At 45.4% G+C, this 57,671-nt stretch carries 44 protein-coding genes and 1 pseudogene (1 of these 45 running past the window's edge); 41 read left to right on the top strand and 4 right to left on the bottom strand.

Features of this window, described 5'->3' with window-relative positions; genetic code table 11:
• Positions 1 to 215 carry the 3' end of an ABC transporter permease gene (locus tag AB4Z45_RS28620; protein ID WP_441912778.1) on the top strand. Its footprint begins 970 nt before the window's first position, so 215 of the gene's 1,185 nt are visible here — the last part of the coding sequence; its start codon lies beyond the left edge, outside the window; it ends in the stop codon at positions 213 to 215.
• A 109-nt stretch (positions 216 to 324) separates the two neighbouring features.
• On the opposite strand, the gene AB4Z45_RS28615 is transcribed toward AB4Z45_RS28620, so the two are convergent.
• Positions 325 to 1,032 (bottom strand): GntR family transcriptional regulator, encoded by a 708-nt coding sequence (locus AB4Z45_RS28615; RefSeq protein WP_441912777.1) that lies wholly within the window; start codon positions 1,030 to 1,032, stop codon positions 325 to 327.
• A 347-nt stretch (positions 1,033 to 1,379) separates the two neighbouring features.
• Between AB4Z45_RS28615 and AB4Z45_RS28610 the strand changes: the two genes are divergently transcribed.
• From AB4Z45_RS28610 to AB4Z45_RS28470, 29 genes and pseudogenes are all read left to right on the top strand, one after another.
• The gene (locus AB4Z45_RS28610; protein WP_441912776.1) at positions 1,380 to 2,714 is read left to right on the top strand and encodes a hypothetical protein; all 1,335 of its coding nucleotides are present in this window, start codon (positions 1,380 to 1,382) and stop codon (positions 2,712 to 2,714) included.
• 49 nt (positions 2,715 to 2,763) lie between these two features.
• Positions 2,764 to 3,879: an ABC transporter substrate-binding protein gene (locus AB4Z45_RS28605; RefSeq protein ID WP_441912775.1), complete on the top strand. Its 1,116-nt coding sequence runs from the start codon at positions 2,764 to 2,766 to the stop codon at positions 3,877 to 3,879.
• A gap of 86 nt (positions 3,880 to 3,965) precedes the next feature.
• The gene (locus AB4Z45_RS28600) at positions 3,966 to 5,612 is read left to right on the top strand and encodes an ABC transporter permease (RefSeq protein ID WP_441912774.1); all 1,647 of its coding nucleotides are present in this window, start codon (positions 3,966 to 3,968) and stop codon (positions 5,610 to 5,612) included.
• A gap of 12 nt (positions 5,613 to 5,624) precedes the next feature.
• Entirely contained in the window at positions 5,625 to 6,707 is a 1,083-nt protein-coding gene (locus AB4Z45_RS28595; protein ID WP_441912773.1) for an ABC transporter ATP-binding protein, read from the top strand.
• A 35-nt stretch (positions 6,708 to 6,742) separates the two neighbouring features.
• On the top strand, positions 6,743 to 7,687 hold the full coding sequence (locus tag AB4Z45_RS28590; protein WP_441912772.1) for a ComEC/Rec2 family competence protein: 945 nt from the start codon (positions 6,743 to 6,745) through the stop codon (positions 7,685 to 7,687).
• Between the two features lie 53 nt (positions 7,688 to 7,740).
• Positions 7,741 to 8,559 carry an inositol monophosphatase family protein gene (locus tag AB4Z45_RS28585; protein WP_441912771.1) on the top strand — a complete coding sequence of 273 codons (819 nt, stop codon included), beginning with the start codon at positions 7,741 to 7,743 and terminating at the stop codon, positions 8,557 to 8,559.
• Between the two features lie 288 nt (positions 8,560 to 8,847).
• A complete protein-coding gene (locus AB4Z45_RS28580) occupies positions 8,848 to 9,609 on the top strand; it encodes an IclR family transcriptional regulator (protein ID WP_441912770.1) in 762 nt (253 codons plus the stop codon).
• Between the two features lie 120 nt (positions 9,610 to 9,729).
• Positions 9,730 to 10,605, top strand: a complete 876-nt coding sequence (locus tag AB4Z45_RS28575) for a fumarylacetoacetate hydrolase family protein (protein ID WP_441912769.1) — start codon at positions 9,730 to 9,732, stop codon at positions 10,603 to 10,605.
• Positions 10,606 to 10,636: 31 nt separating this feature from the next.
• The gene (gene gucD / locus AB4Z45_RS28570; RefSeq protein WP_441912768.1) at positions 10,637 to 12,100 is read left to right on the top strand and encodes an alpha-ketoglutaric semialdehyde dehydrogenase GucD; all 1,464 of its coding nucleotides are present in this window, start codon (positions 10,637 to 10,639) and stop codon (positions 12,098 to 12,100) included.
• 28 nt (positions 12,101 to 12,128) lie between these two features.
• Positions 12,129 to 14,120, top strand: coding sequence for a YjhG/YagF family D-xylonate dehydratase (locus AB4Z45_RS28565; RefSeq protein ID WP_441912767.1), 1,992 nt, complete (start codon positions 12,129 to 12,131; stop codon positions 14,118 to 14,120).
• Between the two features lie 27 nt (positions 14,121 to 14,147).
• Positions 14,148 to 15,734 carry a glycoside hydrolase family 43 protein gene (locus tag AB4Z45_RS28560; RefSeq protein ID WP_441912766.1) on the top strand — a complete coding sequence of 529 codons (1,587 nt, stop codon included), beginning with the start codon at positions 14,148 to 14,150 and terminating at the stop codon, positions 15,732 to 15,734.
• Positions 15,735 to 15,983: 249 nt separating this feature from the next.
• On the top strand, positions 15,984 to 17,792 hold the full coding sequence (locus AB4Z45_RS28555) for a sensor histidine kinase (protein ID WP_441912765.1): 1,809 nt from the start codon (positions 15,984 to 15,986) through the stop codon (positions 17,790 to 17,792).
• A 22-nt stretch (positions 17,793 to 17,814) separates the two neighbouring features.
• Positions 17,815 to 18,960: a response regulator transcription factor gene (locus AB4Z45_RS28550; RefSeq protein WP_441912764.1), complete on the top strand. Its 1,146-nt coding sequence runs from the start codon at positions 17,815 to 17,817 to the stop codon at positions 18,958 to 18,960.
• Positions 18,961 to 19,106: 146 nt separating this feature from the next.
• Entirely contained in the window at positions 19,107 to 20,417 is a 1,311-nt protein-coding gene (locus AB4Z45_RS28545; protein WP_441912763.1) for an ABC transporter substrate-binding protein, read from the top strand.
• A gap of 146 nt (positions 20,418 to 20,563) precedes the next feature.
• Positions 20,564 to 21,448, top strand: coding sequence for a carbohydrate ABC transporter permease (locus tag AB4Z45_RS28540; protein WP_430063207.1), 885 nt, complete (start codon positions 20,564 to 20,566; stop codon positions 21,446 to 21,448).
• Positions 21,445 to 22,272 (top strand): carbohydrate ABC transporter permease, encoded by an 828-nt coding sequence (locus AB4Z45_RS28535; protein ID WP_441912762.1) that lies wholly within the window; start codon positions 21,445 to 21,447, stop codon positions 22,270 to 22,272. Before AB4Z45_RS28540 ends, AB4Z45_RS28535 begins: the two co-directional genes overlap by 4 nt.
• Positions 22,273 to 22,489: 217 nt before the next feature.
• On the top strand, positions 22,490 to 23,434 hold the full coding sequence (locus AB4Z45_RS28530) for an EamA family transporter (RefSeq protein WP_441880621.1): 945 nt from the start codon (positions 22,490 to 22,492) through the stop codon (positions 23,432 to 23,434).
• 493 nt (positions 23,435 to 23,927) lie between these two features.
• Positions 23,928 to 24,914 (top strand): N-acetylglucosamine kinase, encoded by a 987-nt coding sequence (locus AB4Z45_RS28525; RefSeq protein WP_441912761.1) that lies wholly within the window; start codon positions 23,928 to 23,930, stop codon positions 24,912 to 24,914.
• The gene (locus AB4Z45_RS28520; protein ID WP_441912760.1) at positions 24,907 to 26,214 is read left to right on the top strand and encodes a 6-phospho-beta-glucosidase; all 1,308 of its coding nucleotides are present in this window, start codon (positions 24,907 to 24,909) and stop codon (positions 26,212 to 26,214) included. The genes AB4Z45_RS28525 and AB4Z45_RS28520 overlap by 8 nt, the downstream gene beginning before the upstream one ends.
• A gap of 20 nt (positions 26,215 to 26,234) precedes the next feature.
• On the top strand, positions 26,235 to 27,146 hold the full coding sequence (locus AB4Z45_RS28515; protein WP_441912759.1) for an ABC transporter permease: 912 nt from the start codon (positions 26,235 to 26,237) through the stop codon (positions 27,144 to 27,146).
• 46 nt (positions 27,147 to 27,192) lie between these two features.
• Positions 27,193 to 28,089 (top strand): carbohydrate ABC transporter permease, encoded by an 897-nt coding sequence (locus AB4Z45_RS28510; RefSeq protein ID WP_441912758.1) that lies wholly within the window; start codon positions 27,193 to 27,195, stop codon positions 28,087 to 28,089.
• Between the two features lie 73 nt (positions 28,090 to 28,162).
• Positions 28,163 to 29,806, top strand: coding sequence for an extracellular solute-binding protein (locus tag AB4Z45_RS28505; RefSeq protein ID WP_441912757.1), 1,644 nt, complete (start codon positions 28,163 to 28,165; stop codon positions 29,804 to 29,806).
• A 184-nt stretch (positions 29,807 to 29,990) separates the two neighbouring features.
• Positions 29,991 to 30,965, top strand: a complete 975-nt coding sequence (locus AB4Z45_RS28500) for a peptidylprolyl isomerase (protein ID WP_441912756.1) — start codon at positions 29,991 to 29,993, stop codon at positions 30,963 to 30,965.
• A gap of 81 nt (positions 30,966 to 31,046) precedes the next feature.
• Positions 31,047 to 35,471 carry a carbohydrate binding domain-containing protein gene (locus AB4Z45_RS28495; protein ID WP_441912755.1) on the top strand — a complete coding sequence of 1,475 codons (4,425 nt, stop codon included), beginning with the start codon at positions 31,047 to 31,049 and terminating at the stop codon, positions 35,469 to 35,471.
• Positions 35,472 to 35,484: 13 nt separating this feature from the next.
• The gene (locus AB4Z45_RS28490; protein WP_441912754.1) at positions 35,485 to 37,044 is read left to right on the top strand and encodes an S-layer homology domain-containing protein; all 1,560 of its coding nucleotides are present in this window, start codon (positions 35,485 to 35,487) and stop codon (positions 37,042 to 37,044) included.
• Between the two features lie 266 nt (positions 37,045 to 37,310).
• Positions 37,311 to 38,312 carry a LacI family DNA-binding transcriptional regulator gene (locus tag AB4Z45_RS28485; protein WP_441912753.1) on the top strand — a complete coding sequence of 334 codons (1,002 nt, stop codon included), beginning with the start codon at positions 37,311 to 37,313 and terminating at the stop codon, positions 38,310 to 38,312.
• A gap of 318 nt (positions 38,313 to 38,630) precedes the next feature.
• Positions 38,631 to 39,695 (top strand): ArsR/SmtB family transcription factor, encoded by a 1,065-nt coding sequence (locus AB4Z45_RS28480; RefSeq protein ID WP_441912752.1) that lies wholly within the window; start codon positions 38,631 to 38,633, stop codon positions 39,693 to 39,695.
• Positions 39,696 to 39,800: 105 nt separating this feature from the next.
• Positions 39,801 to 40,676: pseudogene (locus AB4Z45_RS28475) on the top strand (ABC transporter ATP-binding protein); the annotation flags it as partial.
• Positions 40,673 to 41,467, top strand: a complete 795-nt coding sequence (locus tag AB4Z45_RS28470) for an ABC transporter permease (protein WP_441912751.1) — start codon at positions 40,673 to 40,675, stop codon at positions 41,465 to 41,467. The pseudogene AB4Z45_RS28475 and the gene AB4Z45_RS28470, both read left to right, overlap by 4 nt.
• A gap of 68 nt (positions 41,468 to 41,535) precedes the next feature.
• Here AB4Z45_RS28470 and AB4Z45_RS28465 read toward each other — a convergent pair whose 3' ends face one another.
• Together AB4Z45_RS28465 and AB4Z45_RS28460 are read right to left on the bottom strand one after the other, a co-directional pair.
• The gene (locus tag AB4Z45_RS28465; RefSeq protein ID WP_441912750.1) at positions 41,536 to 42,396 is read right to left on the bottom strand and encodes a helix-turn-helix domain-containing protein; all 861 of its coding nucleotides are present in this window, start codon (positions 42,394 to 42,396) and stop codon (positions 41,536 to 41,538) included.
• The gene (locus AB4Z45_RS28460; protein WP_441912749.1) at positions 42,393 to 42,647 is read right to left on the bottom strand and encodes a hypothetical protein; all 255 of its coding nucleotides are present in this window, start codon (positions 42,645 to 42,647) and stop codon (positions 42,393 to 42,395) included. The genes AB4Z45_RS28465 and AB4Z45_RS28460 overlap by 4 nt, the downstream gene beginning before the upstream one ends.
• A 177-nt stretch (positions 42,648 to 42,824) precedes the next feature.
• Between AB4Z45_RS28460 and AB4Z45_RS28455 the strand changes: the two genes are divergently transcribed.
• The 11 genes from AB4Z45_RS28455 (at position 42,825) to AB4Z45_RS28405 (ending at position 57,462) form a co-directional block, all read left to right on the top strand.
• Entirely contained in the window at positions 42,825 to 43,655 is an 831-nt protein-coding gene (locus AB4Z45_RS28455) for an amidohydrolase family protein (RefSeq protein WP_441912748.1), read from the top strand.
• Entirely contained in the window at positions 43,652 to 45,148 is a 1,497-nt protein-coding gene (locus AB4Z45_RS28450) for a tagaturonate reductase (protein WP_441912747.1), read from the top strand. Before AB4Z45_RS28455 ends, AB4Z45_RS28450 begins: the two co-directional genes overlap by 4 nt.
• A complete protein-coding gene (locus AB4Z45_RS28445) occupies positions 45,141 to 46,643 on the top strand; it encodes a UxaA family hydrolase (protein ID WP_441912746.1) in 1,503 nt (500 codons plus the stop codon). The genes AB4Z45_RS28450 and AB4Z45_RS28445 overlap by 8 nt, the downstream gene beginning before the upstream one ends.
• 64 nt (positions 46,644 to 46,707) lie before the next feature.
• The gene (locus AB4Z45_RS28440) at positions 46,708 to 47,652 is read left to right on the top strand and encodes an aldo/keto reductase (RefSeq protein WP_441912745.1); all 945 of its coding nucleotides are present in this window, start codon (positions 46,708 to 46,710) and stop codon (positions 47,650 to 47,652) included.
• A gap of 14 nt (positions 47,653 to 47,666) precedes the next feature.
• Complete coding sequence (locus tag AB4Z45_RS28435) at positions 47,667 to 48,680, top strand: zinc-binding alcohol dehydrogenase family protein (RefSeq protein ID WP_441912744.1); 1,014 nt, start codon at positions 47,667 to 47,669, stop codon at positions 48,678 to 48,680.
• Positions 48,681 to 48,904: 224 nt separating this feature from the next.
• Positions 48,905 to 50,767: an ABC transporter ATP-binding protein gene (locus AB4Z45_RS28430; RefSeq protein ID WP_441912743.1), complete on the top strand. Its 1,863-nt coding sequence runs from the start codon at positions 48,905 to 48,907 to the stop codon at positions 50,765 to 50,767.
• Positions 50,754 to 52,463 (top strand): ABC transporter ATP-binding protein, encoded by a 1,710-nt coding sequence (locus AB4Z45_RS28425; protein ID WP_441912742.1) that lies wholly within the window; start codon positions 50,754 to 50,756, stop codon positions 52,461 to 52,463. The genes AB4Z45_RS28430 and AB4Z45_RS28425 overlap by 14 nt, the downstream gene beginning before the upstream one ends.
• A 1,307-nt stretch (positions 52,464 to 53,770) precedes the next feature.
• Positions 53,771 to 54,724: an ABC transporter permease gene (locus tag AB4Z45_RS28420; RefSeq protein ID WP_441912741.1), complete on the top strand. Its 954-nt coding sequence runs from the start codon at positions 53,771 to 53,773 to the stop codon at positions 54,722 to 54,724.
• Complete coding sequence (locus AB4Z45_RS28415; protein WP_441912740.1) at positions 54,714 to 55,655, top strand: iron chelate uptake ABC transporter family permease subunit; 942 nt, start codon at positions 54,714 to 54,716, stop codon at positions 55,653 to 55,655. The genes AB4Z45_RS28420 and AB4Z45_RS28415 overlap by 11 nt, the downstream gene beginning before the upstream one ends.
• The gene (locus AB4Z45_RS28410; protein ID WP_441912739.1) at positions 55,652 to 56,410 is read left to right on the top strand and encodes an iron ABC transporter ATP-binding protein; all 759 of its coding nucleotides are present in this window, start codon (positions 55,652 to 55,654) and stop codon (positions 56,408 to 56,410) included. The genes AB4Z45_RS28415 and AB4Z45_RS28410 overlap by 4 nt, the downstream gene beginning before the upstream one ends.
• Positions 56,411 to 56,481: 71 nt before the next feature.
• Positions 56,482 to 57,462 carry a siderophore ABC transporter substrate-binding protein gene (locus tag AB4Z45_RS28405; protein WP_339204896.1) on the top strand — a complete coding sequence of 327 codons (981 nt, stop codon included), beginning with the start codon at positions 56,482 to 56,484 and terminating at the stop codon, positions 57,460 to 57,462.
• Between the two features lie 104 nt (positions 57,463 to 57,566).
• Here AB4Z45_RS28405 and AB4Z45_RS28400 read toward each other — a convergent pair whose 3' ends face one another.
• On the bottom strand, positions 57,567 to 57,659 hold the full coding sequence (locus AB4Z45_RS28400; RefSeq protein WP_441880815.1) for an IS3 family transposase: 93 nt from the start codon (positions 57,657 to 57,659) through the stop codon (positions 57,567 to 57,569).
• Positions 57,660 to 57,671 lie beyond the last annotated feature (12 nt).

The raw sequence follows: 57,671 nt of genomic DNA, 5'->3' as shown, positions 1-57,671 counted from the left end.
TGAACTGGCTTAACCGCCTCATACGCGGGATGGCGTTTCGGGATGGAGCGCTAACAGCCTACAGTCAGGAGCTCGGAGCACTGCTGATCATTATAGGCGGGGTATCCTTATTCATTGGATTACTGGTACTGCGGGAAGCAGGGAAAACATATTCCAGCCGGGAACGAGTCGTGAGTGCGGACATTCTGCCGAGCAGCGGTTCGTTAAATAGTTAAGTTCCTTACCCGTTCGAATAACGCCCTTGACTAAGATAGATACCCTATTTCAGTCAAGGGAACACGGGGGAATACGAGAGTTCATATTCTCGACTGTTCGAAGGTTTGTTTATTCGCGTTTAATAAATAGTTTAAAGACACTATTTTTCAAATAATCAAGGGAGTAAAAAACAGGTTTATCGTTATCGTCATAGTGGAGCTGCTTTAATAAAATAATTTCATTGCCGAGTACATCGATAGCATTCTGGTCGAGCAGCTTGGAGCTGTTTAACGCGCAGATTTCAGTAATGGCATAAGCAATATGAATCCCCATCTTGTTTTTCAAAAAATCAAAGATAGCCCCCGTAAATTCCCCATCGATATGCCCTGTGACCAAGCTTTGCGGGAAAATATTATAATAAAAAGCTACCTTGTTCCCATTCGCAGTTCTAGACCGCTCCAATACGACAACGGGTTCATCAATTTGCAGTTGTTTTTTCCAATCATCCTCCGGCTCACGCGAATAAATCTTGATGTCTAACTCGCTTTCGGTATAGCCCCCGTTTTTAATCATTTGCCCCACGCTTTGAAGCTTGCTGAGTGGATTGATTATAAAATCAGAGCGGTTGTTAACGTAAGTGCCGACCCCGTTCTTGCTTATAAGAATCCTTTCCCGCTGAAGCATCTTGAGCGCTTCCCGAAGAGTAGGACGACTCACTTCATATTTTTTTGCTAGTTCAGGCTCGGAAGGAAGTTTATCCCCAGGCTGCAGTTCGCCTTCGTTAATGCTTCTTTCAATTTCCTCTTTGACTTTGAGGTAAAGCAGTTTCTTCTCCAAATTGCGCTTTTCCTCTCCGTAAGTTGATTATATCGTTCTTCAGATCTATGCTGTCTGACAACATGATTGTAGCATATTTTTGTTTTTTTGATCAACTATACAGCTTATATGGCACTAATCATCTATACAATTATTTAACATTGGATGGATTGACACTGCGAAGATATTTTCCCTATAATTTTAGATGTCAGACAGCATGAGCTTGCATAAAACGAAGAATGGAGGGGTTCTCGAATGAGGCTGCAATGATTCTGTGCTGCTGCTCTGGGCTGCAGAATTTTTAGCTCGTAAGCTTATACCGATCTTCAATTGAAATTCATTTCATTTACCGGAGGGGAAGTTCGTATATGAAGAAAACCATTTTAAGTCTTGTGACTGCATGTGCATTGGTCATTCCTTTCTTCAGCGGAGCTGCTGTAACGCATGCAGCAAGTCATTCGGAATTAGCCGCTCACTGGGCGCCTCAGATTTATCAAGATGTGAATGCTGATCTAGACGTTAGAGCCGATTTTATAACCAATTTCAATTATGATGGCGACTTTATTGCACGTAATAATTGGGATAATCTTAACAACTTCAATCAAAATGCTTATGTCTACTATAAGGTATCAGAAACGCTCACTCATTATTTCATCGAGTACGATCTCTTCCACGCTAGGGACGATGCTTATACGAGACCTCTTGATGCGCATGAGAATGACCTCGAAGGTTTGTTCTTAGTCATCAGAAAAGATGGATCTACATATGGATCTTTTCAGCTAATGGAGACCATGGGCCATAATCAGTGGTATGACTATACGAATGATCCTAACATTACTTCAGGCTCAGACGATGTCGATGGCGGGGTTCTATTCAATGGTAGCCATCCTAAAGTATTCAGCCAGGCGAATGGCCAAAGCCCTAGCGGAGGACATGGCGTCAAAGCCTATGACGGTTCAAGCGCTCCAGGCGGAGATGGGATTGTTTACAATTATACGGGTACAGCCGAGTTCCCAACGAATACTTCCGGAAGCTACACTAACCAATACGGCTACGATTTAATTGAATGGGGCGATCTTTGGAGCAAAAGAACCGATCCTAACATTTTCTCCTCATTCGGTACATTTGCAGGCGATAATCATACGGCCAACTCAGCAAAAGCGCCTTGGGGCTGGGATGATAGTGACGATGGCCCTGCCCTTCAGGGGATGAACTGGTCAGATCCGGCTCATCAAGTAGACGTACATCTGAATGGTCTTGGTCCATTCTCGCATACGTATGTCTCTAATCCGTATTATTCTCATAAGATTACCTTGCTTAATATGCAGAGTCTAGAGGATCGTGATCCGTTTGGCGGAAAAAGCGATATCTACATTAAAGCTTTTGTAAATGGTCAAGGCCAGACGGACGCTAGGTTCTGGAAAAAAAATGATGCTCCGAAATTCCAAAATTTCAACATCGCTTTCGGCGCAAATGATGCGGAATTTGGACCTAACTTCTCGGAGAGCTACAACACCGTTTATGTTGCCAAACCATCCAATACGAATGTGGAAATCCATGCTTATGATTCAGATGGAACCTCGGGTGACGATGACATGGGATATGTATCGGCAGTTGTTGCTCCTGGAAATACGGTGACATGGAACAATGCTGTAACAAGTAATGGACAAGCCATCATATCAGCGATTGTGTCAGCGAAGTAATTGAAGGATAGAGAATGGGCATAGCCCTATAAAAAATAGGAGGATGGAAATGTTTAAGAAACCAACAGCAAAATTATGGGGTACGGCCGTACTGGCAGCTTTTATGGCAACAAGCCTTTTATCGGGATGCGGTGCAAACAAAAATAATCAAGAATCTGCAAATAAAGCAACCAATGCACCAACGAATGCACCGGTAGTGGAAACGGAAAAACCAGCACCAGCATCGAAGAAATTGGTTGTATATGCAGCGCTGAATGAGGATGACATTGTCCAAATTCAGAAGAAATTTAAAGAGGATACAGGGATTGAGCTGGACTATCTGCGTGTAGGAAATGCTGGAGAGACCAGCACGCGAATTCAAGCGGAGAAGGATGCGCCGCAAGCAGATATTTTTGTGGGAGGCTCGGTTGAATTTCATCAGACACTTGCTGATCAAGGGCTGCTTGAGGCCTACACATCTCCAAATGCCAAAGAGATTGAAGAGCGCTTCAACGATCCGAAAGGCTTCTGGCAGGGTTGGTATATGGGTGTTCTAGGTATTGTTCTAAATACGGAAAGATTCAAAAAAGAGCTGGAGCCTAAAGGGATTAAAGAACCGGCTACGTGGGACGACTTGCTTGATCCTGCTTATAAAGGTCAATTTGTAACATCGAACCCTGCGACAGCGGGCGGCGGCTACATCTTTGTTGCGGATCAATTATTCCGCTTGGGTGAAGAGCAAGGCTGGGATTATCTCTCTAAGCTAAATAAAAACGTCCATCACTATACAAAAGCTGCAGGAGACGGAATCAACCTTACAGCAACAGGCGAATTCATTGCCGGTATGTCTTGGGCGCATGATATCGTCAAATCCGCCAAGTCCGGTTACCCGATCAAAGTTATCGTTCCAGAGCAAACCGCATTTGAAATTGGCGGTGTAAGTATCGTAAAAGGCGGAGCGGATCTAGAAAATGCGAAGATATTTGTAGATTGGCTGTTAACGAAGCCAGTTGGAGAAATGAATACTCAGCTCTCCAACCGCTACTCTGTAAGAAAAGATGTAGCCGCTCCAGAAGGCATGATCAAGATTGAAGATGTGAAGCTTGTTGATTATGACAGAACCAAGGCTTCCGAAATGAAAGCAGACGTTTTAGCAAAATTTACGGAAATGATCGACAAGAAATAATTAACAGATAAACGAATGCACTTCGCCTGCGGCCATGCGTTAGCAAGCGGAGTGTATACACGTTTAACCGAAAGGTGTGAAAGGTTTTGTTTTCAACTACTGTCAAAGACACCTGGGCGGAATTGAAAAGGTTAAAAAATGATCCTGTATTAGCGGCAGCTATTATTGTGATCATGCTTATTACAAGTTATTTTGTTGTGTGGCCAATTCTTAAAGTGATCAGCTTCTCTCAATTAGGGGATTATCTGAAGCTATTTACATATCCCAGATGGTATCATGCGGCATTGAACAGCTTGTTCATGATGGTGATTTCCAGCATCTCGTGTATGGTCGTCGCATTCATATTTGCCTATACGATGACAAGATTGAACGTTCCATTTAAGGGACTGTTCCGATTTATAACGATCCTGCCTATCGTTTCACCGCCGTTTATTGTGGCGTTATCGTATATCCTCCTCTTTGGCAGACAAGGGATGATTACGAAATATGTGCTGCATGTAAATTTTGATATCTATGGCTGGCACGGCTTATGGCTGGTTCAGACCATAACTTTTTTTCCATACGCTTATGCCGTCATATATGGCGTTATGAAGTCAACCTCAACGAACTTGGAGTATGCGGCTTACAATCTTGGAGCAACGCATTGGCAAGTATTTAAGAACGTACTGCTGCCTCTTTGCAGACCGGGTATTGCGGGCGGGGTGCTAATTGCAGCGATGAGTGTTTTAGCGGATTTTGGAAATCCCATCGTTATAGGCGGAAACTTTAATGTACTGCCGACAGAGGCTTATATGCAGATGTCAGGTATGTTTGATTTGAAATCGGCTTCTGTGCTGTCAACAGCTATTCTGCTTCCTGCACTTGGTTTATTTGTATGGAATAGAGTCTGGGTTGGCAAAAAATCGTATGTTACTGTCACAGGCAAAGAAACATCGCTTGAATATTTCCCTCTGCCTCCTGCTGTGAAATGGACCTTGTTTGGCTTCTGCATGTTCGTTACAGTCTTTATCCTTGCGGTATATGGCGTTTTGGTTTATGGCGCTTTTACTAAAACTTGGGGGTACGATTGGTCGTTCACTCTCGAAAATTTGACGTATGTTGCCGCAAAGGGCCGTGAGATGGTTAACAGTATCAAGTTTGCGGCGATTGCTTCGCTGGCTTCAGGCATTCTGGCTTTGCCGCTCGCTTTTATCGTGCAAAGAAAACGAGTAGGCATTAATCGGCTGCTTGATTTCTTGGCCATATTGCCAGGGGCTGTTCCGGGCGTGTTCCTAGGGCTGGGCTTTGCAATGGCTTTTAATGGTCAGCCGCTTCATCTTGCAGGGACTTCTCTTATCATGGTTCTAGCGCTCATGGTTTGGAATTTGCCAACCTGCTATAGTGCGTGCCTTGCTGGACTGCAGCAGATCAGCGGAGCGCTTGAGGAGGCATCGCTTAATCTGGGGGCAAGTAACATAACGACCTTCAGGAAGGTGCTTCTGCCGTTATTGAGAGGAGCGTTTATCTCAGGCATTGTCGTATCTTTCCTGCGGTCCGTCACTTGCCTCAGCGTCATCATTTTTATTTACTCAGCGAAAACTTCCGTAGGTACAGTGTCGATTCTCGGGCTTGTACAAAATGGGGAATGGGGAAGTGCATCAGCCTTTACGATCGTACTCATCTCTATTGCTTTCATTGTACTGGCAGCCGCTCAGCTGTTTCTAAAGAAACAAGGCAGATCGATAGAACTTTAAGTGGAGGATAACATGAAGACAGAGGAACAGATGATTCAAATTACGAATATGTCGAAAAGATTTGGAGATTTCGAGGCGATCAGTCACGTTTCCCTCGATATTCCGGCGGGCAGCTTTACGACGCTGCTCGGGCCAAGCGGCTGCGGCAAAACGACGCTGATGCGGCTGATTGCAGGATTTTATGAACCGGATGCCGGTGAAATATATATTCAAGGCAAAAAAGCGAACGGGCTTCCGGCATTCAAGCGCAATACGCCGCTAGTCTTTCAGGAATATGCGCTTTTCCCGCATATGACCGTGTATGAAAATATTGCATACGGCTTAAAGCTTATGAAGCTTCCTCGGCAAGAAGCGAGGGAGAAAGTAGATGCGATGCTGAATATGTTTGGACTTCAAGGGATGCAGGATCGTCTTCCTAGAGCGCTTAGCGGCGGACAGCAGCAGCGAGTTGCCTTTGCAAGAGCACTTATTATGGGACAGAAGATATTATTGATGGATGAACCGCTAAGCAACCTGGATGCCAAAATGAGAGTTGAAGTACGAAATGAGCTTAGAGAGCTGCAGCAGCGCCTCGGAATTACAGCCATCTTCGTGACACATGATCAGGATGAGGCTTTGGCAATCTCTGATCGGATTGCTGTGTTCAACAAAGGGCGTATCGAGCAAGTCGGGACGCCTTGGGACATTTATTTTAAACCAAATAATAAGTTTGTAGCTGATTTTGTAGGGACAGCTAATTTCATAGAGGGTGAAGTTGCAGCGATAGAAGAAGACGATTTGATCATAAAATGCGGTGTCTCTGTGCTGAAGGTGCATCGTGGCGAATATCCGTTTCGGTCCGGCGACAGAGTAACCTTGGTCATTCGGCCGGAATGCATCTCAATAGGCGAAGCGACAAATGGAGAGGAGAATGTTTGGAGCGGGATCATTCAAAGAAGCAGCTTTCAAGGACGGATGATTCGTTATTGGATTGATGGCTCGCCGCTGCAGTGGATTGTGGATGATTCGAGCCCAAGTGTGCGCGGGTATCTGCAGGGCACCGTGCATTTGTCTGTAGATAAGCAAAAAATTCATCTGCTGCCTATGGAAAGGTGAAACAGCGAAACTAACCATAAAGGTGTTGAGATACGATGCGCGCTAAAGTTCAGTTTCTAAATGTAGGCTGGGGAGATGCTCACCTCATTGTGCTCCCTTCAGGAAAAGTTTGTTTAATCGATGGGGGAGACGGTGAATCCTCGCCTGTTCAAGACCATCCCTTATCTTGGATGAACCGTAACAGCGTTGAACAATTGGACTGGATGATTCTAACGCATATCCACGAGGATCATGTTAATGGGCTATTGGACATCGCCCGAGTGAAATCAGTAACCAAAGCTATTCTCCCCTATGAACCGTTCATCCTTCCGCCAGAGCAGCTGGTTCAAGAACGAGGGGATGATTTTACAAAAAGAGTATTCGCTATGCTGGCCTCTTATTTGGAACTGGTTCACGTCTTAAGCGAGCAAGGGACTGAAATTTTATGGCGGAGCGCCTATGGATCTAGCGAGGACAGTATCGTTTGGTCAGAGGAAGGTGTTGTCTTCACTCATTTGTACCCATGGCATGGCGATCCTCTGCCGGCTTTTGATGTTTTATTTGAAGCAGGCACGAACTCAGCATGCTACGAGGATGATTATATTCTTGAGAATACCGCCAAATTTTTTGAGCTATCCAATCATGATAGTTCTGTTTATCGGCTTAGCTGCATGGAGGAGCCGGATTCGAATGTTCTTTTTGGCGGTGATTTATTGGAGCCGGGATGGGAACGTTTAGCACAGCGAATAGACATTAGAACCTCAATCTTAAAGGTCTCTCATCATGGGCTGCAGGATGGTTTTAATGCTCGCATATTATCTTGGATACAACCGAAGCATTGCATTATACCCATTAGCATCATACGATCTTCGGCTTTTCTGAATGAATGGGAGGAGCTTCGTTCCAATACAGACGCAACTTTCTATTTGACGGGCAGCCTAGCCCCTGGTGAGAAGCTCGAAATCGAAAATGGGAGTTTAAAGGTTCAAATCGGATTTTAACTATGGATTCATAAACTTATTATTAATCTAGTTGTGATAGGAGTAGTGCAGTAATGAACGAACAGCTAGAAATGGAAGATACGATGATGCAGGATGCGGTCCGATATGTGAAAGAAGCAGGTGCATTGATTTTGGAGCTCATGAAGCAGCCTCTTCAAATTCATGAAAAGAAAAATCAATCCGACCTTGTAACAATAGTAGATGTGCAAAGCGAAGAGCTGCTTCGCAATCGAATCATGAATGATTATCCGAGCCACTGGATTTTGTCGGAAGAAACAGATGGCTGCAGGGAAGATTCTCATCATTTAATGCTGCAGCCGCCTTCAGGATACGGGTGGATTATTGATCCCGTCGACGGGACAACAAACTTTATTCATAAAATGGCCCATTTTGCGATATCAGTTGGCATCATAAAGGATGGAGTTCCGATATGCGGAGTTGTATATAATCCGGTAACGGATGAGCTTTATTTCGGCCGGAAACATGGCGGTGCGTTTCTGAACGGCATTTCGATTCAAGTCGGCCAAGAGCAAGAGTTAGATCAGGCTCTGCTCGGCACGGGATTCCCGGCCAAGGAATGGAAAACCAATTCAATTGTAGTGGAACAGATAGCAAAAATAACGGGTGCAGCTAGAGATGTGCGCATCATAGGCTCTGCTAGCCTTGATTTATGTTTAGTGGCATCAGGAAGATTGACTGGATTTTGGCATGATGGGCTTTATCCTTGGGACGTCGCCGCTGGCTTGATTATTATTCAAGAAGCGGGCGGGAAGATATCAAACCGTGCCGGAAATGAATTTAAACTGAGCGATGATACGCTAGTTGCCTCCAATTCGTATATTCACCAGTCTTTGTTAGCTGTTTTGAAGTGAGAGCCTTGAAGGAAGCAGGAATATCAGTAAGAAAAACAAGAGATCACCTTAAAAGAACATAAAGATGACGCCAAGAGATATTTCTTGAGCGTCATTTTTGTTTTTGTTATCGAAACAAAAATAGATTCGTTGAGCTGTGCCGCGTTTTTAGCTTTTAAAAGGTGGTCCGCTGTATGATAACAGAGGGTAGACATTGCAATTAGAGTTTGCTATTATTTACCCAACAATATTTTAGAACACGGTTTTATAATATAAAACCACTTCTAGGAGGGGAGCGAGCGAAGGAATATGCCCATCATTCAAGCATTGGATAGAGCACTGAAAATTATCGACTTATTCGATGAGCATCATATGGAGTACAAACTGTCTGAAATAAGCTCAGAAATGGATTTGCACAAAAGTACAGTTCATTCATTGTTGAAAACGCTTCAAATTCATGATTACATTACACAGGATGAGCAGACTGGGAAATACCGCCTCGGGATGAGGTTTGTAGAGAAGGGGCAATTGCTTCTCAATCATTTTGATATTCGGGAAATCGCTAGACCGCATCTTAGGGCTTTGTCTGCCGCCACTGGCCAAACGACACATTTGGTCATTATGGATGATGGAAAAGAAGGGATATACATTGATAAAGTAGAGGGGCATAAGGCTGCAATTCGTTATTCACGTATCGGTCGCAGAATACCTTTGCATAGCAGCGCCGTGGGTAAGGTATTGGCGGCTTTCCGGTCTATCAAAGAACAGGTGCAGATTGCGGAAGGACATACGTTTGTTAAGCTTACGGATAAGACGATCGACAACCCCGAAGCTTTTTTGAAAGAGTTGGAGCAAGTCAGGAAGCAAGGTTATGCTATTGATAATGAGGAGAATGAGCCGGGGGTCCGGTGTGCCGCTGCTCCGATATACAATCATAACGGACAAGTGATAGCGGCGATGAGCATATCCACCATGGTAGCACACGTTGATGATCAAGAACTGGCACAATTAATTGGCCTGATTCGGCAGGAAACGAGTGAAATTTCTCGCCAGCTAGGTTATCAGTTCTAAGATGAGCTTCCTGAGCAATAACTATTGAGTTAATGCTAGATCGACATGCGGTGAAAGCAAGTCGATCTATATTATAATTTGAGAACGTCGTTTTATATTATAAAACAAGGAGAGGTTAACATGAGAATTATTCGATATCGTGATGGCGTAGAGCAATGTTTGGCGGCAGTAACTGACGAGGATAAGGTATTCAAATTGGCGGATTCGGACTTTATATCATTCCTTGAACGAATCGAGAAGGCAGGAAAAACACCACTTGAAGACGTGAATGATCTGATCCGTTCAAATCAGCCGCTGGACAGGGAGTTTGCTAGTCTTGAATTGCTTATGCCAGTAGCTGCCCCTGAAGTATGGGCTGCCGGTGTAACCTATGCGCGCAGCAAGGAAGCTAGAAATTATGAGGCGACTGGCGGCAAGCTGAATGCATCCACCTACTATGACAAGGTGTATGATGCAGAAAGGCCAGAATTGTTCATGAAATCCACAGCAGCTCGGACGGTTGGCCATTTTGATAATGTTTGCTTGAGAAGCGACTCGAATTGGCAGGTTCCGGAACCGGAGCTTGGTTTGGTTTTAAATAAGCGAGGCCATATTGTAGGATACATTATTGGCAACGATATGAGCTGCCGCGATATTGAAGGAGAGAATCCGTTATATCTTCCGCAAGCCAAGGTTTGGAAACAATCATGCTCAATTGGACCGGTCATAAGATTAGCCGAAACGATTCAAGATCCCTACCAGCTGCAGATCACTTTGCGGATATATAGAGATGGAAAAAAAGTAGTCGATGAATCAGCAAGCACGGGACAGCTTAAACGCAAGCTGGAGGAACTCGTTTCCTTTCTGCACAGGGATAATATTGTGTACGATGGTACGATCCTCCTCACGGGTACATGTATCGTTCCTCCGAATCAGTTCACACTTGCACCTGAAGATGTCATTGAAATTGAAATCACCAGCCTTGGAACACTAGTAAATACTGCTGTTTTGGCCTAAAAAGCAATTTAAAAAAGAGAGGAAGATTAAAATGATAAATATAAATTACGCAATATATAACAACTACATTAATGGCGAGTGGAGAAGCTCCGAGAGCGGCAGAACGCAGAAAAGTATAAGTCCAGCAAATAAAAACGAAGTCGTAGGTATGATCCCGGATTCAACTAAACGGGATCTAGAGGATGCTGTTTCAGCTGCAAAGGCGGCCAAGCTTGCATGGCGTAAGCTAACGGGATCGCAGCGGGGGAATTTGCTGTTCAAAGCAGCTGATATCATGGAAAGTAGAATGAATGAAATCGGTGAAGCGATGACGAAGGAAATGGGGAAGACATTACCCGAGGCGAAGGGCGAGACGGCACGTGGAGTGGCCATTCTGCGTTATTATGCAGGAGAAGGCATGCGAAAAATAGGTGATGTTATACCGTCTTCCGATCCAGATGCATTCTTGTATACTACAAGGTCACCGCTCGGAACGGTAGGGGTGATCTCCCCTTGGAATTTCCCAGTTGCTATTCCTATTTGGAAAATCGCACCTGCATTAATATATGGAAACTCGGTCGTATGGAAGCCGGCAACGGAAACAGCGGTTACAGCAGCGAAAGTTATGCAATGCTTCCATGATGCAGGCTTACCAGCCGGTGTTCTGAATATGATCGTAGGCAGTGGCAGCGTCATAGGTCAAGGAATTGCAGAACATGCTGATATTAACGGAATCACCTTCACGGGCTCCAATGCGGTAGGGCAAGCAGTAGGGCAGGCAGCGTTGGCACGCGGGGCTAAGTATCAGCTGGAGATGGGCGGAAAAAATCCGATCCTAATTGCGGCAGATGCAGACATTGATTTTGCGGTTGAAGCGACAATTAGCGGGGGACTTCGTTCTACTGGCCAGAAGTGCACTGCGACAAGCCGAGTTATCGTAGTGAAGGATGTTTATGAGGAGTTCAAGTCGAAGCTGCTCCAGAAGGTGACTGAATTGAAGGTTGGAGATGGAATGGATGGACAGACATGGTTAGGCCCATGTGCGAATGAAAAACAAATGGAAACCGTTCTATCTTACGTTAGCAAGGGTGTAGAAGAAGGGGCAGTATTGCTGTATGGCGGCACAAGACTAACTGAGGGCGCATTATCAGATGGCTTCTATGTCACGCCAGCTATTTTTGATAAAGTGACTTCAAAAATGTCGATTGCTCAAGAAGAAATATTCGGGCCTGTGCTTGCACTAATCGAAGTGAATGATATTCAAGAAGCGATAGAGATTGCGAACGATACGGATTATGGTCTTAGCGCATCCATTTATACCCGTAATATCGGAAACGCTTTGCAGTTCGTTCAAGATATGGAAGCGGGTCTCATCCGTATTAATGCAGAGACAGCCGGTGTTGAGCTTCAAGCACCGTTCGGTGGTATGAAACAGTCCAGTTCGCATTCAAGGGAGCAAGGCCAAGCCGCTATTGAATTCTATACTTCAATCAAAACCGTGTTCATTAAGCCATAACGACAACACAAGGGATGGATGGTGTGAAATGAATGAAGGCTTCGAAACGATAATGGGCAAGGATATCGATTCTTATTTTGACATCTATACGCATGCTCCAGGCCCAAGCGGCTCATTGCCGCTTACCCCGGATATGCTTCGTCATTCACCAAGCGGTGATTTATTCGGATTAACACAGAACGTTGGCATGGGATGGGATCCGAAGAAGCTTTTGGGAAAGCAAATACTCATTCTTGGAACCCAAGGCGGCATTCGAGATGAGGACGGCCGCCCGATCGCTCTTGGCTATCATACGGGGCATTGGGAAGTTGGAATCATGATGAAAGCCGCTGCGGAGGAAATCGCAGGTCTTGGCGGCGTGCCCTTCGCGGGTTTCGTGAGCGATCCTTGCGATGGCCGTTCACAAGGGACGACGGGGATGTTCGATTCACTGCCGTTTCGCAATGATGCGGCTATGGTATTAAGACGTCTTATTCGTTCCTTGCCGCAACGCTCGGCCGTATTGGGGGTGGGTACTTGTGACAAAGGATTGCCATCCATGATGTTGGCACTGGCAGGGATGGGTAAACTTCCTGGCGTAATTGTTCCAGGCGGCGTTACGCTTCCACCGACCCAAGGCGAGGATGCAGGCAAGATCCAAACGATTGGCGCGAGATATACAAATGGTGAACTCTCGCTTGAGGAAGCGGCTGATCTTGGTTGCCGCGCGTGCGCGACACCTGGTGGAGGCTGTCAGTTCTTAGGAACAGCGGGAACGGCACAGGTGATAGCGGAGGCTCTTGGTATGACCGTTCCTCATGCTGCACTGGCACCGTCAGGACAGCCGGTGTGGGAGGAAATGGCACGGCAATCTGCCAGAGCTGCTCTCAAAATGGCGGAGAGCGGACTGACGACAGGCCAGATTATAACGGATCATGCCATTCGAAATGCGATGGCCGTTCATGCAGCCTTCGGCGGATCTACAAATTTGCTGCTCCATATTCCTGCAATCGCACATGCGGCGGGGCTCAACCTGCCAACTGTCGCTGATTGGGCAGAAGTCAACCGCAGCGTCCCGCGATTAGTCAGCGTTCTTCCTAATGGACCAGAACATCACCCGACAGTGAGAGCTTTCCTTGCTGGCGGTGTACCTGAGGTTATGCTGCATATGCGCAAACTTGGCGTTTTGGATGAGAAATCGCTTACGGTAACAGGCAATACGATTGGGGAGACGCTGGATTGGTGGGAATCGTCAGAACGCCGCCACCGCATGCGCCGGCATTTGCTGGAGAACGAGGGAATTGATCCAAACCGCGTCATCTTCAGCCCGGAACGCGCCAAACAAGCGGGGCTGACCTCGACTGTGACTTTCCCGACAGGAAATATTTGTCCCGAGGGCTCTGTTATTAAATCGACTGCAATTGATCCTTCGATGGTTGACAGTGATGGGGTCTATCGCCACGTCGGCAGGGCGAAAGTGTTCACGACGGAACGTGCGGCAATCCATGCGATAAAAAACAAAGGCATCGTTGCCGGGGATATTATGGTACTCATTGGGCGCGGCCCATCGGGTACGGGGATGGAAGAGACTTATCAGCTGACTTCAGCGCTTAAGCATCTGCCCTTCGGCAAAGAAGTATCACTGCTTACAGACGCACGCTTCTCGGGCGTCTCAACTGGTGCTTGTATAGGTCATATTGGACCCGAGGCCCTTGCTGGCGGACCCGTTGGCCAGCTTCGCAATGGCGATTGGATTGACATCCGTATCGACCTCCGTCAATTAGAGGGACATGTCGAAATGGTAGGCAGCGGTGAGGTGCCGGAGGATTCTGAAGTGGGAACGAATGTATTGGCTTCTAGAAAACCTCATCCCGATCTCGCGAAAGACCCTGATCTTCCTGACGACACTCGGCTATGGGCTGCACTGCAAGCAGCGAGCGGCGGCACATGGCGGGGATGCGTCTATGACGTAGACAGAATCGTCAAACTGCTGGAAGCGGGTATGAACACGGCAGAAGGCCAGGAAATAATGAACAGTTAAACAAGATTTAAAGGAGAGTTGGGGAACATGATTAACAATCCCATACTGCGAGGATTTCATCCTGATCCATCTATCTTGCGTGTAGGAGAAGACTATTATATTGCAACTTCGACATTTGAATGGTTCCCGGGAGTACGTGTTCACCATTCCAAGGATTTGGTGAATTGGCGTCCGCTCACTTCGATATTGACACGTTCTTCACAATTGAATATGGAAGGCAACATCAATTCCGGTGGCGCGTGGGCACCATGCTTAAGCTATCATGAAGGCGTTTTCTATCTTATTTATACAGATGTAAAAAGTCGCACGGGAGCCTTCAAGGATACTCATAATTATATGGTGACGGCGGACGATATAATGGGGCCTTGGTCTGAGCCCATTTATTTGAACAGCAGCGGTTTCGATCCTTCCTTATTTCATGATGAGGATGGTCGCCAATGGCTAGTGAATATGATTTGGGATCATAGGAGAGGGACAAACTCTTTCGCTGGCACTATTCTTCAGGAATACTCGAAGGAAAAGAAGAAACTTATTGGTCCTAAGAAAAATATTTTTCTAGGCACACAGCTGAGATTAACCGAAGGGCCTCATTTATATAAACGAAATGGATACTATTACTTGCTGACAGCTGAAGGTGGAACGCAATATGAACACGCTGTCACGATGGCGCGTTCTCGGCATATCGATGGTCCTTATGAAGTTGATCCTGCGAATCCAATCTTGACATCTGCTGGCAAGCCGGAATTGAAATTACAGAAGGCGGGACATGCTTCACTAGTGGAAACGCAGAACGGTGAGTGGTATATGGTTCACCTCGTCGGTCGTCCTGTCATTGATAAGCGATGTATGCTCGGCAGAGAAACGGCCATTAAGCGCTGTCATTGGACAGATGATGATTGGATAGCTGTTGACGGAGGATCCAATTCGCCGCAATCTGTGGTGCAAGCACCTCAATTGCCAACACATCCATTCCCTGCTGAACCGAGCCTTGACCACTTTGATAGAGCACAGCTTGGGCTGCAATGGAACACCCTTCGCATCCCTGCAAGTCCCGATTGGCTATCCTTAACGGAAAGGCAAGGATTTTTACGGCTCCGCGGCCAGGAGTCCATGAGTTCAACGCATCGCCAAAGTCTTGTCGCGCGTAGACAGCAATCGATGTATTGTGAAGCGGAAACATCGATTGAATACCGTCCAGAGCATTATCAGCAAATGGCGGGATTGATTCTGTTCTACGATACCCGTGATTATGTCTATTTGCGCCTGACGCATCACGAGGAATTAGGTACATGTATTGGGATTGTACAATCACAAAATGGAATTTATAACGAAATACTGGATCAGGATATTCCAATTGCGGATGGAACATACCGATTGAAGGTCAGTATTCAGCGTGAAATGGCGAGGTTCATGTATGCGGGCGAGACAGGGGAATGGAATGTGATCGGCCCACAGCTTGATGTTAGCCATTTATCTGATGAATATGCTGATTATATTCGTTTTACAGGCAATTTTATTGGTGTTTGCGTCCAAGACTTAAGCGGGGAACGCAAGCATGCTGATTTCGATTATTTTCGATATGATGAGTATGATGTTGTGCAGACGGATCATTAAATAAAGATTACAGCAGTCATTGCGTCTTAAACGACCCATAAATTTGTTGTGGATTTAGTGTAAATAGAGCTGCAGGTGGACACGGGTGGTATTACCAACAAATCCAGCTGGGAAAAACAGATTTTTTAGTTGAATACTATTTATCTGAAGGCCTTCCCATTTCTTTCGGTGTTAGTGGATTACTTAACACTTGAAGATTTGGGGAGGTACTCCTTTTTATGGGCTCAGAAAATATGAAAGAGGGACAGAATGATGAACAATGCTGTCAGATTCTTGATTAGTTCCTTAACTGGAAAAACCATCATTCGAACGATCATGTTCTCCTATCTGATTGTAAACATTCTACTTTTATTGTTGCTTGGACTATTATCCGTTCAGGATTCAACTAAAAGCCTTACCAAGGAAGTCACACAATCCAGCTACAAAATAATGGAGCAGGCAGCACGCGGGCTCAGCTTCAATCTTGAAGAAGCGACTCGCCCGCTCGTTCTTCTAACAGGCCATTATTCGGTTGGAAGCTTGATGAACCCAGGCAGGGAAATGGATATCGCAGGACGCATCCAGCATGAGAGGAACATCGCAGACCTAGCATTTGGCGTATCTTCCTTGCAATCAATGGTAAGTGATGTTTTGATCTTGGGCAAAAATGGCTATGTAAACAACCTGGATGGCAGAAAATCACTTCGTTGGGATTATCCTTTCACCGAACAAACTTGGTTTAGGCAGGCGATCTCGGATACTCCAAACAAAGGATTCATTACGCTTGGACTCCATACGCAGGACTATTACTTAGAAAATAATATTTCAAAATATAACATGCCGACGTTATCGATCGCTCTTCCAGTTAAAGATTATACCCTTAGAACGATTGGGGCTGTCATTGCTAATCTGGATTTAGCCAAAATCAACGGGATGTTTGAATTTAGCTCCTATCAGAACAATGAAAGCATCTTTATGATCGATAATCAGCAGACTATCATCGCCCATAAGGATAGTACGGCAATTGGGACAAAACTTGACTTCTCAGGTATCGAGCTTATTTATGCCAGCGACTCAGGAAGTTTCGTTACCGAGCTTGGCGGAAATGAGACACTTGTTATCTTCCACCCTACTGCCGTTCAGGGTTGGAGAATGATCTCTACGATTCCGATGTCTGTCATTAGAGGACAATCAGACTCACTGAAGTCAAACTTGATCGGTTTTATTTATCTTTGTTTGCTGCTCAACCTCCTCATATCCATCTTGAACACCGCTCGGATATCCCGCCCATTTGGGCAACTGCTCTCAACATTGGACAAGATTGGCGAAGACAGTATTTATATCATTAACAATAAATACAGGTATCGCGAACTGGATTTGATAGGCGACAAATTTAGGGAACTGGTCATCCGGATCGAAACGTTGGTCAAACAAAATTATCAATCAGATATTGCACTAAAAGAGGTAGAGCTCAAAACGCTGCAGTCCCAGATCAATCCGCACTTTCTATTCAATACGCTGCAATTGCTGCAAACCGAAATTGTATGTGGTAGCACGGAGGATTCCAACCATTTGGTGTTGTCATTGAGCAGTTTGCTAAGGTATTCCATGAAGCAATCGGAAGAGATGGTGGAGCTGGAGCAAGAAATTCAGAACGTCAGGGATTATCTCTATATTGTGAACAAAAAATATGACGATCGAATTGACATCGAGTTTCTTATTCCGGACGAGTCGATTCTAAAAAACAGAACGATCAAGTTGATCCTGCAGCCTCTTGTAGAAAACGTAGTTTTTCATGGATTTGGCGAAAATCCACAGTCAGCAAAAATGACGATTAGGGTTATGACAGTCAAAAAAGGAATTATGATCGTTATCCAAGACAATGGAAAAGGGATATCAAGGAGCAGAAGCCGTCAATTGGCAAGGCAATTGAAGCAACAAGACTTTAAGCCCGATGGGATAGGCCTGTTCAACGTCAATCAGCGTATCCGCTTGAAATTCGGACCTGATTACGGACTGAAGATTAGAAGCAGGCAAGGGAAATTTACAACGGTTTATATCGTGTTGCCCAGAACGTGATATCTTCGGGGAGGTAGCGAACGTGAAGCTGCTTATTGTGGACGATCAATTATCTTTGCATAGATATTTAGATAAAGTGATGAATTGGAAGGAGCTAGGGATTACGGAGGTGCAGCATGCATATGACGGAGAAGAAGCGGCCAACATGGTAGAAACCTTTCGTCCGGATCTGATGATCATGGATATTCATATGCCGTTGCTCGACGGGATCGAGTCGCTGAAGCGGATTCAACATTTGGAAAAAATACCTCGTACCATTATTTTAAGTGCGTATGATCAATTCGAATATGCAAGGGATGCGCTTCGACTTCATGTTTCCCAGTACCTGTTAAAGCCGGTCGATGCCGAATTGCTTCGGGATGCTTTGCGTGAGCTGATTCAACAGTCCGTATTGGATGCTCAGAAATCGATTCGCAGTGAACTCGATCGGACGATATACGCTGGACAGATTGAAGCAAATTCGTTGATAAACTTCCGAGACTGCCTGGAATTTCTCGCCATCGAACGTTTTGCTATTTTGACATTCGAGAACAGTCTGCCATCGGACCAAGATTATTCCTGCTTGCTGCAAGAACAAGCGGTCATCCAAATCCACTGTGTTATGTGTTGTAAAAACCGCAAGGAGCAAGTAGTGCTAGTCGGCGGGGGAGACGATCTGTCTAGCGGTCTATTGAGGGAATTAAGTGAATCTGTGATGGAAAAAGTAGCGGAGTCATCACCGTCTCACACATTGTCTGTCGGAATCAGCTCAATTTCCCAAGATGCGGCATTTCTGCCACAGCTAATTTCCGAGAGCATGCTAGCGGTAAGAACACCTGCTTCGGAAAGCGGATCCAAGCTTCAGGAGGCAGTGCGGCGGATTAAACCGTATGTAGAAACCCGGTATCAAGAGGATTTATCTTTGCAATCAGTGGCAGATCGCTTCGATATAGACAAGTATCAATTAAGTCGTGCGTTTAAACAGGAATTCGGTGTGAATTATTGGGCTTATGTGATCCAGGTGCGTATGATTAAAGCCGCAGAACTGCTCGTTGGAACGAATTGGAGGAACAATCACATCGCGGAGCATATTGGTTTTTTAGACGAGAGTCACTTTAGCCGCGCTTTCAAAAAGTATTTCGGCGTTACGCCTAAAGAGTACCGTGCATCGTCTATTCGACCCCATTAATCGGATTTGCTGCTAGTGCAACATTTGACAACAAATGATGCAACAATATGAATTCAGATTCAAGCGAGTTCATATTACACTCTAAATGTAAGTGCTTACAACAAGTGCTTATTACAAAAAAACGATTACATGGGGGTTAATCAAACATGAAGAAAACGTCTCTACTGCTTCTTATCACTCTCCTTTGTTTGTCAGTCGTGCTCGCTGCATGCGGTAAAAACAGCAATACAGGGAATAAAGGCAATACCGGTAATGAAGGTACGACCAACAATGCTGAAAAGGGTAATGATGCACCTAAACCAGTTAAGTTAAGCATACTTGCATGGAACAACGAAAAAGAAATGAAGCCTGTTATAGACGGCTTCAAAGAAAAATATCCACATATTTCATTCGATTTTCAATTCGCTCCACCGGTAAAGGATTATATTGCTAAGCTTCAGACGATGCTGTTGTCCAATACGGCACCTGATATTTTCATCATTGCCGCAGAAAACCGCAATGAGATTATCGATGGCGGTTACGCGCTCGATTTGACTGACGAACCATTCATGTCCGTTATGTTGGACAGTAACAAACCGATGCTAAGTAAAGATGGAAGAACATATGCCTTCACTCAAAGCGGATGGGCAGGCGGCTTGTTTTATAACAAACAATTGTTTCAAAAAGCTGGCATCACTAAATTGCCAGAAACATGGGATGAGTTCATCCAGGACTGCTTGAAGCTTAAAGAAGCGGGCATCATTCCGCTCTATGACAGAATGCATGATATTACGATTATTCATTCCGCCATGTTCGGCAGCAATGTACTATCGAAAGACCCAACGTTTGACGAGAAGCTGTTTAAGGGCGAGGCGACATTTGCTGAAGGATGGACTGAAGTGCTAACGATGTGGAAGGAAGGGCTTATCGATAATAAAATTTTGACGCCAGACATGATTGGACTGACAGGTGACCAAGTGATGAACGAGTTCTCTCTTGGCAACGTGGCTATGTTCCCTGGCGGTCCTTGGAACATCGCTACAATTGAGAAAACGAATCCCGATATTGAGTTCGAAATTATGCCGATTCCAGGAAAAGAACCCGGCAACAAATATTACAACGGTGCTCCTGGTGTAGGTTTCGCTGTTAACAGTAAAACGAAAAACAAGGAAGAAGCTTTGCTGTTCCTCGAATATATGACAACACAAGAAGGGTTGAAGCAATTCGAGGAAGGCACAGGCGGTATCATTACAGCTCACGGCTATGAAACCAAAGTTCACCCGGCGTATGCACCAGCATATAACGACGGGCTGATGGCAGGAAAGATTTATTTGCCAATGGTATCGTGGGACAGACATCAAGAAGCGCTGCGCAACCAATTCCTTGTATCGATCCAAGATATAGCCGTAAACAAAATAACACCGGAGCAAGCAACGGCTTACCTAGATAAGAAACTGAAAGAAATGGAAAATAAATAATCGGAATTAGTTAAAGTAGAGGGTATGTTGAAACCTACTACCCTCTCTTCAACTATTTACACCTTGATCCTCTATTAATAGAATGCTTCCAATGCAGTTTTATCGACTGCCGACATTATCAATCAAAGTCTCAAAGGAGGCAAATTATGGTCAAATATGTTCGTCAACTACAGTTTCTATTGTTTTTGCTTCCGATTCTAGCGATATACTCATTGTTTACGATCTATCCGCTGATCAAATCGTTTTTCTTGAGCTTTACTAATTTTGATGGATATACGGAGGCATATGATTTTATTGGCTTGAAAAACTATGTGCGGATATTTAGTGATGATGCGATTACATCCGCCATTTCCTATACGTTATTTTTTACTTTTGGCAAGGCTTTGCTTGTTACGTTGTTAGCTATCCCGCTCGCTATGATATTGGATCAAAAATTTTTAACGAGAAACATTCATCGCGCCATCTTTTTCTTCCCGTCGATTCCAAGCGGCTTGCTGCTTGCCTATATTTGGGGATTTATCCTTGCACCTATTGGGTCAGGGGTGCTGAACACCGTCCTTAGTGAGCTGTTTAACATCGGGCCTCAGCCATGGCTATCCGCCCCGTTGCTAGCGAAACTGTCAACAATCGTCGTGGCAACATGGGCGATAACAGGATGGCACGCAGTGTTGTATTTGGCATTTCTGCAATCCATTCCGAAGGATTATTATGAAGCTGCCTCAATAGATGGGGCGAACCGTTTACAACAAATTCGGTTTATAACTTTTCCGCTGCTCGCACCTGCGATGACGGTCAGCGTCATGCTGCTGCTTACCGGCGGTCTCAAAGTATTCGAAATTCCATTCGCATTGACAAAGGGCGGGCCTGGCTATGAAACTTACTCGATAACCCAAGTCATCGTATTAAGGGGAATATCTGAAACCCAATACGGCCTAGCATCGGCAATGTCGATCGTCTTCTTCCTAATTGTGTTAGCGATTGCTATCTTCCAAGTTACAGTAATGCAACGAAGGGAGCAGGGCATACAATGAAAAAAACCTTTGAAAAACGGTTATGGATTCTAGACATCATCATGCTCCCTGCCGGATTAATAGCGTTTTTCCCGTTTTATTTAATCATTGTCAACACGTTCAAAACGATGCAAGATGCCGCAAGAAGCCCAATGGCTCTTCCTTCGAAATGGATCTTTAAAAACTATGTCCAGGTTTTCGAGGAAACATCGATCTTGCAAAGCTTTTGGAACAGTTTTATAATCACCGTCTGTTCTGTCGTATTGATTGTTTTGATTGGTGCGATGGCGGCATATCCGGTTGTGTTCAATGCGAATCGATTAACACGATTTGCTATGCTCTATTTGCTTGCCGGATTTATGATTCCTTTCCAAGCGACTCTCATTCCCTTGTTCCAGCTGATGAGTGATTTGCACCTGATCGACAAAATATCCGGTTTGATCATTCTCTACACGAGCGGCTCTGTTTTCGTCTTTTTCCTAATGACGGGCTATATGAAGTCGATACCCAAGGAGCTGCCCGAAGCGGCCGTCATCGATGGCTGCAGTGTATGGGGCATCTTCTGGCGGATCATCTTTCCGCTGCTTAAGCCCATTACGATAACGAGCATCATCTTTCAGACGATGTGGATATGGAACGACTTTTTGGCACCTATGCTGTTTTTGAACTCATCCTCCAAATCGACACTCGTTCTGCAAATCTATAAAGCCAAAGGCGAATTTACCGTTGATTGGCCGATGTTCATGACACTTACGGTCATCACATTGGTGCCGATATTCATCTTCTTTATTATTATGCAAAAGCATATCGTCAAGGGTATCGCTGCTGGCGCTGTCAAAGGCTGATATGTATTAAATCAATAGAATTGTTAGAAGCGCCTGATTCTATAATCGGGCGTTTTTCACTAATTGTAAGTTTAATTCCAAAGGGAATGTTTTTATCGAGGGAGAACAAGATGGGACTAGCAGCGTTTGATTAAAAAGGGAAGCGGTGTAGACAACCGCTTCCTTTTTGTATATCTTTCATATAGGTTTGATTTAAGAAAGGGGCTTTATTGCACTCATGTGGCTTACTTATTCAGTGTTTGCAGCCTTATGTTTTGGCTTGCGAGGCATTCTGTACCATTGGACGAGTCAGAAGCCGCTTAACCGTAACTTGTTGCTATGCGGCGCGTTCACTATGGGAGCGCTCGTAAATGGAATTTGCGCGTTAGTGTTCTCATCGAACTGGACGCTCGCGGCGTTGATAGGCATTCAAATGGGCTTGTTTTCATTCGGTGCGAATGCCAGCATGTTCAAGGGTTTTGCAGTCGGCAAGGCTTCACTTGTAGCGATACTAACGGCATTGCCTTCAGTCGTTGTTGTGATCGTTGCGTTTGGACTTTGGGGAGAAAAACTCCATGCGATGCAATTCATTGCATTTGTCGTGATTGTTGGCGGAGTGCTTCTCGTTCGGCTATCGAATGACATCTCGCTGCGCAATTTGCAAGGAGCACAGTGGGGGCTGCTGGCTATGCTGCTGTTTGCAGCAAATGATTTGTCAGGCAAATGGTCTACAATTATGGAAGCAGATTTGTTTCCTACAATGTTTTTTATGTTTGTGACCGGCGCATCGTGTTTTGGTATATGGTGGCTGCGAGATTTGCAAGCGGAAAGAGCTAGAAGAGCGTTGTCGCTGCAGGGTGCGGTCACTGCCCGGGGGGAAGTGCGTGTGTCACAGCATTCGACCAGTGCTAGTTTAACCGATAAGCCACCGGCTTGGAGCGGCAAAAAAACGTTTCTTATTGGTTTGGCCGTCGGCACAACTAACGCTGTCGGCATGATGCTTATTGTAACCGCATTTGATCTAGGCAAAGCGGGGCTAGTTTCTGCTGTCACGGCTCTAAACGTTCTGATTGTGCTGCTCTATACACGATTCGTTGTGAAAGAGAAGTTTACGAAGATAGAGATCACCGGCATTTCACTTGCCTTTGCGGGTATCTTGCTGATGCGATTATTCGGATCGTAAGAAATAGTGGATAGAAGAAGCTTTGCATGGGCTAAGAGTTAAGCCTGTGCAGAGCTTTTTTTTGTGGATGATAAGTTAAGCATCAGAGAAAATTTCGCTTGTTTGATCAGAGGCTTTCTTACCAGGCATCCTCCGCAAAGTTGTTATACTGTGAATATTTTACGCATTTAAGGCCTTTTTTCAGTAAAATGCGTTGTTTGCTGGAAGGACTATTATGAATATCTTCCTGTTCTTTCAACAGTTAAGCAGAGCGCCAGCTATTGCATCCTAAATATTTTTTTGTATATTGACAGTGTGGGCTATATGAATTAATATCTTCCTATAAATATAAACGTTTATAATTATTGAGCTTGAGTATTTCTATATAAGCTTTAATCTTGGTAAGTGTACATAGATGCTTAATCACTTTGTATGGGTTAAGGGAGGCTTTTTTTTAACCCTAAATTATAAACGTTTATAATTAAAAGAAATTATTTAGCGAGGAGCAATAACTGTGACTTTTTACTTGGGCGTGGACGGCGGAGGCAGCGTTACGCGGGCAATCATCGCCGACCATCAGGGCCGGGTATTCGGCACTGGGACAGCCGGACCTGGCAATCATCAGATTAATGAAGAGCTGGCACGGGGGAATATACGGGATGCCATTCAGCATGCGCATGATCAAGCTGGCTTACAAAAACAAGACATCGCCTATGCATTCTTCGGGCTGGCAGGTGCAGATCGCGAGGCGGATTATCGCATATTGAGGCCAATGATTAAGGAACTCGGTTATCCGCATTATGATATTGCTTGCGACACGATTATTGCTCTGCGAGCAGGAACGACCCAATCCTACGGTGTTGTCCTCATTTGTGGCTTCGGCATGAATTGCGCTGGCATCGGCAAGTTCGGAGAAATGCAGCAATTTGGAGGCTTCGGCTATGAGTATGGTGATTTCGGAGGCGGAAGGGAACTTGCTATCGAAGCATTCAGGGCTGCGATCCGTTCAGGGGAAGGTCGCACGGACATGACATTGCTTACTGCCATGGTGCCTGAGAAACTTGGATATTCATCGGTATTGTCCATGTTTGACGGCTTTCTCGATCTTCGCCAGCAGATCCCACCGAGCCTCGCTGAGGTTTTATTCCAAGCCGCTGCGCTTGGTGATGAAACAGCAATTCAAATTTTGAAAACGCAAGGTAAAGAATTAGGGATGTCGGCGAAAGCCGTCATTCAGAAACTGGGTTTGCAGGATGAGCAATTTGATCTCGTCCTCGCGGGAAGCATTTTGACGAAAGGGGATAGTCGATACACCCATCCGTATATCATGGAAGAGGTGCAAAAGGTCGCTCCGGGTTGCCGGTTGAAGCCACTGACTTTTGAGCCTGTGACAGGCGCCCTATTGCTTGCGATGGAGAAGGACGGGATGAAAATCTTAGATGAAGTGTACGAACAATTTGGCAAAATAACCGATCTCAAAGGAGCTGTTAACGTTGAATAAGCGACTCAAAGTAGCTGTCATAGGCGGTGGTTCGTCCTACACGCCGGAGTTAATTGAAGGCTTTATTTTGAACCATAACGAATTGCCAGTGACGGAAATTTGGCTGGTGGATATTCCGGAAGGCAGACATAAGCTGCAGATCGTTGGTTTTCTGGCTCAGCGTATGGTAGCGAAATCGGGCTTGCCAATCACTGTACATCTAACGCTCAATCGTAGAGATGCGCTGGAGGACGCCAATTTCGTGACAACACAGATGCGCGTTGGTTTGCTGCAGGCACGAATTTGGGATGAAACCATTCCACTGAAATACGGCGTTATTGGGCAGGAAACGACCGGCCCTGGCGGAATGATGAAAGCGCTTCGCACGATTCCAGCTTTACTCGATATTGCAAGAGATATGGAAGCGCTTTGCCCAGATGCTTGGATGCTAAATTTCACCAATCCAGCCGGCATGGTCACAGAGGCAATCAATAAGCACTCTCGGATCAAGGCAATCGGCCTTTGCAATGCACCGCTTGGTATATACAAGTGGCTGATGGAGATGTTTGATGTCCCTTCCGACCGAATCTATGCTGAATTCGTGGGACTTAACCATCTGCACTGGGTAACGCAAGTCAGCGTTGACGGAGAATCCAGGCTGGAGGAAATGATGAATGGAGACGGCTATTCTGCCATCAATGTACCGCAATCGTCGTGGAATGCCAGTCTCATACGTGCACTAGGCGCAATTCCATCCTACTATCTCAAATACTTTTACCTTCAGAAAGAGATGCTTCAGGATCAGATTGAAACCTCCGCTAAAGAGGGCACAAGGGCAGAAGTGGTAAAGAAGCTTGAGGATGAGCTGTTCGAGCTGTATAAGGATCCGAACCTTTCCGAGAAGCCTGGTCAACTGGAGCTGCGCGGAGGCGCCTATTATTCAGAGGCAGCGGTGCGTTTAATGAAATCGCTTTATAATGATACCCGCGATATTCAAACATTAAATGTACCTAACGGGGGAATTCTCGATTTTCTTCCGAAAGACGCCTGCATTGAAGTAAATTGCATTGTGACTAAGCAAGGCCCCATTCCAATGGCTGTTACACGTGTACCACAAGCAGTTCAAGGATTGATTCATGCGGTTAAGACTTATGAGCAGTTGACCATCGAGGCTGCCGTTTCAGGAAAACGGGAGCTTGCGCTGCTCGCTTTGGCCCATCATCCGCTGGTCCCATCTGCGAATGTTGCTGAACCGATGCTGGACGAAATGCTGGAAATAAACCGCGCCTATTTGCCTAAATTTTATCCCGAAAAAGAATAGCGCAGGAAGGAGAACAAGTCATGAAGACTGCCATAGTCAGGTTTATCCGTCAGTGGGATCTACAGATCATGGTCATTCCGTGGATTCTGTTTATTTTTATCTTTAGTTACATCCCGATGTACGGTGTATTGATGGCTTTTCAGGATTATAACCTCTTCAAGGGGTTTAGTGAGAGTCCTTGGGTCGGCTTCCAACACTTCCAGATGTTCTTGAACGCGCCGGAACTTGGCAATGTTATGCGGAATACGCTGGTCATCGCAGCTCTGAAGCTGTGTATTGGGTTTCCTGCACCGATTGTGCTTGCACTTATGCTGAATGAGGTCAAAAAAATGATGTTCAAGCGGATAGTCCAAACCGTCAGCTACTTGCCTCATTTCCTCTCATGGGTCATCGTGTCTGGTTATGCCATTTCGATCTTGTCTGTAGATAACGGGAGTCTTAATATCCTTTTGGAAAAGCTGAATTTCATTGATGATCCGATCAATTTCCTGACCATTCCTGAATATTTCTGGTCGATTCTAATCACGACGAATGTCTGGAAGGAAATCGGCTTTGGTTCCATTGTTTATTTGGCAGCAATCGCGGGCATCGATCCGAGTCTGTACGAAGCGGCATCGATAGACGGCGCCAGCCGATTCAAGCAAATTTTCCGGATAACATTGCCTTCTATGATACCGGTCATCGTAATCTTCGGCATACTGGCTATCGGCAATTTTTTGAGCGCCGGATTTGAAGACATACTGCTGCTTGGCGCAAATCCAGTACTCCGTGATGTAGCGGATGTTCTTGACACCTATGTTTATCGAATCGGCATCATGAACAATCGTTATTCGTACGCGACAGCCGCGGGATTATTTAAAGCGGTTATCAGCGTCGGTTTGCTGGTAATGGCCAATTATTGGGCCCGCAAATCGGATAACAGCCTATGGTAATTGACTGCGCTAGTAACAGAATTTTCTTGAAAAGGTTGATGCTACCATGATTAGAGCAAGCTTCAATGACAAGTTGCTTTCATTTTTCGTGTACTTTTGTCTAACGGTCCTAGGCTTTGTCACCTTGTACCCGTTTTGGAATGCAACTGTCATTTCGTTCAATGAGGGGACGGACACAACTCTGGGAGGAATCACATTTTGGCCGCGGGAGTTTACACTCGCCAACTATCAGGTCGTGCTGAAAGATGATCGTTTAGTCAGCGCTTTTATCATTTCCATATTGAGGACGGCAATTGGTACGGTTCTGTCGATACTGGCTACGGCGATCTTTGCGTACGGTATGGCCAGTAAAGAATTGGTCGGGCGCAAATTTTATATGGTCTTTTGTATCATCACAATGTATTTTAGCGGCGGGTTAATTCCTTATTACTTGCTGATCCGCGATTTAGGCTTAATGGATACATTCTGGGTAATGGTAATCCCCGGGCTGATCAGCGTGTGGAACATGATTATCTTCCGAACGTTTTTCTTGGGGCTTCCGATCGGATTGACAGAATCAGCCAAGATTGACGGGTGCAGCCACTGGGGCATATTTCTGCGCATCGTATTGCCCTTATCGGGCCCGGTTGTCGCTACGCTATCCTTGTTCACTGCTATCGGCCATTGGAACGACTGGTTCGGGCCAGGGCTGTACATCTCAAATGCAGATCTTCTTCCCATTCAAACGAAACTTCAGCAAATATTGAATTCGAATCTTATGTCTCAACAAATGTCGAATATGGATTCCGCTGCGGCAGGACACATGCAGAACATGAAAACGATTACTACGAAGTCGCTGACAATGGCGACGATGATGGTAGCAACAGTACCGATTATTATCGTATACCCGTTTGTTCAGAAATACTTTGTTAAAGGCGTTCTAATCGGCTCTATGAAGGAATAGTTCACGTGCGCGTTTAAAGCCTAGGCTTTGACGATAGATGCAATAACAATCGTATGAGAGGGGTTTGAAGGAAATGAAAAAGAGAAACAAGATGGCTATGCTGTTACTGGCTGGCACGCTGGCGATTATACCGGTGCTCGCAGGATGCAGCAAGGAGGAAGCTCCTGCGAAAAACGCAAGTACAAGCGCTCCAGATGAATCAGGGAACAGCGCATTCGTACTGGGAAGCGAGCCGCTGGACTTCAGCTTCTATGGAAATTACGACTGGTATACGATGCCGGAATGGGGCGGAGACAAGGCTTCAGCATGGATTAAGGAAAACAAGAAAGTAAACGTCACTGCGGTTAATTCAGGCGGTGCAGCTAAGACGAAGCTTAGTACGATGATTGCCTCGAACAAATTGCCTGATGTAATCTGGACCGAACGTGACGCCGAAGTCGAGAATCTGCGTGCAAATGGTATGCTAGTTCCTTTGGATGACTATCTGGATAAGTATCCGAACTTGAAAAAATGGGCTGGTGAGGAGACGCTGGATATGCTTCGTTCCTCAGACGGAAAGCTTTATCAATTCCCGAACTGGTATACCAGCACACCGCAAGGAAACTCCGGCTACGTCGTTAACAAGAAGATTTACACAGAGCTCGGCTCTCCAAAGCTGGAAACAACAGATGACCTATACTCCTATCTAAAATTGGTCAAGGAGAAATATCCGGATGTAATCCCGTTTGAAACGGGCGATGGCGCAGCGGGAGTTGACACTATGTACTCCGCATTTGGCGAGAACCGTACAGCCTATTTCACAGGTATAATGGGCGTGCCGGAAGGCAACGAGTTTAAGAGTCTGCTGTTGGATCAGCCATACCGCGAATCGCTGCAATTTGCTAATAAATTGTATCGCGAGAAGCTCATGACGCAGGATGCTTTTACACAGAATGGCGATCAGGTTTCCGAGAAGATCAATACAGGCCGCGTGGCTGTGTATGCATCACCTTCACCAACGCAGAATGGAGTCCGAGGCGACACGATTCTGAGGGAGAAAGATCCAGAAGCCGGCTACTTCATGATATGGCCGATTCATAAAGCAGGCTTGGACAAGAACAAAATCTACCCCGGCAATTACAACCAGCTGGGTTGGAACGTAAGTGTTATTACTACCGCTGCTAAAAATCCAGAAGGAATCTTCGCCTACCTTGACTGGTTTACGGGTCCTGAAGGACAACGCACAATCATTTGGGGACCAGAAGGCTTGTACTGGGAAGGTGTAGACGCGGACGAATCACCGATTTTCACAGACAAATTTACTAGCGATCCGGTTGGTCGCAATGAGTTGATGGATTCAACGGCTGATCTGCAATGGAATAGCAATACTTCTTACATCGATACTTCAAAGATAAAATTCGAAAAAACGCTCTCTCCGGAAGAGCAGAACTGGGAAACACGCTGGCAATCAGAGATTACCTGGAAAACCCAAATGAACAGCACAGAGTTCTCCAATCTGGATCCGGCATCGAATTCTCCAGAAGGCATTATAGCTAAAAGTGTAGTGGATATCTACACTAAAGCCCGGGCACAGGCCGTGTTGAGCGCTAAGAGTGAAGAGGATGTTTTGGCGATCCTGGATCAGGCGGAGAAGGACGCGCAGAAGGTTGGCTTAGACAAATTGCTGAAGTACAAGACCGAGAAATGGCAGGAAAATTTAAAGAGAATCGGCAAATAAGGCGACATTAGGCTATCACCGCTGGTTTAGACCGATGAGATGATTGATCCGGCCTATATTCATGCTAGCCGGATCAATCTTTATTTTGGGAGTAACTGAGAAAGGTGAGGGGATTGAATTGTTCAGAAGCAGAAAAATGAATCGAAAAGGTTTCATTTTAGCTTTGTTGTCCGGGGTTATAGGCATGGCATCAATTGTTATGATTGCTGCTTCATATAAACGACCTCATGAAGTAGTTGGCTATATAAATGGCGATGCAGTTTCTGTGGATTTTTTCAAGGTTCAACTGATGAATGAAGCTGCAAATTCGTTTCAATACTTTCATGATAAATATGGCGCCATGGACAGTGAGAATTTCTGGACAAACAGTTTAGGCAAAGAAGTTCCGATTGAATATGCCAAGCAAAAAACGATGGGCAACATTGCAGCCATTATGGTGCAGCTTCAACTAGCTAAGGAAAATGGACTTCTAACGGATACCAGCTATGAAGCATTCATAGGAAGTCTTAAGGAAGAAAATAAAAGACGTAAAGAGTCAATAGAAACAGGCAAAGTGATATATGGACCGATTCAGTACTCCGAGAATGAATATTTTAACTATTTGTTAAGCAATCTCATCATTAAATTGAAGGAAAAGCTGCAGGAAACGGAATTTCTTCTCCCCGAAGAGAAGCTAAAGCAAATGTACAAAAAGGATAAAGGTAATTTCAAATTTAGGAATAAAAACGTGGAGAAAATCTCGATCCCGATGGATGAAACGGATAGTAAGATGATGATCGAGGAAATTCAAAAACGGGTTAACGAAGGAGAAGATTTCTCCAAAGTCGTTGGAAGCTACGGATCTTCTTTTAAAATGGAAGCGCTATTATTTGATAACCAAGCAACCCGATTAGATTATGAGGCAACCGGTATATCTAGAGAAATTGCAATGGATCTTGATAAGGGGCAAATAAGCGAAGTGTATGAGGAAAAAGAGGCCTATTGCCTAATTAAGATTATCGACAGCACCAAAGCTGAGTTACCGAGCTATGAGGACAGAGTCGATGAGATGAAAAAAAGGCATACAGAGCAGTTGTATGAACAATTAGTCAACCAAAGGATTCAAGAGGCGCAAGTGGAGCTTAAGCAAGAAGTCTATGACAGCATCAAGATCAGGTAAGTCTAGCTGTGGCAGCTTCTACATCCATAACGGCACATGCAAAAAGGTTTTATCAAGAACCAAAAGAGGAGATGAATCACGATGCATTCAACCATAAAAAAAGCGATATCCGTGTTGGCAATTATAGCCTTAATGATAAGTTCTATGTTTGCGGTACCTTCCGAAGTAAAGGCTGATGAAACCGGAACTAATTATTATGTGGATTCGATCAAGGGCAGTGACAGCAACGCAGGGACAAGCCAGTCGGCTCCATGGAAGACGCTGGATAAAGTTAACAGTAAAACTGCGTTCGAACCGGGTGACAAAATTCTTCTCAAGGCAGGCAGTATATGGACCGGTATGCTGAATCCGAAAGGCTCAGGCGTCGAGGGCAGCCCGATTACCATCGATAGGTATGGATCGGGCAATAAACCTGTCATCAACGGCGGTGGAATGGAATTTCCTAAAGCTCCATTAAGACTCGGTAACCAGTCGTACTGGGAGATCAGTAATCTTGAAATAACGAACAATGATTTTGAAGAGGGCTACAGAGCGGCAGTCTTGGTTAGATCTAATAATAAGCAAGTTAATCGTCATTTGTATTTTTCCAATATGAACATCCATGACGTGAAAGGGGATAATCATTTTGGCGCGGGGAAATCTACTGGCGGAATCATCATCGATGCAATGGAATCAATTGGCACCCGCTATGATGATATTTTAATAGAAGGAAATACATTCACAACGGTTGATCGGACGGGTATTAATTTCGGTTGGATCGCTGAAGAGTATAGCGGAGCGACAGGTTCGGATGGTTACCATACCAATATAGTGATCAGGAATAATACGCTGAGCGATATCGGCGGTGATGGCATTATGGTCATGTTCTCGAAGGCACCGCTCGTAGAATATAACGTAAGTCAAAGCGGCAATATGAGAGCTTCCCTGAAGAGTCCTGCTGACGGCTACTCTGTTGCAATGTGGCCATGGTCCACGGATGATGCGGTGTTCCAGTTCAATGAAGTTTATGGTGAGAAATGGAATGAGGCTCAGTATCAAGTGTATGGCGGGTTTGGCGAGGATGGCAGCGCCTTCGATGTAGACGGCTTCAACTTTAGGAGTATTCATCAATATAATTACAGCCATGATAATCAAGGCGGATTCATTATGGTTTGTGGAAATGCGGATGTTTACTCTGATAACTCTATTATTCGATATAACATTAGTCAAAATGACGGCGATGATCTATTTGATATTAATGGACCCAATAAAAATACGTATATTTACAACAATGTGTTTTATACCAAAGAGGGAATGAACGTAAAGCCGTACAATTTCAGAGGAAACGGCGGTTATTCGGACAATACCCAAAGCTATAATAATATCTTTTATAACATGGGGACGGGCGATAATGTTTGGGGCGGAGCTACCAATATCGTTTTTGATTACAATGTGTTTTATGGCAATCACTCCTCTACGGAGCCAATGGATCCGCACAAAATAACGGCTGATCCGATGCTGGTTAACCCAGGAAGCGGAACATTTGGTCTAGACTCTTTGGCTGGGTACAAGCTGCTGGAAGGATCGCCGCTCATCGATGCAGGAATGCCAATTGGCATATTGGGTGAGAAGGATAACGGCGGCAAAGACTTCTGGGGCAATGGGCTTTATAATGGCGCACCTGACATTGGCGTTCATGAATTTATATCTAATAATCTGATAGTAAATCCGGGATTTGAGTCAGGCAATACAACGGGCTGGAGCGAATCAGAGGGAACGACTGCCGTTGTAGGCGGAGAATTTGCTCATAGCGGAAAACATGCAATTGAAGTAGGAGCAAACAGCAGCATTACGCAAAGCGTTGTAAACAGCGTGTATGGCGACCATGAATTTACGTTGTCTGCTTGGGCTAAGGCAGAACAAGGAGCTTCCGGGTATATCGGTGTGAAAGCCTTGGATAGCTCAAATATACAAATTGAAACTGACTTAATAGTGATTCCTGTAACGAACCCGAATTATGAAAGAGTCGAAGAGTTTTTCACTACACCGGCGGGCACAGAAAAGCTGGAAATCTATTTCTCATCTGTCTCTGGTAGTGTTTATGCGGACGATTTCTCTCTGGAAAAAGGGGACGCAACAAAAAGTGTGCCTGCAGCTCCTTCCGGATTGACCGCGATAGCTGACGGTAAATCACAAATTAATATAAACTGGCCTGCGGTATCAGGTGCAATTGGTTATGACCTGATGGTGGATGGCGTAGTGATAAGCGGTGTGTCCAGTCCATATGCACATACAGGATTGTCTGTTGGATCTTCCCATAGCTACAAAGTTAGGTCGAAAAATAATGCAGGCGAGAGTGCTTGGAGTCCTGTCGTCAACACAGCAACAATTGCAGCAGCATCCAATGTGGTGCAAAATCCGGGTTTTGAATCCAGTACGCTTGATGGCTGGGGAATCTGGGAAGGCTCGCCAACAATAGTATCCGATACGCAGGTTACAAAGGTTTCGCATAATGGTACCAATGCTCTCTATCTTGAGAATGGGGCAAGCGTATATCAGAATGTCCAAGCGAACGTTGCTGCTGAAAAGAATTATACCTTCTCTTTCTGGGCAAAAAATCCGGTTGATGAAGCCTATATCGGCGTAAGTTATCTGGATAGCAATGGGACTGGAATAACTGCACCAAGTGTAGATTTTACGGTGGATAAGAGCGATGACTACAAACAATATACAGGGACATTCAGAACGCCGGAAGGCGTAGAGACTCTACAAATTTACGTAGTTGCAGGCACAGAAATGTATGTGGACGAGTTCTCTCTTGAGAGGTCTCCAGCAGTACCATCAGGTTTAACCACAACGATAGTAGGCACATCTCAGATCGATCTCGTATGGGCAGCGGTAGAGGATGCAACGGGATACGATTTGCTAGTTGATGATAGATTGGTAGTTGATGTGAAGAGTCCATATTCACATACAGGTTTAGAAGATGGAGCAACACATGCTTATCAGATCAGATCTAAGCATAGCGGAGGTACGAGCGCATGGACTCCGGCAGTAAATGCAAGCCTAATTGAACAGGCCAATATACTCATTAACCCAGGGTTTGAAGCAGGAACAGCTGGTTGGGCAGTGGGTTGGGGTGCAGAAATCGTAGCAGGTATTGGAAATAATGGCACGTACGGAATCAGAGGAGACGGATGGGATGGCCGCTCTCAAGTGGTGACCAAAGGTGTTGAAGGGGATAAGATTTATCTTGTGTCCGCTTGGGGCAAAGTGTCGGCTATTGAAGAAGGAAAACCGGATGCGGGGCAGCCTGGATTAGGAACTATCGATGTTTCTTTCTATGACAGCAATAACGTATTGTTGAAGGGTACTGCGAGTCCGATTAAGGTAACTAGCAGTGAGATGCAGCATTATACAGGATCGTTTATAACGCCTCCAACAGCGGTTAAGATGGAATTGGCCTTCCAGGCCAATGATATGGGCGTGTTTATTGTAGATGATATCGTATTGGAGTCCAGCATACCTTCCGGCTTACGGAAATCTGAAGCCAGCGAAAATCAGATTAGTGTGTCGTGGAATGTAGTGACAGGGGCCAGTCAGTATGATCTGTTCGTAGACGGAGCACTCGTTAGTAACGTAACGAGTCCATATGTTCATAAAGAGTTGATCGAGGGTTCTACGCATACCTATAGTGTGCGAGCTCGCAGAAGCGATACGGGAACGAGTCCATGGAGTGCTCCTATCACCGTGAGTGCCCAAAAGTCGCAGATCAATCTTCTTTCAAATCCCGGGTTTGAGAAGGGGGATTTGAGCGGCTGGGATCAGACCAAGCCAGGCAGTGAGATTTATGGAATTGTTAATGTTGTGAAGGAGGAAGTACATAGCGGTACTTTCGCTCTTAAAGCAGATACAGCTTCTGGCTTCAATCGCAGCGGGATCACCGGTTTTAAGGAGAATGAAAACTATAGCTTACTTGTATGGGCGAAATCAACAGGAAGCGCTGTCGGTTATATTGGAATTAACTTCATTAACAGTGCAGGAGAAAAGCTTGAAGATGCTGCTGTAGAGCTTTCTGTGACTAACACTGACTATGAGCAGCTTGGAGGCCGATTTGTCATCCCGGCTGGCACGGCAAGCTTGGAGTTATACTTGTCAGTGACCGGCAGTGGAAGCATTTACGTGGATGATTTCATGTTAACCAAAACACAGCCTTCATTTACAATTAATGCTGCAGCTTTGGACAGAACATCAAGCATTAAGGCAGTGGTCAATATTAAACCAACACTAGGAGGACTTGATCACAGCGGCAATGAAGTTATCATCTTCGAGCTTTTGGATGGAGATGTTCCTGTAGGCATCATTGCTTTACATGATGATATTAAGTCAGCGAAAGAGCTGACGGCAGAATTTCATGTTCCGGATCCGAGCAAAGCTTCCTACAAAGTGAAAGTACTCGTATTTGATAAGTTTGGGAACAGCTCCAGCGCAGCAGAAAACTTGGCAGCGCCAAAAATAATGGTATAACGGGGAGACCGCTATGTATAAGAGGTTAGTATCCGGATTTATAGTAGGCTTATTTTTCTTTATTCATGCTTCACTCACGGCTTATGCAGATGCACAGCTCACATTGAATCCTATTACGGATAAAATTCCGGGCGATGCGGTAACGATTTCCGGCAGCACCTCGTTGAAGGAGTTGACGGTGACTGTACTCCGGCCGAATGGGACTGTATTGTACGCTGATGTTTTTAACGGCGGAAATTTCAGCGGACAATTTACTCTGCCAGTTGATCTCGCATTTGGTGATTACAAAGTCGTTGCTGGGAACGCATCAACTACCGCAATACAAACGTTTAGAGTAGTAAAAAAGGAAACAGATTCAGGCCCTGGTCCCGTTGATCCGGGACAACCGCCTGCAACATCGAATAATTCCTGCATAATAAAAGTGGTTTCGCCGGAATTTGACGCTGTAACTGGAAATGCCAAAGCGGTTATTTCGGAAAAAAAAATTGCTGATGCGCTTGCAAGCCTAAAGAATGACGAAGGTTTGAAAATGGTCGTTATCGAGTTTCAGAAGGTAGAACGTGCCGTTTCTTATTCTACTAGCATACCTGTAAAGTTTCTTAATACAGCTGCCTTGCTGCACGGAATAGAGATTAGAACTGAAATAGGAACGATCGTTATTTCAAGTCATATGTTAAACTCCTTAAACTTAACAACGACGGGAGTAGCAAAGCTAACGATTAGTAATTTTGATAAATCCAAGCTCGATACAAAGACGCAGGCTGAAATTGGCAACAGGCCTGTCGTTGATATCGGGCTGGAAGTTGATGACAAGACGATAGAATGGAATAATCCCGATGCACCAGTAACCGTGATGCTGCCTTATACACCAACGGCTGCCGAGCTTGCTTCACATGAACACCTTGTGGTTTGGTTTATCGAGGACGCGGGCACAATCGTATCTGTTCCGTCAGGCAGGTATGATGCTGCTTCCGGAAAGGTCATCTTTAAGACCGCTCATTTCAGCAAGTACGCAATAGCTTTTGTAAATAAAACGTTCATGGACATTAATCATTATTCGTGGGCGAAGAAGTCAATTGAGGTTTTGGCGTCCAAGGGCGTTATTAACGGAATTTCGGATGCGAACTTTGCTCCAGCCTCGTCCATTAAGAGAGCGGACTTTATACTCTTGCTTGTTAAAGCTCTGGGCTTGACTGCATCAGCGAATGATAACTTCATTGATGTTAAGCCGAATGCTTACTATGCTGATGCAATTTCTATTTCCAAAAAACTGGACATTGTATTGGGATTAGGAAATAATGAATTTAATCCTGAAGCACCGATTTCAAGGCAGGATATGATAACGATGATTAATCGGGCATTGAAGGTGACGAATCAGAATCTTGCGGCAGGCACATCCGCAGATCTAAGCCGCTTTGCTGACCACTCCAAGATTGCATCTTATGCAGAACAAAGCGTTTCCACGCTGGTCAAAAACGGAATAGTAGACGGTGACGGAGCAAACATAAATCCGTATGGCAATGCTACAAGAGCTGAAACAGCAGTATTGATTTATAGAATATATAACCTGTGATTTGTTATGGTTAAGCCATCAAATTCACGATGATGTGGAATTGCCGATATTAACGTATCGGCAGTTCTAATACGTTATGCTGCAATTTGCAAATAGCGTATGATAAAGAGCGATTAGAACTCGTCGGTTGGACAATAAAAGTGATGGATGTTAAGCTGACGATAGGGCCTCGGATGATCAGAATCACACTTGTAAAAGGCGACTGGAGTCTAATTTGGCTTAAGTTGAAAAAGATTGTAATTGTTGTTTGAGGGAGTTCTGTGGCAATGAAAAAATTAAGTATTTTGGACGTCGTTGCGAAGTCGGGCGTGTCGCTCGCTACGGTCTCGAAGGTGCTGAACAACGCGCCGACGGTTAGAGAGAGCAATCGACAGAAAGTATTGCAAGCGATAAAAGAATTGGACTACAGACCTAACTCTGCTGCTCGAAGCTTAGCGCGAGGTTCAACGGGTGTGATCGGGCTTATGCTCGTCACGCTGCAGGATACTGTGTTCGATGGTATCGTCCAGTCTGTGAACGAATATCTTGAGGATCAAGGGTACTTCTTGGCCTTATCCGTATATAACCCAGAGAAATACGATTCGGAGCACATCCTGTTCCAAGAGGATCGTGTTGATGGTATTATCGTGCTTTCACCTCTGAATGAAAAGCATTATGTCTCAGAGCTGAGGAAAAAGGGTATCCCGTTTGTTATCATTGACAACCACATCGAGCAGACAAAAGCGCTGACCGTGAATGTCGATAATTTCAAAGGTGGGTACGAAGCAACGAAGCATCTGTTGGAACTTGGCCATACCCTTATTGGACATTTGACTGGTCCAGAGCATTTTCTAAGCGTACGCCAAAGAAAACAAGGGTTCGAGCGGGCATTGAAAGAGGCTGGTGTGCAGCCGTTAATTCTAACACACACGCGGTTCGGCATTCGGAACGGTTTTGAGGTTGCAAGGCAGTGGATAAGCTCAGGCCAGATTCCGACGGCAGTATTCGCTGGAGATGATGGACTTGCGTTCGGTTTAATGGAGGCACTGAAGAGTGAAGGCTATCGTATCCCCGAGGATATATCAATTATCGGCTATGATGATCAAGGTTTTGCGAATGAGATCCATCCTAGACTCACGACGATTCGCCAGCCAATGGAAGAGATGGGCAAGCAAGCCGCCCGTCAATTATTGAACTTAATTCGGGGATCGAAGCATAATTCGTCGATCTTGTTGCAGCCTGATTTGATTGTACGTGAATCTACTACTCGCCCAAATGTACCCCGATGAATGCAGCAGAAGCTTAAAAGGAATAAGCAAGTGGCTAAAGCAAGGAGCAGATCGAATTCGGGATCTGCTCTTGTTTAATTGGTGAAAATGTTGGAGTTAAATTAAAATTAACTAAAAGAAGCTTTGTATCGGCTAAGAAGTTAAGCCTATGCAGAGCTTTTTTTTGTGGATGATATTGACAATTCAAATCGATTCATTTAAATTAATGTTTAACGAATGTTAAATGACTTTTATATATTATTTAAATAACATTAAACAAATACTTAACGAAGTGTGGAGGCGTTCATTATTTTAGACTGGGAAATAGCAGCCAAAAGATTGCATTTTTCTTATCATGAGCCTATTGAATTTTTAGTCACGATGAAATTTGTTGCGCAATTCGAGCATATGAAAGCATTCGCGCGCGAGATCCATTTTACACTGGATGACGAAATGATTCGTATGGCGGAGACCGCGAATGCGAGCATGAGCAATTATGTGAAAGCGGAGATAGCTGCTCTGTTTGGTGACAACATGTTTAAAGAGCGGCTTGACTATGTCATGGTTATGCTGTTTGTAGAGGAACGAGACAAGCTGAATAGTTCTGAGGATTTTCTGGCGTTTTACCGTGACAAGCCTGCAAGCGAGCTCGTCTTCCATCTGGCAGCTGCGAAATATAATGACGAGAACATGGAATGGACGAAGGGGAGGGACTGGGGAGCCATCTCGAAGGATGCGGAGCTGCTTTACGAGCTCGCCTCGGGATGTGAGCTGCCTGATCAAGCGGAGCATGCGGCACTGCTGGAACATATTCGATTTTCTGAGGAATACAAACAGCGGACTCTGTTTATAATGGAGCAGTTTCATCGTTATGCCTATATGCCTATGCGAGGTCGCTTGAAGGAGCTTGGCGAAGCTGGAGCTGTGAAATATCGTGCCTTATTTGATGAACAGCCAGAGTCCGCGATCCGCGATATTACGAAGATGGATGTTGATCTGGTCGATAAAGAGACAGCCGTGCATGTGAGTTATTTTTCGCAGGTGCGTGTTGGCATTCATCGTGATGACCGTGAAGGACATTCCCATTTGGTGGTGATTGGAATCAACAATGACGCTTTTGCATGGCGTAACGAGGATCAAGAGACGATTGAGCGTTTCTTGAAGGTTATTGCCGATAGGCGAAGGCTGGAATTGATTGAGCTGCTTCGCCATAAAAATTACTATGGCAATGAGCTTGCTCAGGAAATGGGCTTAACGCCTGCTGCTATAAGCTATCATACGAATATGTTGTTTGATCTTAATCTCATTCAGCTGATTCGAGTAGATAATCGCATCTATTATGAGCTCGACAAAGAAAAAATCGCTTATTACTGGGAGCAAACAAGGCGTAAGCTGCTGCCGTAATCCATAAGGGAGTGAATGAGATTGGGTGAGTATGTATACGAGCTAAAGGGAGTTAGTCAGGTATATAAGAAAGGCAAAACGATGGTCACAGCCAATAATGATATCTCGCTTACGATTCGTGAAGGAGAGATACTTGGCGTGCTCGGCCCGAATGGGGCGGGCAAGTCGACGCTCATTAAACAAATGGTCGGTCAATTGAAGCCTACCAAAGGGCAGGTTTTGTTTTGCGGCGAGGATGTGATTAAGAATACGCGTCACGTATCCGGCATGGTGGCCTATTACGCGCAGGAGCCGCATGTGCTGTCAGCGCTGAAAGTGCACGAAGCGCTTTCTTTTACGGGCAGGCTAAGAGGGATGCCAGCATCAGAAGCAGAAAAGCAGGCGAAGGAATTATTGGAGCAATTTGATATGGCGGATGTAAGAAACAAGCTGCTGAAGCAGCTGTCCGGGGGACAGAAACGATTGATCGGTATTGGCACAGCACTAATTGGCCGTTCACCTGTGCTTATTTTTGATGAACCTACCAATGAGCTTGATCCGAAAAAAAGGCGGCTCGTTTGGAATTTAATCCAGGAGCGCAACCGCGAAGGCGCGACGATTATTTTGGTCACGCATAATGTGCTGGAGGCTGAGCAGGTTGTAGACAGAGCGGCTGTCATCAATCATGGCAGGCTGCTGGCGATTGATCATATAGCAACGTTAAAGCAGAAGGTTGACCAGCGCTTGAAGTTTGAGCTTACGACAGAGAATGGGCGCCGTGCCGAAGCGGCTGCCGCCCTTCATCATTACGGGATCGTGCAGGAGAGCGGGGAGAATCGTTTGCTGCTGCTAGTTGAGAAGAATGCTGCGGGCAGAGTACTAGAGTATATTATCGACCATACAGAGCTGCCGATTTTGGAATATGCCGTTGTGCCTCCTAGCTTAGAGGATGTTTATTTCCATATTGATGACTTGGCGATGAAGGAGGTATCCGCATCATGAATGGAACACCACTTGGCTTACGGCACATGCAGGCAATACAACTATCTGGGCCGAAGCGATTATGGACGGAGCTGGAAATTTTATTCCGCATTCAATTCGCGCTAATACGTGACAGCTGGGTAATCGTCGTGCTGCTGGCAACGATGTTTCCGCTGACGACGATTTTATTTATGCGTTTCTTTATCGCTGACCCCGCCCCAGAGATGATGGTTCAGATTATTGCGGGCAATATGATATTTAGCGTCATTATTATGGGCTTAAACAGTATGGGGCAAGAAATATCGATGCAAAAGCATCAGGGACATTTTACATTTTATGCGTCGCTTCCAATCCGGAAAATAAACTTCGTAGCCGCTAATTTGCTGCGTGGGCTTATGAGCACGATTCCATCCTTCGTATTGCTGGGTGTCATTGGTTATTTTGTTTATGGCGTAGACCTTCATCTATCATGGGGTTTGCCAGTCGTTATGCTGCTGTCGCTGACGAGTGTGGTAGGGCTCGGTGTATGCATCGGCTTCTGGTCGCCGAATCAGCAGTTGACCAGTATGCTTGCTCAGCTGCTTATGATGGTTGTAACCTTCCTATCTCCAGTCATGGTAGAGCTCAATCAGCTGCCTAAAGCGCTGCAGGTCGTCTCGTATATTTTCCCTACAACTTATGCAGCGGACGCCATGCGCGTTGTTTTGCTTCATGGCTGGACACAAGGGGTCATGCTGGATTGCCTCATGATGCTTCTCTACACAGCTATGACAATGGTCATCGTTAATCGACTGGTCAGCTGGCGAGTTTAATATGTAAAAAAAGGCTGCCCTGCACAGGTTGTGAAAACCTTGCGGAGGCAGCCTTTTGAATCTAACCATTATTCATTCCTTTTGTAATGCGAGGGTGTCATGCCTGTTAGTTTCTTGAACATACGGTGAAAATGCGGAAGGCTTTCAAAGCCGCATTGCTCGGCTATTTCTGCAATATTGGCATCGCTCTCCATTAATAGCTCTTTAGCGCGAATAATTCGTTTGGTCGTGACATATTCCGTAACGTTCATGCTGGTTAGTTTTTTGAAAACACGTGAAAAATGAGCGGGCGTAACCGATGCGCGTTTGGCAAGCTGCGACAAGCCAAGAGGACTGCCTGGATGCTCATCGATATAGGTTAATACAGCGGTCATCCAGCTTGGAGCGGATGAGGATACCGTTTGGCCTTCTTCAGAGGGAGCGAGGATTCGCCCGAGGAACAGCAATATTTGCTGGAGATGAAGAAGGATAGCTAGACGATTGCCTGGCAGCTTGTCCATTTCCTCCAAATGTATCCGATCGATTAAATCGACTATTTGTTGTTTCTCTTCAGCAGATGCCTTCGACAGTTTGTACGCCTTATGGCGCTTGGCTTGCTCGAAGCAGCGCAAGTAGGAGAAAGGATCGCCAAGCGGCGGACTGTGCACGAGTGAAGCATTAAAGAAAAGCGCAGTTGATGTTTTCGGGTCATTCGAATCTGGAAAGGAGCGATGGATCGTGTTTCCGGGAATGAGGAAGATGTCGCCGGGAACAGCATCATAAAACGTCTGATCGATAAAGAACGTACCTTTGCCGCTATAAATATAAACGAGTTCATACCAATCGTGTATATGATCAGGCAATTCGTTTTGCGCGCTCTTGGTGTCACGATATACGCATTCAAACGGAAACGGTGTATGGGCATCGAACCTTTTACGATAGGGATTCATAGCTTTCCCTCAAACAAACCGAGCTGAGCGGTATCCTCATTCACTTTATGAATACTAATCGAACTACGCTGCTTTCCTTCGCTTTCCAAAATCCAAATGTTCTCATTAGAATCTGACCTCTCGATAAAACCATGTACACGATCAGCAATAAACGCTCGGAAAGAAAGATCGTATTGGAACTCCTTATTGTAAAGATTGTAGTGGGAGTTAATGATGTAATCTACATCTTCTAATTGAAACGGACGGATCATCCGATCACCTTTTCCATTCTATTTTAAGTTTCAAAAAGCGCTAGTCCTCCTAGCGTCAGCCTGATTGTAACAAATATCAAAAAAGAGTACAAATATGCATGAATTGATTATTTCAGCTATCAATATTGTTTTTTATAATGAAGAGGAAGCTACTTTGTTAGAAAAGAGGCTGATGAGATGAGAATAGATTCGCATCAACATTATTGGAAGATTGAACGAGGGGATTACGGCTGGATCACACCAGACATTCCGGTGCTTTACCGCGATTTTTTGCCTCAGCATTTGGAGCCTCATCTAAATAAACATAAGCTGGACGGTACGATTGTTGTGCAGGCGGCAGCGACGCTTGCAGAAACGGATTATTTGCTGACATTAAGCGAGTCATCCGATACGATATTAGGCGTTGTCGCATGGCTGGATCTTGCCGATCCGGATTATCGCAATCATTACGAGCGTTTTGCGCAGCATCCGAAATGTGTAGGCTTCCGTGTCATGATTCAGGAGATGCCCGATGCGAATGCGATTTTGGCGCCAAGCTATTTGGAAGCGTTCACATATTTTGCAGACAAAGGAATACCGATAGATTTGTTAGTTGTGTCGCATCAGCTTACTCCTCTAGTTGAACTGCTGGATAAAGTGCCAGGCCTTCATGCGGTCATTGACCATATCGCGAAGCCTAGAATAAAAGCTGGGGAGCTTGAGCCTTGGAAAAGCCAGATTAGCCAAATGGCCGCTCATCCTAATCTATTTTGCAAGCTATCGGGAATGGTCACAGAGGCGGATCATGATAACTGGCAACCAGCTGATTTCTTGCCCTATATCGAGCATGCGCTCGAAGCATTTGGTTACAAGCGGGTCATGTTTGGCAGCGATTGGCCGGTCAGCTTGCTTGCGGCAAGCTACGACGAGGTTGTGTCCGTGCTGGAGCAGGCGCTGCCGCAGACATGGACGGAATTAGAGCGAGAGCGGTTGTTTGGACGAAACGCAAAGGAGTTTTATCGAATATGAATACTTTAAACGAGCAGCATTTAAATGAAGAACAGATACAGCAATATAGGGCAATAAAGCAAGCTAAGATTACGGTACTGCAAATTGGCGAAGGCAATTTTTTGCGCGGCTTTTTTGACTGGATGATTCAAGCTTGCAAGAATCAAGGCTTATACGAGGGTAGCATTGCGGTGACGCAGCCGCGTCCTGGAGGAAAACCAAAGATTGATGCGCTGGCAGAACAGGACGGTCTATATACGCTTGTTGTTCGCGGTTTGGAGAATGGTGCCAGCGTGGAGCGTACAGAGATTGTTTCTGTGTTTAGCAAAGTATTTGATCCGTATTCCAATTGGGATGAATATCTCGTTTTGGCCGAAAGCCCAGACTTGCAGGTTGTCGTATCCAACACGACGGAAGCGGGTCTTGTTTATCGACCGGAGGAGCTGATCGAGGGACAACCGATTCAGTCGTTTCCCGGCAAGCTGACACAGCTGCTGTACCGCAGGTTTAATTATTTTAAAGGCGATCCGAAGCGCGGCTTAGTATGCTTGCCTTGCGAGCTGCTGGAACGTAATGGCGATGAACTTCGCAGCTGTATTTTGCGCTATAGCGATGATTGGGGATATTCCAAAGAATTCAAAGATTGGGTTACTCAGCATAACCGTTTTCTGAACTCATTAGTCGATCGCATTGTTACGGGTTATCCCGATGCAGCGCAGGCCGAAGCTTGGTTTGGTGAATGGGGCTACTCCGATTCCATGCTGAGCACAGCAGAGCCGTATCATTTATGGGCGATTGAGACAGGACCGGAGCTGGATGAGCTGCTTCCGCTGCGCAAGGCGGGTCTGAACGTACATTATGTCGAGGATTTGAAGCCTTTCCAGCTAAGAAAGGTACGAATTTTGAATGGTGCGCACACGTTAATGACGCCGCTTGGCTTGCTGCATGATATGGAGCAGGTGCGGGAAGCGATGGAGGATACAGTGCTTGGTTCTCTGGTGAGAGCAACAGTAGAGACGGAAATTATCCCTTCACTTGCCATTTCTGAAGAGGAGCTGCACGCCTATGCACAGGATGTTTATGAACGTTTTCTTAATCCGTTCATTCGTCATCGACTTGCGGATATTGCGATGAACAGCTTAAGTAAATTTAAAGTGCGTCTGCTTCCATCCCTGCTTCATTATGCGGAAGATGGTAATATGCTGCCAACTGGGCTTATACAAGGTTTTGCTGGTTTGCTGCGGTATTACAAAGTAATACTTGGTGAGACGGGTTACGAAGGGAAAACGTTAAGCGGATTGCCGTACGTGGTGAGGGATGATGCTGGCTTGCTAGCTATCATTGCGTCTGTATGGGCGGAAGCGAAAGAGCAGAAATGGCCGCTGGAGCAGACCGTATCTAGACTGCTGCACTTGGAAAACGTGTGGGGATGTGATTTGGCGTCACTATGGCCAGAACTGGCAGCTGCGGTAAGCGCGAGCATAGAGGAAATGGAGCGAGTAGCGAATGAATAGCTGGATTCGATTGCATGAGGACGATCATGTCGTTATTGCGCTGCAGTCATTTGCAAAAGGGGATAAGCTGACGCTTGAGTCGGGGCTAGTTCTTGAGCTGCAAGATGAGGTGCCGAAGGGTCATAAGGTGCTGACGCGAGCTGCTCGCAAAGGGGAGCATGTACTCAAGTTTGGTTACTCGATTGGAGTTGCGAAGGTAGATATTGAGCCAGGCAGCTGGATTCATACCCATAACATGGGGACGGGCTTAAAAGGAGTTCTCGATTATTCGTATGAGCAGACTACGTCGCCAGCAGAAGTGAAAGCAGCATCGCGTGATGCTGATCGTACCTTTCAAGGCTTTATTCGCGAGAATGGCGATGTCGGTATACGGAATGAAATTTGGATTATTAACACGGTCGGCTGCATTAATAAAACCTGTGAGATTGTAGCAAGAAAAGCACATGCGCTTTATGAAGGACATGTGGATGGGGTGTACCATTTTGCGCATCCGTTCGGCTGCTCGCAGCTTGGCGATGATCTTGTGCACACACAGAAGCTGCTTGCCTCACTCGTAAACCATCCGAACGCAGCGGGCGTACTCGTTATCGGCTTAGGCTGTGAGAACAATCAGATTGATGCGTTCAAGCGGGCAATTGGCGAACATAGCGCGGAACGAGTAAAGTTTCTCAAGTCGCAAGAGGCAGAGGATGAGATCGAGGACGCGCTGGGACTGGTAGAAGAGCTCGTAAGTTATGCAAAACGATTCAAGCGCGAGCCGGTTTCCGTATCGAAGCTGAAGCTTGGCCTGAAATGCGGCGGCTCGGATGGCTTGTCCGGCATAACGGCGAATCCACTCGTAGGGGCGGTATCGGATCGTTTGATCGAAGCGGGCGGTACAGCTATATTGACCGAGGTGCCGGAGATGTTCGGCGCGGAGACGATATTAATGAGTCGTGCAGCAAATGAGCAGGTTTTTCACAAAATTGTTCATTTAATAAACGATTTCAAGCAATATTTTATAAAGCATGATCAAGAGATTTATGAGAATCCATCGCCCGGCAATAAGGCAGGGGGCATTAGTACATTAGAGGAAAAATCACTCGGCTGTACTCAAAAGGGCGGACACGCTATTGTAAGGGATGTTGTGCCTTATGGGGAGCGCGTTACGAGCAACGGTCTCAATTTATTAGAAGCACCTGGCAATGATCTGGTATCGGTTACGGCGTTATCAGCCGGAGGAGCGCATATCGTGCTGTTCACGACAGGACGGGGAACGCCGTTTGGCGGGCCGGTTCCAACGGTGAAGATTGCGACGAATAGTGAGCTTGCTGCCCGCAAGAAAAACTGGATCGACTTTAACGCAGGTGAGCTGCTTGAGAGCAAAAGCATGGAGACGCTGACCGATGAGCTGTGGGAGCAACTAATCAGCTTAGCTTCAGGCGAAGTGCAAACCCACAATGAGCGGAACGGGTTTAAGGAAATCGCGATTTTTAAAGACGGCGTTATTTTGTAAAAGCGGCGGCGAACGGTGATAGACGGCAATAACAGATTGATTCTCAAAATCGGAGTGGATATAAATGAAATATCGTAAACTTGGCAAGACGGGACTCGAGGTGTCAGCTCTCAGCTTTGGCGCATCCTCGCTAGGTTCTGTATTTCGAGAGACGGACGAAGCAGAAAGCATTCGTACCGTGCATACTGCGGTGGATATGGGCATTAATCTGATCGACGTTTCGCCGTATTATGGCTTAACGAAAGCGGAGACGGTTCTGGGCAAGGCGATAACTGAGATTGCGAGAGATCGGTTTATTCTGACAACGAAGGCTGGAAGGTATGGCGCGGACGAGTTCGACTTCTCGGAGCAGCGTATCATCCGCAGTGTGGATGAAAGCCTGGCTAGGCTGCAGACGGATTATATCGATATATTGTTTTTGCATGATATTGAATTTGTTCCCTTCGAGCAAGTTGCAGAGGGTGCGTTCTTAGCACTCGATAAGCTGAAACAGCAGGGTAAAATCCGATACTTGGGCGTTTCTGGACTCCCGCTTGCTGTATTTGAGAAATCGCTGGCGTATACCGAGCTCGATGCTGTACTTTCTTATTGCCATTATTCTTTAAATGATACCTCTTTGCTGGAGCTATTGCCGCTTCTGGAGCAAAAGCAGGTTGGGCTTGTTAGTGCATCGCCGCTTTCGATGGGCTTGCTTGGCAATCGCGCAGTTGCGAGCTGGCATCCTGCTGGTGAACAGATACGTGCTTTATGTGCGAAAGCCGCCGAGTATTGTGCTGCTAAGGGCGAGGATATCGCCAAGCTGGCTGTACAATTCGCTACGGCGAATGAACGAATCCCAACAACGCTGGTGAGTACAGCTAATCCGGCTAATATCCGTAAAAACATAGAATGGACGGACGAGCCGATTAATGAACATCTGCTGCGAGAGGTTCTTGCTATATTGGAGCCGATTCATAACCTTAGCTGGAAAAGTGGAAGAGAAGAATATAATACGAGAATCGACGTATAAGGGAGAGCTGCAGGGTGAGAGCAATCGTATGTGAACAAATCGATCAGCTAAGGCTGGTTGAGCAAGAGGAGCCTGTCCTGCAGCCGGGGACTGCAGTCGTTCGAATTCGGAGAATAGGCATTTGCGGAACTGACCTGCATGCATATAAAGGAAATCAACCTTTCTTCTCTTATCCACGCGTGCTGGGTCATGAGCTGGCTGGCATCGTTGAGCAGGTGGATGATCAGCAAGGTAATATAAAAGTGGACGATCAGGTTAGCATCATTCCATATATGCACTGCGGGACATGTATTGCATGCCGCAATGGGAAAACGAATTGCTGCACGGACATGAAGGTGCTAGGCGTGCATATTGATGGCGGCATGCGCGAGTTGGTTGTCGTACCGACTACGCATTTGCTCGTGACGAACGACCTGACGCTTGATCAATCGGCCGTGCTGGAGCCGCTGAGCATTGGCGCGCATGCCGTTCGCCGCGCGGAGCTTCGAGCTGGCGAAACGGTGCTCGTTATTGGCTCTGGGCCAATTGGTCTTGGTGTTATGGCTTTTGCCAAACATCGCGGTGCGCGGGTGATCGCAATGGATATTCAGGAGGAACGCCTAGCCTTTTGCAAGCAATGGGCGAAGGTGGATGAGACGGTTAATGCTCGGGAAGGCGCTGCGGCGAAAATTTCAGAATTAACAAATGGAGAGTTTCCAACTGTTGTATTCGATGCTACCGGCAGCGCAAGATCGATGAGCGATGCATTTAGTTTTGTTGCACACGGAGGCAAGCTTGTATATGTTGGCCTCGTCAAAGCAGAGCTTTCCTTCAACGATCCTGAGTTTCACAAGCGGGAGATGACGTTAATGGGAAGCCGAAATGCGACTACTGAGGACTTCTCAGCAGTTCAAGAAGCTGTGCGAAGCGGCAGCATTGATGTGGCTAGTTTCATTACGCATCGTGTGCCGTTTGCGGAAATGATCAACTACTTCGACAGCTGGCTGAAGCCAGAATCAAAGGTTATTAAAGCGATTGTGGAATTATAGCCAAGATATCGCAACTATTATAGAAAGTCCGGTCAACAGGCGCTGGTGCCTTGAGCCGGGCTTTTTACGTGTTGGTGTGCAGTGGCGATGCTGCTTGGTAATGAATGATTATAATCATTTTGTGCGTTGACAAAATGTATACCCAGAATTATGATAGGTAGCCAACTGCCAAAAAATAGGTTGCTTAAAGGGGTTTAACAAACAGAAACGAGGAGGGAACAACGATGCTAAAAACAGAAAAAGCTGCGGAAGCTGATAGGCCATCGCAGCAGATGAGCGAACAGGCTCGCAAGCAAGCGGACAAAGGAAAACAGAAGGCTGAGCTGAATGAGTCAAAAAGCTCCTACATTTGGGCGCTAAAGTTTTTGACGCCTTATAAGAAGCAAATCGCAGCTCTTGCGGTCTGCGGTACGATGGCGGTGCTCGGGGAAACATTAACGCCAAAGATGATACAATATGTTATCGATCATGTCGTAGTCAACAAGGATACCTCGCTTTTTATGATGATTTTGGGAGCTCTTGTAGCTATTAATTTGCTCATGCTTATCGCCAAAAATTATCGTAATCTATTGCAGCGGACGATAGGAGAGCTTGCCTCTCGCGATATGCAAACGGCGATTTTCAAGCATTTGCGCAAGCTCGGCTTTGCTCATTACGAGCGGCACCCTGCGGGAGAGACGCTGTCGATGTTCAACTCCGAGGTAGCTTCGGTTCAGAAAATATACCGCAATGTCCTTCCGAGCGTCATCGAAAACTTGCTTTTTATAGCAGTAGCTATTTGTTTGCTGCTCAGCATTAGCGGCTGGTTATGCCTCATCATGCTGCCAACATTCGGGCTTTATTATTTGTTTGGTCCTTATTTTGAACGGAAAGCTTCCCTTTACGGGAGAGAGTCCGGTCAATCACGAATTGCTTATAATCAATCGGTTTACGAAAGCATCTCCGGCTTGCGCGAATTTCGAGCTTTCGGCTCGCAGCCCTGGTACCATGGACGGACGCTCGGAAAACATAAAGAGTGGTCGCATGTTTACTTGCTCGCTGCTACGTATAGCTTCGGGCGAGGCAGCTTTCGGCGGTTCACATTTTATTTGGGCGCCATTGCATTATTTATTGCGGGCTACTACTCTCTCCAAAATAATTGGATTACGTTAGGCGGTTTTATCGCCTTTACCCTCTTATACATGACGACGATGTTCCGCCTCACGCTGCTCGTCACCCAGCTTACGGAACAGAAGCTTATCATCCACCAAACGATTCCGCTATATAGATTCATGCACAAAGAAATTGAGATTGATGATCCGGCCGATCCGATCGCTCTTGAAGAGGTTCGCGGCGGACTTACGTTCGAGGATGTTTACTTTCAGTATCCGGAGCAGCCTCCTGTTATTAACGGATTCTCGCTCACCATCAAGCCTGGAGAGAAGGTCGCCTTTGTAGGGGCAAGCGGCAACGGCAAGACTACGATGTTTAAAATGATTGGGCGTTTTTACGATCCGACTGCCGGCATGATTAAGCTGGATGGTGTTCCAATTCAGGAAATGACGCTAGAGCGTTTGAGAGAGTCGATCGGTTATGTATTCCAAGAAACCTATCTGTTCGGATCTTCTGTCAAAGAGAATATTCGATTCGGGAAACCAGAAGCAAGCGACGAAGAAGTGGTTGCAGCCGCCAAAGCTGCATATGCGCATGATTTCATTATGCAGCTGCCCGAAGGCTACGATACGCTCGTTGGCGAGCGAGGCATGAAGCTCTCTGGCGGACAGAAGCAGCGAGTATCGATTGCGCGGATGTTTGTGAAGCAGCCAGCTATTATTTTGCTCGATGAGGCGACCTCGTCTCTAGATAATGTAAGTGAATATGAAGTGCAGCGAGCGCTTGATGAAGTACTGGTTAACCGTACGACGATTGCGATTGCACACAGGCTGTCGACAGTGAAGCATTTTGATAAAATCGTTGTCATTCACGAGGGCCGCGTTGCGGAGGCAGGAAGCTATGAAGAGCTGATTGCACGCAAAGGGCTGCTGTATGAACTGGAAATCGGGCAATCCGAAGCAGCGGAAGAGAGGGTGGCACATGAAGTATCTTAAAATCTTTTGGTCGAACTCCGTCATGCTGAGAGGCACTTATCTCATTGTGCTGCTCTATCTCGCGCTGGAGTCTGTATCCAATTATACGATTGTATATGTTCAAAAAATATTAATTGATGACGTGTTTACGGAAGGCAAGTATGAGCTGATGCCGATTGTCATCTCCATATTCGCGCTTGCAGGTCTCATCTACTCGCTAATGTTTACGATGACGAGCCGAAGTCTCGTTCGCAATGAGTTTGCAGTCAGCCGCTCTTTGCTCTCCCGAATGCTGAAGCGGCTTGAAGGTGTTCCAGTCGAACGGTTCCAAAATGAGCGAACCGGCAAATACGTATATTCGTTCACGCAGGATCTGTTCGTCTCGGCTAGCGTGATGGGCTGGCAGATTCCGCGCGGTATACAGGAGACGTTAAACCTTTGCATATTGATGACGATCATTGGCATTTCCAGCCCTATTTTGCTGCTTATGATTGTGGGGCTTTGTACCATTTACGTTCTTATTGGCTTTTACTTCACCCCCAAGCTAAAGGAGCAAGCCAAAAAAGTGGCGGAGAAACGTACGGCGCTGCTCATACAAATTGAAGAGGGAGTAGCCTCTACACGAGAAGTGGTTGCTTATCACCGATTGAAGTGGGAAATGAAGCTTTACGATAAAATGTTTGCGGAATACTTTGAGCAGGTAATGGCTGAAGGAAAACTCGTAAATCGGCAAATTCGCTACAGCGACCCGATGAAATGGGGCATTGGCATTCTTGTGCTTGGCTACTGCGGTATGCAGCTTATTCATGAACAAATGTCGATCGGAACGTTCGTCATCTTGTTTCAGTTTTCTACGCAAATGTCGGATTCCTTCTATAATCTATTTCAATTTATTATGGGCATGTCGTCGCAGCTTGCTAACGTGGACAGGGTTCAGCGTATTTTGGAGATGGAGCAGCAAGATAAGGGTCAAAAGAGTATAGCGGGACCGATTGAGCAGTTGTCCTTTAAAGATACGAGCTTTCGCTATTCACCAGAGCTGCCGGAGGTCATTCGCAGATTTTCGGCTGATCTGCCGATCGGAAGCAAAATTGCTTTTGTAGGGACGAGCGGGGGAGGCAAATCAACCATTGCTCAGCTATTGGTTCGTTTCTTTGATGCGCCGAAGGGGACTTTTAAGCTGAACGATATGGACGCCCAAATCTTCAACCGCGAGCAGTGGGCGAGTAAGGTGTCTGTTGTATTCCAAGACCCGTATATGTTCTCTGATACCATTCGTGAAAACCTGATGTTAGGCAGAGACGAGGTAACCGAAGCGGATGTGGAGGAAGCTTGCCGTATCGCCCAGATTCATGATTTTATTCTGGGGCTGCCTGACGGTTATGACACGAATATTGGAGAGAGGGGCATCAAGCTATCCGGTGGACAGCGTCAACGTATTGCCATTGCACGGGCAATTGTCAGTGATCCGGAAGTTTTGGTGCTGGACGAAGCGACGTCAGCGCTCGATCTAGAGACAGAGCGTCAGCTGCTGGCTGGCCTAGAAGCAAGACGGAAGGGGCTGACAACAATTATGATCGCACATAGGTTGTCCACTATCGAGAATGCAGACGTGATCTTCGTTATGGATCAAGGATCGTTAGCCGAGACCGGCACCCATAAAGAGCTTCTCGCCACAGGCAAGGTGTATCAACAGCTGCTCATGGCGCAGCATTAGATGCAATTTATGAAGCAGCATGTAAGTTAGGCTGTTATGGAGATAGAGCTGGAATCTAGATTTAGATTTCAGCTCTATTTTTAATATGTTTTTACTTTTGAGGTTCATTGACGAGATGAGCTGCTTGAATAAGACTAGTTTTTAGTTCTATTCGCGCCGAAATGGTGTTTTTGGTGAGAATAGAGCTAGTTTCTAGCTCTATTTCTGATCGGTTCACGCTTTAGAGGTGTTTTAACAAGTCGAGCTGCTTGAATAAGACTAGTTTTTAGTTCTAATTGCGCTGAAATGGTAATTTTGGTAAGAATAGAGCTAGTTTCTAGCTCTATTTCTAATCAGTTCGCACTTTAGAGGTGTTTTGTCGAGCCGAGCAGCATGGATAAGACTAGTTTTTAGTTCTATTTGCGCTGGATTGGTGATTTTGGTGAGAATAGAGCTAGTTTCTAGCTCTATTTCTGATCAGTTCACGCTTTAGAGGTGTTTTGACAAGTCGAGCTGCTTGAATAAGACTAGTTTTTAGTTCTAWTTGCGCTGRAWTGGTRATTTTGGTRAGAATAGAGCTAGTTTCTAGCTCTATTTCTGATCRGTTCACRCTTTAGAGGTACTTTGATGAGATGAGCTGCTTAGTTAAGACTAAATTCTAGCTCTATTTGCGCCGAAATGGTGATTTTGGTGAGAATAGAGCTAGTTTCTAGCTCTATTTCTGATGATTTCACGCTTTGGAGGTACTTTGACGAGCAGAGCAGCAAGTATAAGACTAGTTTTTAGTTCTATTTGCGCTGAAATAGTGGATTTGGTGAGAATAGAGCTAGTTTCTAGCTCTATTTCTGATCAATTCACGCTTTGGAGGTACTTTGACGAGCAGAGCAGCAAGTATAAGACTAGTTTTTAGTTCTATTTGCGCTGAAATAGTGGATTTGGTGAAAATAGAGCTATATTCTAGCTCTATTTCTGATCAGTTCACACTTTAGAGGCACATTGGCGAGATGAGCTGCTTGAATAAGACTAGATACTAGCTCTATCTGCACAGAAATAGTGAATTTGGTAAGAATAGCCCTACAAACCGCTAATTAGCTTCCCCGGACGGAGCATATCCATGTTCACCAACCCGTCACACCTCTGAGCTGTATAGAAATGTCCATCCCCCAAAACAGGAAAGTCCATTCCGATCATCTGAAAATCGTGTAACATAGTGAATGTTGCTGATAATGGTTATCATTGAGTGATGATAAGCGGAGGCAATGTATTTTTTTGATAATTAATGAGAATGATTATCTCTGATAATATTCGTGATGATTCGAGGATTGAGTATGAAGCTATGGTATCTTTTTGTCGTGCTTATTGTATTATCGATTACTTCTTTATTTATCGGAGTAAAAGACATCTCGCCGCTAGACTTGTTCAGTCTGACGGATGAGCAGCTTCAGGTTCTCACCATCAGCCGTTTTCCTAGGCTTATCAGTATTATTATTGCCGGCGTCGGCATGAGCGTTACTGGTTTGATTATGCAACAGCTAAGCCGCAACAAATTTGTATCGCCAACGACCGGCGGAACGGATGATTCCGCTAGACTCGGTATACTCGTTGCCTTAATGGTATTCCCATCGGCGAGTGCGCTTGAGAAAATGCTGATCGCGTTTGCTTTTGCACTCGCAGGAACCTATCTGTTCATGAAAATTCTCGATCGTCTGAAATTTAAAGATACGATATTCATTCCGCTGGTAGGATTGATGTTCGGTAACATCATCAGCTCTGTTACAACATTTTTTGCCTATAAAAATGATCTTATTCAAAACATCTCAGCTTGGCTGCAAGGCAGCTTCTCGCTTGTAATGAGCGGACGTTACGAGCTGCTGTATGTAAGCCTGCCGCTGCTCGTAGTAGCTTATCTCTACGCGAACAAGTTTACCATTGCAGGTCTTGGTGAAGAGTTTTCAACCAATTTGGGAATGAATCATAAGCTTGTCGTTAACATCGGGCTTGTAATTGTAGCTCTTGTATCGGTTATCGTCATTTTGACCGTCGGTACGCTGCCTTTCCTTGGCCTCATTATTCCGAATATCGTGACGCTTTATATGGGCGACAATTTGAAGAAAAACCTGTCGCACACGGCGGTGCTTGGAGCCATATTCGTACTGGTGTGCGATGTGCTTGGCCGCCTAATTATTTTTCCGTATGAAATTCCAATCGGACTCACGATCGGCGTTGTCGGAAGCATTATTTTTCTTTACTTGTTGATGAGGAGAAAGGCATATGAAGCTTAAACTAAGTTTGCTTGCGGTGCTTGGCGTCGCATTAATTGCCGTATTTTTGTTCATCGATCTTGGGACCCATTGGGATTATGCACTGCCAAGAAGATTGAAGAAGGTACTGGCGATTGTCGTAACCGGGGGCGCTATTGCTTACTCCACTATGATTTTTCAGACCATTACGAACAACCGTATTTTGACGCCGAGCATTATCGGGCTGGATTCCCTTTATATGCTGATTCAAACCTTCGTCGTTTTTACCTTTGGATCGATGAGTCTGCCAAGCACAAACAAGCATCTTAATTTTTTTATTACGATAGCGGCAATGATAGCATTCGCCCTGCTGCTCTATAAGTTTCTATTCAAAAAGGAAGGCAGAAATCTTTATTTCCTTCTATTAATAGGGCTAGTGATGGGCACATTGTTCGGGAGCATGTCGACGTTCATGCAGGTTCTTATTGATCCGAATGAATTTCTAATTGTACAGGGGAAAATGTTCGCGAGCTTCAATAACGTCAACACGGATCTGCTTATCATTTCAATCATCATCGTCGCTCTTGTAGCTATTTACGGCATGCGGCTAAGCAAATATTTTGACGTGTTGTCGCTGGGCAAGGAGCATGCAGTCAATCTTGGCATTCCTTATGATTATGTTGTCAAAAGAGTGCTCGTCATCGTCGCCATTCTGATCGCTGTATCCACGGCTTTAGTTGGCCCGATTACCTTCCTTGGACTGCTCGTTGTCAACGTAGCCTATCAGTTCATGAAGACCTATCGGCATAGCTATCTCATTCCAGGAGCGATACTCATCAGCATCATTTCACTCGTTGGCGGTCAACTGCTCGTAGAGCATGTGTTCACGTTTGAAACGACGATTAGCGTCATTATTAACTTCATCGGCGGAGCGTACTTTTTATATTTGCTGCTAAGGGAGAAGAAAGCATGATAGAGGTTAAAAATGTTTCCAAATCATATGGCGGCAAGCCGGTGATCGAGGATGTATCGATTCGGATTTCAAAGGGAAAGGTCACTTCGTTTATCGGACCGAACGGTGCAGGCAAGAGTACGCTTCTCTCTATGATTAGCCGTTTGTTAGCCAAGGACAGCGGTCAAGTGTTAATTGAGGGGAAGGAAGTAAGTAGCTGGAAAAGTGCTGATCTTGCCAAAAAAATATCGATCTTAAAGCAGTCGAATCATATTAATCTTCGTTTAACGGTTCGAGAGCTCGTCAGCTTCGGCAGGTTCCCTTATTCACAAGGCAAGCTGACAAAGGAAGATTGGCAGCAAGTAGATGAAGCCATTGCTTATATGGATCTTGTTGATTTGCAAGCCAAGTATCTTGATGAACTGAGCGGTGGACAAAACCAGCGTGCATTTATTGCGATGGTTATCGCTCAGAACACCGAATACATATTGCTGGATGAACCGCTCAACAACTTGGATATGAAGCACTCCGTCCAAATTATGAAGGTGCTGCGGCGGCTCGTTGAGGAGCTTGGCAAAACGGTCGTGCTCGTTATTCACGATATCAATTTCGCTTCTTGCTACTCCGATTATATCGTGGCGTTGAAGGATGGAAAGGTCGTCAAGGAAGGTTCAACCGAGACGATCATCGACAACGCCGTGCTTCAAGACATCTATGACATGGACATACCGATTGAACTCATAAACGGAAATCGTATCGGCGTCTATTTTAAGTAGTCATGCAAGATTTACCTACTTCCGGTTTTCAAGTTTTTCAATATAAAAAAATTGATTTAGGGGTGAATGTTTTGAAAAAATCTATACCTGTATTGGCTATTTTAGTCATTCTAAGCTTGGTGCTTGCAGCATGCGGCGCAAATAACAACGGAAATAAAGGCGCTAACAGCGCTACGAACACACCAGCATCTGAAACACCTGCAACAGATGCACCTACAGAAATTACAGTTAAACATCAGCTTGGCGAAACCGTTGTCCCTGTTAATCCTAGCAAGGTTGTCGTATTTGACTATGGTACTCTCGATACACTAGACAAGCTAGGTGTAGAGGTTGCTTCACTTCCGCAAGCTAGCGTTCCTGCATACCTTGAAAAATTTAAAGATGCAAAATACGTAAACGCAGGCAGCTTGAAAGAGCCGGACTTTGAGAAAATCAATGAAACTGCACCTGACTTGATCATTATTTCAGGTCGTCAACAGGATGCTTACGAAGAGCTTACGAAGATCGCTCCTACGATTTTTATGGGTGTGGACAATAAAAACTTCATGGAGTCCTTTACGACTAACGTGAAAACACTGGCTCAAATCTTCTCTAAAGAAGCTGAAGCAGATACAGAGCTAGCAGCAATTAATGATTCCATTAAAGCATTGAATGAAAAAGCAACAGCTTCTGGAAAAAATGGCCTTATTATTTTGGCAAACGAAGGTGCAATCAGCGCATATGGCAAAGCATCGCGTTTCGGTATCATTCATGATGTGTTTGGCATACCGGCTGTAGATGAGAACATTAAAGTTTCAACGCACGGCGACCCTGTAACGTTCGAATATGTAGCAGAGAAGGATGCTGATTACTTATTCGTAGTTGACCGCAATGCAGTGACAGAGGGATCAGGGGATGCACATTCCTCCGTTGAGAATGCTTTGGTGAAAAACACTAAAGCGTACAAAGAAGGAAATATCGTATATCTTAATCCAGACTTCTGGTACCTTTCCGGCGGCGGACTTATCTCTGTAGCGGAAATGGTTAAAGAAATTGACGCAGCGATAAAATAATACAGCAAGCATAGATGGACTATGAAGGCTGGTGCCTGCTTCCGCAACTGCGGCAGTAGTTGAACTGCACCCCGTCAAGTAGACAATATTAATAATAAAACCTGTTAAACGGCCTTAGTCCTAAACTCCATTGGACTGAGGCCGTTTAGTTTTGCCTGTAATCGTTCGTTATTGTAAAAGTGGATGTAGGCTTCAATGTCCCGTTCAAG

This window comes from Paenibacillus sp. MCAF9 (assembly GCF_052114265.1).
Lineage (GTDB): Bacteria > Bacillota > Bacilli > Paenibacillales > Paenibacillaceae > Pristimantibacillus.
The sequence above is the reverse complement of the archived record's forward strand: the minus strand, read 5'-3'. Positions and strand labels throughout refer to the sequence as shown.

Coding starts and splice junctions, on each gene's coding strand:
- AB4Z45_RS28460 (WP_441912749.1), bottom strand. CDS start 42,647: ATGATCCGTCCGTTTCAATTAGAAGATGTAGATTACATCATTAACTCC.
- gucD (WP_441912768.1), top strand. CDS start 10,637: ATGATAAATATAAATTACGCAATATATAACAACTACATTAATGGCGAG.
- AB4Z45_RS28420 (WP_441912741.1), top strand. CDS start 53,771: ATGAAGCTATGGTATCTTTTTGTCGTGCTTATTGTATTATCGATTACT.
- AB4Z45_RS28430 (WP_441912743.1), top strand. CDS start 48,905: ATGCTAAAAACAGAAAAAGCTGCGGAAGCTGATAGGCCATCGCAGCAG.
- AB4Z45_RS28595 (WP_441912773.1), top strand. CDS start 5,625: ATGAAGACAGAGGAACAGATGATTCAAATTACGAATATGTCGAAAAGA.
- AB4Z45_RS28415 (WP_441912740.1), top strand. CDS start 54,714: ATGAAGCTTAAACTAAGTTTGCTTGCGGTGCTTGGCGTCGCATTAATT.
- AB4Z45_RS28515 (WP_441912759.1), top strand. CDS start 26,235: ATGAAGACTGCCATAGTCAGGTTTATCCGTCAGTGGGATCTACAGATC.
- AB4Z45_RS28455 (WP_441912748.1), top strand. CDS start 42,825: ATGAGAATAGATTCGCATCAACATTATTGGAAGATTGAACGAGGGGAT.
- AB4Z45_RS28575 (WP_441912769.1), top strand. CDS start 9,730: ATGAGAATTATTCGATATCGTGATGGCGTAGAGCAATGTTTGGCGGCA.
- AB4Z45_RS28440 (WP_441912745.1), top strand. CDS start 46,708: ATGAAATATCGTAAACTTGGCAAGACGGGACTCGAGGTGTCAGCTCTC.
- AB4Z45_RS28585 (WP_441912771.1), top strand. CDS start 7,741: ATGAACGAACAGCTAGAAATGGAAGATACGATGATGCAGGATGCGGTC.
- AB4Z45_RS28485 (WP_441912753.1), top strand. CDS start 37,311: ATGAAAAAATTAAGTATTTTGGACGTCGTTGCGAAGTCGGGCGTGTCG.
- AB4Z45_RS28425 (WP_441912742.1), top strand. CDS start 50,754: ATGAAGTATCTTAAAATCTTTTGGTCGAACTCCGTCATGCTGAGAGGC.
- AB4Z45_RS28545 (WP_441912763.1), top strand. CDS start 19,107: ATGAAGAAAACGTCTCTACTGCTTCTTATCACTCTCCTTTGTTTGTCA.
- AB4Z45_RS28490 (WP_441912754.1), top strand. CDS start 35,485: ATGTATAAGAGGTTAGTATCCGGATTTATAGTAGGCTTATTTTTCTTT.
- AB4Z45_RS28465 (WP_441912750.1), bottom strand. CDS start 42,396: ATGAATCCCTATCGTAAAAGGTTCGATGCCCATACACCGTTTCCGTTT.
- AB4Z45_RS28495 (WP_441912755.1), top strand. CDS start 31,047: ATGCATTCAACCATAAAAAAAGCGATATCCGTGTTGGCAATTATAGCC.
- AB4Z45_RS28580 (WP_441912770.1), top strand. CDS start 8,848: ATGCCCATCATTCAAGCATTGGATAGAGCACTGAAAATTATCGACTTA.
- AB4Z45_RS28555 (WP_441912765.1), top strand. CDS start 15,984: ATGATGAACAATGCTGTCAGATTCTTGATTAGTTCCTTAACTGGAAAA.
- AB4Z45_RS28505 (WP_441912757.1), top strand. CDS start 28,163: ATGAAAAAGAGAAACAAGATGGCTATGCTGTTACTGGCTGGCACGCTG.
- AB4Z45_RS28470 (WP_441912751.1), top strand. CDS start 40,673: ATGAATGGAACACCACTTGGCTTACGGCACATGCAGGCAATACAACTA.
- AB4Z45_RS28445 (WP_441912746.1), top strand. CDS start 45,141: ATGAATAGCTGGATTCGATTGCATGAGGACGATCATGTCGTTATTGCG.
- AB4Z45_RS28540 (WP_430063207.1), top strand. CDS start 20,564: ATGGTCAAATATGTTCGTCAACTACAGTTTCTATTGTTTTTGCTTCCG.
- AB4Z45_RS28535 (WP_441912762.1), top strand. CDS start 21,445: ATGAAAAAAACCTTTGAAAAACGGTTATGGATTCTAGACATCATCATG.
- AB4Z45_RS28450 (WP_441912747.1), top strand. CDS start 43,652: ATGAATACTTTAAACGAGCAGCATTTAAATGAAGAACAGATACAGCAA.
- AB4Z45_RS28510 (WP_441912758.1), top strand. CDS start 27,193: ATGATTAGAGCAAGCTTCAATGACAAGTTGCTTTCATTTTTCGTGTAC.
- AB4Z45_RS28560 (WP_441912766.1), top strand. CDS start 14,148: ATGATTAACAATCCCATACTGCGAGGATTTCATCCTGATCCATCTATC.
- AB4Z45_RS28500 (WP_441912756.1), top strand. CDS start 29,991: ATGGCATCAATTGTTATGATTGCTGCTTCATATAAACGACCTCATGAA.
- AB4Z45_RS28605 (WP_441912775.1), top strand. CDS start 2,764: ATGTTTAAGAAACCAACAGCAAAATTATGGGGTACGGCCGTACTGGCA.
- AB4Z45_RS28565 (WP_441912767.1), top strand. CDS start 12,129: ATGAATGAAGGCTTCGAAACGATAATGGGCAAGGATATCGATTCTTAT.
- AB4Z45_RS28530 (WP_441880621.1), top strand. CDS start 22,490: ATGTGGCTTACTTATTCAGTGTTTGCAGCCTTATGTTTTGGCTTGCGA.
- AB4Z45_RS28610 (WP_441912776.1), top strand. CDS start 1,380: ATGAAGAAAACCATTTTAAGTCTTGTGACTGCATGTGCATTGGTCATT.
- AB4Z45_RS28410 (WP_441912739.1), top strand. CDS start 55,652: ATGATAGAGGTTAAAAATGTTTCCAAATCATATGGCGGCAAGCCGGTG.
- AB4Z45_RS28590 (WP_441912772.1), top strand. CDS start 6,743: ATGCGCGCTAAAGTTCAGTTTCTAAATGTAGGCTGGGGAGATGCTCAC.